General features: G+C 42.4%; 50 protein-coding genes (2 of these 50 cut by a window edge). 21 read left to right on the top strand and 29 right to left on the bottom strand.

What is annotated here, in order from left to right:
- From AC6CH7_RS01660 to AC6CH7_RS01635, 6 genes are all read right to left on the bottom strand, one after another.
- On the bottom strand, positions 1 to 460 hold the 5' portion of the coding sequence (locus AC6CH7_RS01660) for a DUF4142 domain-containing protein (RefSeq protein WP_498261021.1). Its footprint begins 128 nt before the window's first position; the window shows 460 of its 588 coding nt (coding positions 1-460); its start codon is at positions 458 to 460; the stop codon falls past the left edge of the window.
- Positions 461 to 476: 16 nt separating this feature from the next.
- A complete protein-coding gene (tal, locus tag AC6CH7_RS01655; RefSeq protein ID WP_498261020.1) occupies positions 477 to 1,571 on the bottom strand; it encodes a transaldolase in 1,095 nt (364 codons plus the stop codon).
- Between the two features lie 24 nt (positions 1,572 to 1,595).
- Positions 1,596 to 1,994, bottom strand: a complete 399-nt coding sequence (locus tag AC6CH7_RS01650) for a DoxX family protein (RefSeq protein WP_498261019.1) — start codon at positions 1,992 to 1,994, stop codon at positions 1,596 to 1,598.
- A 29-nt stretch (positions 1,995 to 2,023) separates the two neighbouring features.
- Complete coding sequence (locus AC6CH7_RS01645) at positions 2,024 to 3,103, bottom strand: universal stress protein (RefSeq protein WP_498261018.1); 1,080 nt, start codon at positions 3,101 to 3,103, stop codon at positions 2,024 to 2,026.
- Between the two features lie 196 nt (positions 3,104 to 3,299).
- Positions 3,300 to 3,749, bottom strand: a complete 450-nt coding sequence (locus tag AC6CH7_RS01640) for a DUF6223 family protein (protein ID WP_498261017.1) — start codon at positions 3,747 to 3,749, stop codon at positions 3,300 to 3,302.
- Positions 3,750 to 3,824: 75 nt separating this feature from the next.
- Entirely contained in the window at positions 3,825 to 4,649 is an 825-nt protein-coding gene (locus AC6CH7_RS01635) for an AraC family transcriptional regulator (protein WP_498261016.1), read from the bottom strand.
- A gap of 106 nt (positions 4,650 to 4,755) precedes the next feature.
- On the opposite strand from AC6CH7_RS01635, the gene AC6CH7_RS01630 reads away from it, so the two are divergent.
- From AC6CH7_RS01630 to AC6CH7_RS01610, 5 genes are all read left to right on the top strand, one after another.
- Positions 4,756 to 5,193, top strand: coding sequence for a DoxX family protein (locus AC6CH7_RS01630; protein WP_498261015.1), 438 nt, complete (start codon positions 4,756 to 4,758; stop codon positions 5,191 to 5,193).
- The gene (gene chrA / locus AC6CH7_RS01625; RefSeq protein WP_498261014.1) at positions 5,169 to 6,296 is read left to right on the top strand and encodes a chromate efflux transporter; all 1,128 of its coding nucleotides are present in this window, start codon (positions 5,169 to 5,171) and stop codon (positions 6,294 to 6,296) included. The genes AC6CH7_RS01630 and chrA overlap by 25 nt, the downstream gene beginning before the upstream one ends.
- Positions 6,297 to 6,452: 156 nt before the next feature.
- Positions 6,453 to 7,853, top strand: coding sequence for an alkaline phosphatase PhoX (locus tag AC6CH7_RS01620; protein ID WP_498261013.1), 1,401 nt, complete (start codon positions 6,453 to 6,455; stop codon positions 7,851 to 7,853).
- Between the two features lie 228 nt (positions 7,854 to 8,081).
- Positions 8,082 to 8,240, top strand: coding sequence for a hypothetical protein (locus AC6CH7_RS01615; protein WP_498261012.1), 159 nt, complete (start codon positions 8,082 to 8,084; stop codon positions 8,238 to 8,240).
- Positions 8,241 to 8,295: 55 nt separating this feature from the next.
- Entirely contained in the window at positions 8,296 to 9,285 is a 990-nt protein-coding gene (locus tag AC6CH7_RS01610; RefSeq protein WP_498261011.1) for an inorganic phosphate transporter, read from the top strand.
- Positions 9,286 to 9,327: 42 nt separating this feature from the next.
- Here the strand turns inward: AC6CH7_RS01610 and AC6CH7_RS01605 are convergent, their stop codons facing one another.
- From AC6CH7_RS01605 to AC6CH7_RS01595, 3 genes are read right to left on the bottom strand one after another with little or no spacing between them, the layout of a single operon-like run.
- Positions 9,328 to 12,558 carry an error-prone DNA polymerase gene (locus AC6CH7_RS01605; RefSeq protein WP_498261010.1) on the bottom strand — a complete coding sequence of 1,077 codons (3,231 nt, stop codon included), beginning with the start codon at positions 12,556 to 12,558 and terminating at the stop codon, positions 9,328 to 9,330.
- A 3-nt stretch (positions 12,559 to 12,561) separates the two neighbouring features.
- Positions 12,562 to 14,070 carry a Y-family DNA polymerase gene (locus AC6CH7_RS01600; RefSeq protein ID WP_498261009.1) on the bottom strand — a complete coding sequence of 503 codons (1,509 nt, stop codon included), beginning with the start codon at positions 14,068 to 14,070 and terminating at the stop codon, positions 12,562 to 12,564.
- Positions 14,071 to 14,081: 11 nt separating this feature from the next.
- Positions 14,082 to 14,819, bottom strand: coding sequence for an ImuA family protein (locus AC6CH7_RS01595; protein ID WP_498261008.1), 738 nt, complete (start codon positions 14,817 to 14,819; stop codon positions 14,082 to 14,084).
- A gap of 382 nt (positions 14,820 to 15,201) precedes the next feature.
- Between AC6CH7_RS01595 and AC6CH7_RS01590 the strand changes: the two genes are divergently transcribed.
- From AC6CH7_RS01590 to AC6CH7_RS01580, 3 genes are read left to right on the top strand one after another with little or no spacing between them, the layout of a single operon-like run.
- Positions 15,202 to 15,975: a hypothetical protein gene (locus AC6CH7_RS01590; protein ID WP_498261007.1), complete on the top strand. Its 774-nt coding sequence runs from the start codon at positions 15,202 to 15,204 to the stop codon at positions 15,973 to 15,975.
- Between the two features lie 45 nt (positions 15,976 to 16,020).
- Positions 16,021 to 16,611, top strand: a complete 591-nt coding sequence (gene pncA, locus AC6CH7_RS01585) for a bifunctional nicotinamidase/pyrazinamidase (protein ID WP_498261006.1) — start codon at positions 16,021 to 16,023, stop codon at positions 16,609 to 16,611.
- A gap of 58 nt (positions 16,612 to 16,669) precedes the next feature.
- Complete coding sequence (locus AC6CH7_RS01580; protein WP_498261005.1) at positions 16,670 to 17,101, top strand: DoxX family protein; 432 nt, start codon at positions 16,670 to 16,672, stop codon at positions 17,099 to 17,101.
- Between the two features lie 218 nt (positions 17,102 to 17,319).
- Here AC6CH7_RS01580 and AC6CH7_RS01575 read toward each other — a convergent pair whose 3' ends face one another.
- Positions 17,320 to 18,003: a DUF6624 domain-containing protein gene (locus AC6CH7_RS01575; RefSeq protein WP_498261004.1), complete on the bottom strand. Its 684-nt coding sequence runs from the start codon at positions 18,001 to 18,003 to the stop codon at positions 17,320 to 17,322.
- 185 nt (positions 18,004 to 18,188) lie between these two features.
- Positions 18,189 to 18,401: a DUF6965 family protein gene (locus AC6CH7_RS01570; protein ID WP_498261003.1), complete on the bottom strand. Its 213-nt coding sequence runs from the start codon at positions 18,399 to 18,401 to the stop codon at positions 18,189 to 18,191.
- 204 nt (positions 18,402 to 18,605) lie between these two features.
- On the opposite strand from AC6CH7_RS01570, the gene AC6CH7_RS01565 reads away from it, so the two are divergent.
- Together AC6CH7_RS01565 and AC6CH7_RS01560 are read left to right on the top strand one after the other, a co-directional pair.
- The gene (locus tag AC6CH7_RS01565) at positions 18,606 to 18,788 is read left to right on the top strand and encodes a hypothetical protein (protein WP_498261002.1); all 183 of its coding nucleotides are present in this window, start codon (positions 18,606 to 18,608) and stop codon (positions 18,786 to 18,788) included.
- 162 nt (positions 18,789 to 18,950) lie between these two features.
- Positions 18,951 to 19,379, top strand: a complete 429-nt coding sequence (locus tag AC6CH7_RS01560) for a DUF1810 domain-containing protein (protein ID WP_498261001.1) — start codon at positions 18,951 to 18,953, stop codon at positions 19,377 to 19,379.
- A gap of 579 nt (positions 19,380 to 19,958) precedes the next feature.
- On the opposite strand, the gene AC6CH7_RS01555 is transcribed toward AC6CH7_RS01560, so the two are convergent.
- From AC6CH7_RS01555 to AC6CH7_RS01530, 6 genes are all read right to left on the bottom strand, one after another.
- A complete protein-coding gene (locus AC6CH7_RS01555; protein WP_498261000.1) occupies positions 19,959 to 21,023 on the bottom strand; it encodes an AI-2E family transporter in 1,065 nt (354 codons plus the stop codon).
- A 50-nt stretch (positions 21,024 to 21,073) separates the two neighbouring features.
- Positions 21,074 to 22,249 (bottom strand): ABC transporter permease, encoded by a 1,176-nt coding sequence (locus AC6CH7_RS01550; RefSeq protein WP_498260999.1) that lies wholly within the window; start codon positions 22,247 to 22,249, stop codon positions 21,074 to 21,076.
- Positions 22,218 to 23,402, bottom strand: coding sequence for an ABC transporter permease (locus tag AC6CH7_RS01545; RefSeq protein WP_498260998.1), 1,185 nt, complete (start codon positions 23,400 to 23,402; stop codon positions 22,218 to 22,220). Before AC6CH7_RS01545 ends, AC6CH7_RS01550 begins: the two co-directional genes overlap by 32 nt.
- Entirely contained in the window at positions 23,402 to 24,391 is a 990-nt protein-coding gene (locus AC6CH7_RS01540) for an HlyD family secretion protein (RefSeq protein WP_498260997.1), read from the bottom strand. The genes AC6CH7_RS01545 and AC6CH7_RS01540 overlap by 1 nt, the downstream gene beginning before the upstream one ends.
- An 88-nt stretch (positions 24,392 to 24,479) precedes the next feature.
- Positions 24,480 to 25,913 carry a TolC family protein gene (locus tag AC6CH7_RS01535; protein WP_498260996.1) on the bottom strand — a complete coding sequence of 478 codons (1,434 nt, stop codon included), beginning with the start codon at positions 25,911 to 25,913 and terminating at the stop codon, positions 24,480 to 24,482.
- A 38-nt stretch (positions 25,914 to 25,951) separates the two neighbouring features.
- Positions 25,952 to 26,638, bottom strand: coding sequence for a porin (locus AC6CH7_RS01530; protein WP_498260995.1), 687 nt, complete (start codon positions 26,636 to 26,638; stop codon positions 25,952 to 25,954).
- A 447-nt stretch (positions 26,639 to 27,085) separates the two neighbouring features.
- Here AC6CH7_RS01530 and AC6CH7_RS01525 point away from each other — a divergent pair, with 447 nt between their 5' ends.
- Positions 27,086 to 27,652 (top strand): hypothetical protein, encoded by a 567-nt coding sequence (locus AC6CH7_RS01525; protein WP_498260994.1) that lies wholly within the window; start codon positions 27,086 to 27,088, stop codon positions 27,650 to 27,652.
- A gap of 246 nt (positions 27,653 to 27,898) precedes the next feature.
- Here the strand turns inward: AC6CH7_RS01525 and AC6CH7_RS01520 are convergent, their stop codons facing one another.
- On the bottom strand, positions 27,899 to 28,198 hold the full coding sequence (locus AC6CH7_RS01520) for a hypothetical protein (protein ID WP_498260993.1): 300 nt from the start codon (positions 28,196 to 28,198) through the stop codon (positions 27,899 to 27,901).
- A 44-nt stretch (positions 28,199 to 28,242) separates the two neighbouring features.
- Positions 28,243 to 28,887: a PIG-L family deacetylase gene (locus AC6CH7_RS01515; protein ID WP_498260992.1), complete on the bottom strand. Its 645-nt coding sequence runs from the start codon at positions 28,885 to 28,887 to the stop codon at positions 28,243 to 28,245.
- A 231-nt stretch (positions 28,888 to 29,118) separates the two neighbouring features.
- On the opposite strand from AC6CH7_RS01515, the gene AC6CH7_RS01510 reads away from it, so the two are divergent.
- The 6 genes from AC6CH7_RS01510 to AC6CH7_RS01485 all read left to right on the top strand — a co-directional run bounded on the left by AC6CH7_RS01510 (position 29,119) and on the right by AC6CH7_RS01485 (position 31,952).
- Positions 29,119 to 29,310, top strand: coding sequence for a hypothetical protein (locus tag AC6CH7_RS01510; RefSeq protein WP_498260991.1), 192 nt, complete (start codon positions 29,119 to 29,121; stop codon positions 29,308 to 29,310).
- A gap of 29 nt (positions 29,311 to 29,339) precedes the next feature.
- Positions 29,340 to 29,669, top strand: a complete 330-nt coding sequence (locus tag AC6CH7_RS01505) for a four-helix bundle copper-binding protein (protein WP_498260990.1) — start codon at positions 29,340 to 29,342, stop codon at positions 29,667 to 29,669.
- A 25-nt stretch (positions 29,670 to 29,694) separates the two neighbouring features.
- Entirely contained in the window at positions 29,695 to 30,894 is a 1,200-nt protein-coding gene (locus tag AC6CH7_RS01500) for a YncE family protein (protein WP_498260989.1), read from the top strand.
- A 186-nt stretch (positions 30,895 to 31,080) separates the two neighbouring features.
- On the top strand, positions 31,081 to 31,257 hold the full coding sequence (locus AC6CH7_RS01495) for a DUF6496 domain-containing protein (protein ID WP_498260988.1): 177 nt from the start codon (positions 31,081 to 31,083) through the stop codon (positions 31,255 to 31,257).
- A 195-nt stretch (positions 31,258 to 31,452) separates the two neighbouring features.
- Positions 31,453 to 31,629 carry a hypothetical protein gene (locus tag AC6CH7_RS01490; RefSeq protein WP_498260987.1) on the top strand — a complete coding sequence of 59 codons (177 nt, stop codon included), beginning with the start codon at positions 31,453 to 31,455 and terminating at the stop codon, positions 31,627 to 31,629.
- 71 nt (positions 31,630 to 31,700) lie between these two features.
- Positions 31,701 to 31,952: a hypothetical protein gene (locus AC6CH7_RS01485; RefSeq protein ID WP_498260986.1), complete on the top strand. Its 252-nt coding sequence runs from the start codon at positions 31,701 to 31,703 to the stop codon at positions 31,950 to 31,952.
- Between the two features lie 176 nt (positions 31,953 to 32,128).
- Here AC6CH7_RS01485 and AC6CH7_RS01480 read toward each other — a convergent pair whose 3' ends face one another.
- Positions 32,129 to 32,722 carry a DUF4142 domain-containing protein gene (locus tag AC6CH7_RS01480; protein WP_498260985.1) on the bottom strand — a complete coding sequence of 198 codons (594 nt, stop codon included), beginning with the start codon at positions 32,720 to 32,722 and terminating at the stop codon, positions 32,129 to 32,131.
- Positions 32,723 to 33,091: 369 nt separating this feature from the next.
- Between AC6CH7_RS01480 and AC6CH7_RS01475 the strand changes: the two genes are divergently transcribed.
- Positions 33,092 to 34,954 carry a transketolase gene (locus AC6CH7_RS01475; protein ID WP_498260984.1) on the top strand — a complete coding sequence of 621 codons (1,863 nt, stop codon included), beginning with the start codon at positions 33,092 to 33,094 and terminating at the stop codon, positions 34,952 to 34,954.
- A 313-nt stretch (positions 34,955 to 35,267) separates the two neighbouring features.
- Positions 35,268 to 35,645 carry a hypothetical protein gene (locus tag AC6CH7_RS01470; RefSeq protein WP_498260983.1) on the top strand — a complete coding sequence of 126 codons (378 nt, stop codon included), beginning with the start codon at positions 35,268 to 35,270 and terminating at the stop codon, positions 35,643 to 35,645.
- A 719-nt stretch (positions 35,646 to 36,364) separates the two neighbouring features.
- Here AC6CH7_RS01470 and AC6CH7_RS01465 read toward each other — a convergent pair.
- Positions 36,365 to 38,605 (bottom strand): S41 family peptidase, encoded by a 2,241-nt coding sequence (locus AC6CH7_RS01465; RefSeq protein ID WP_498260982.1) that lies wholly within the window; start codon positions 38,603 to 38,605, stop codon positions 36,365 to 36,367.
- A gap of 653 nt (positions 38,606 to 39,258) precedes the next feature.
- Between AC6CH7_RS01465 and AC6CH7_RS01460 the strand changes: the two genes are divergently transcribed.
- The gene (locus AC6CH7_RS01460) at positions 39,259 to 39,744 is read left to right on the top strand and encodes a hypothetical protein (protein ID WP_498260981.1); all 486 of its coding nucleotides are present in this window, start codon (positions 39,259 to 39,261) and stop codon (positions 39,742 to 39,744) included.
- A gap of 72 nt (positions 39,745 to 39,816) precedes the next feature.
- Here the strand turns inward: AC6CH7_RS01460 and AC6CH7_RS01455 are convergent, their stop codons facing one another.
- From AC6CH7_RS01455 to AC6CH7_RS01440, 4 genes are read right to left on the bottom strand one after another with little or no spacing between them, the layout of a single operon-like run.
- Positions 39,817 to 41,496, bottom strand: coding sequence for a sodium:solute symporter family protein (locus AC6CH7_RS01455; protein WP_498260980.1), 1,680 nt, complete (start codon positions 41,494 to 41,496; stop codon positions 39,817 to 39,819).
- Between the two features lie 14 nt (positions 41,497 to 41,510).
- Positions 41,511 to 43,796 (bottom strand): FAD-dependent oxidoreductase, encoded by a 2,286-nt coding sequence (locus AC6CH7_RS01450; protein WP_498260979.1) that lies wholly within the window; start codon positions 43,794 to 43,796, stop codon positions 41,511 to 41,513.
- Positions 43,786 to 45,795 (bottom strand): glycoside hydrolase family 2 protein, encoded by a 2,010-nt coding sequence (locus tag AC6CH7_RS01445; RefSeq protein ID WP_498260978.1) that lies wholly within the window; start codon positions 45,793 to 45,795, stop codon positions 43,786 to 43,788. The genes AC6CH7_RS01450 and AC6CH7_RS01445 overlap by 11 nt, the downstream gene beginning before the upstream one ends.
- A gap of 13 nt (positions 45,796 to 45,808) precedes the next feature.
- Positions 45,809 to 47,683, bottom strand: coding sequence for a glycoside hydrolase family 97 protein (locus AC6CH7_RS01440; RefSeq protein WP_498260977.1), 1,875 nt, complete (start codon positions 47,681 to 47,683; stop codon positions 45,809 to 45,811).
- Between the two features lie 169 nt (positions 47,684 to 47,852).
- Here AC6CH7_RS01440 and AC6CH7_RS01435 point away from each other — a divergent pair, with 169 nt between their 5' ends.
- A complete protein-coding gene (locus tag AC6CH7_RS01435) occupies positions 47,853 to 48,866 on the top strand; it encodes a LacI family DNA-binding transcriptional regulator (RefSeq protein ID WP_498260976.1) in 1,014 nt (337 codons plus the stop codon).
- Between the two features lie 52 nt (positions 48,867 to 48,918).
- Here AC6CH7_RS01435 and AC6CH7_RS01430 read toward each other — a convergent pair whose 3' ends face one another.
- From AC6CH7_RS01430 to AC6CH7_RS01415, 4 genes are all read right to left on the bottom strand, one after another.
- Positions 48,919 to 50,541, bottom strand: a complete 1,623-nt coding sequence (locus AC6CH7_RS01430; protein WP_498260975.1) for a RagB/SusD family nutrient uptake outer membrane protein — start codon at positions 50,539 to 50,541, stop codon at positions 48,919 to 48,921.
- Between the two features lie 19 nt (positions 50,542 to 50,560).
- The gene (locus AC6CH7_RS01425) at positions 50,561 to 53,638 is read right to left on the bottom strand and encodes a SusC/RagA family TonB-linked outer membrane protein (protein ID WP_498260974.1); all 3,078 of its coding nucleotides are present in this window, start codon (positions 53,636 to 53,638) and stop codon (positions 50,561 to 50,563) included.
- 115 nt (positions 53,639 to 53,753) lie between these two features.
- Positions 53,754 to 56,369, bottom strand: coding sequence for a glycoside hydrolase family 16 protein (locus AC6CH7_RS01420; RefSeq protein WP_498260973.1), 2,616 nt, complete (start codon positions 56,367 to 56,369; stop codon positions 53,754 to 53,756).
- Between the two features lie 579 nt (positions 56,370 to 56,948).
- Positions 56,949 to 57,671, bottom strand: the 3' portion of a protein-coding gene (locus tag AC6CH7_RS01415) for a glycoside hydrolase family 2 TIM barrel-domain containing protein (RefSeq protein WP_498260972.1). The gene runs 642 nt beyond the window's last position; only the last 723 of its 1,365 coding nucleotides appear in the window; its start codon lies off the right edge, out of view; its stop codon occupies positions 56,949 to 56,951.

Raw genomic sequence — 57,671 nt, 5'->3', positions numbered from 1 at the left:
CCTTATTGTGGTCCTCGATCATCATTTTTAGATATAACTTTTCAAAATAATCCGTTTCCATTTTTTCCATCTGCCAGACCTGCTCCATTTTTTTTGGCGGGAGGGAAACAGGGAGCTTTAGTCCTTTAGCAGAAGACAAAACTGTTAATACATCATGGATTCGTTTATGGTCTTGTTCCATGAGTTTACCATATGCCCGAACACCCTGGTTATTTGCCTTTTCAAAAGCCAGTTTCCCCAGGGTAACTTCCAGCAGATTATCCACTGCTGCTGTTTCAATAAACATGGCGGCCTGAATCCCATTCTCCAGCTTCTCCCTACCTGATATTTTCGTAGTATCCACGACAGTATGATCAACTATTATACTGTCACCAATCTCACCGTTTCTGTCGTCAGACTGGCAACTGTAAAAAACAACGATGCCAGCCAATAGGAATAATGACAAAATCCATTTCTTCATAACCTCTACTCCTATTTTAGGTAAAGCAATGTTTCTTTTTCCCTTCAATAGCCGCTAACAACTGATCATAAGGACGATTGAATTTCTCTATGCCTTCATTTTCCAGCTGGGCACTAACCGCATTCAGGTCAATTCCCATCCCAGGCAGCTGCTCCATGATCAGGATAGTCCTGTCCATATCCTGTTCCAGCCGGCTAGCGGGCTGACCATGATCACGGTAGGCTTCCAGGGTATCCATTGGAAGGGTATTGATCGTCTCCGGACCGATCAATGCCTCTACATATTTGATATCGGAAAAAGACGGATCCTTGGTTCCTGTACTGGCCCATAAAACACGCTGTGGCCTGCCCCCAACTGCCTGAAGCTTTAAAAACCGGTCACTGCTAAAAATACGCTTGTAGATCTGGTAGGCCTGTTTGGCACAGGCAATGGCTACCTCTCCCTTCATTTCAGCATGTCCTTTGGCTTCCAGTTGCGGGTCCAGCAGCACATCAATCCGGCTCAGGAAAAAACTGGCCACAGAAGCAATTTTATCAATGGGCTGGCCTGCCGCTACCCGGTCTTCCAATCCCGATAAATAAGCATCAACCACCTGTTCATATCTTTCCAAGCCAAATAGCAGCGTAATATTAATATTTAACCCCTCGCTAATCGCCTTTCGGATAGCAGGTATTCCTTCAGCGGTTGCAGGAATCTTGATCATCACATTTTCCCGGTCCAGCTTCCTCCAAAGCGCCACAGCCTGTTTGACCGTACCGCTGGTATCATGTGCCAGGTACGGAGAAACTTCCAGGCTGACATATCCGTCTGGTTCCCGGGCAAAAACAGTTTGAAACTGATCGGCCGCATTTTGGATATCGGTAATGGCCAGTTCATAAAAAATGGCCTCATTATTTCCCTGGGTAGCCGCCAGATCCATGATCTGCTCATCATAAGTCATACTGCTGCTGATCGCCTTTTCAAAAATGGCAGGATTTGAAGTCATTCCGCGCAAGCCGTCCTGTTCAATAAGTTCTTTTAACTGACCGGAATTAATCAGTCTGCGGTCCAAAAAATCCAGCCAGATGCTCTGGCCGAATTCATGTAATTGTTTTACTTTATTAGTTTCCATAGTTCAATCTCCATCCTATTAATTTTACACATTAGTTGTATACTTTTGATCTATGCTCAACGGTCCCGAACCAAAATAACTGATCAGCAAGGCAGCCCCAAGCATAGAAATGTTTTTCATGAACATCGCCAGCTGCATTTGCTGCATGGCAGGATCGCCTGCCGCCCAGAACTGGTGCATGATCAAGGTAACAGGCAGCAGAAAAATAATGATCAGACAGGCACCTACCTGTGCTTTATAGCCTAAAACAATACTCAGCGCCCCAATAGCAGCTACGATACCCGAAACAGGAACCAGCATGTTTGCTAGTGGCAAACCCTGTGCTGCTGCATATTGTATGGTTTGCGCTGAAAAATGACCTACAGAAGAAACTAAGAAAATCAGGGAGAATAAAATTCGCCCCAGTAATACAATTGCTTTCATAACGATTTCTTTTTTGAGCTGGTAAAATTTTACAGGTCTTCTTTAAAAAGCAGTAAAGGCAGATGGGTATGGTAGGCCAGCTTTTTGGTCACGCTGCGATGAAAAATACTTTCAAAAAATCCATATTGTTTAGGAACCGTAATCACTAACTCGGCGCCCTGCTGACCGGCAAATTCCATAATCCCTTTGGCCATATCTTCATGATCCGTGTAGTGATATTCCGGCTGCTGGTCATCCCAAAGCTGGTGAAGGTGTTTCATTTCCTTAATGGCATCAGGGTCAAAACGGGCACCATTACGGTCCACATTTAAAATGACTAACCGGGCACCTAAAGTTTTTATAAACTGCTTAATGGCCAGCACCGGTGTGGTTTCCGATACACGCTTCAGGTCGCAGGCAAAAACAACCGTTTTTATAGGCTGAAAGGAAGCAACGGGCGGTACAATGAGTAAAGGCGTCGGACTATCCTTTGCCACACTGATCGTATTGCTGCCAATTAGTACCCTTTCAAGGCCACTCTTGCCAGAAATACCCATCACCACAAGACCAATATGTTCCTGTCCGGACAGGGTGATTACTGCACTGACCAAATTCCTTTCCTCACTGCGGACATCCATTTCGGTATTTTCGGGGAGCCATTCCTGCAGCTCATCCTTAAGTGCAGTGATTTTTTGCAAGCTCAGTTCGGGAGATTCCGTAAAACCTCCTGTATAGGGTGCAAAAGCAGTAGCCGGCACAGCAACAGATTCATAAGAATGATAAAGAGTTATTTTTTCAACCTCCAGCTGATGGGCTAAAGCAGTAGCATAACTGGCGGCATTCGCCGCCTCATCGGAAAAATCAGTGAGCACCAATATTCTTTTTACCGAATACATTTCATTCAGCTGGGCTTCTATGGCCCGCTCCAGCGCCTGAAATTCCTGCTCAGAAAAATTACGCTGGCCAGGTTGAGTCACCGTCCATTCCCCTTCTGCTGACCGGTTTAACAGCACCGGATCAGGCTCTTTGGTGACCATTTCAACTTTGAATTTCTGGTGATGTTCATATTCGGTCACCATCGCACTCAGATCCAGGTTTCCGGCCCGGAATTTTACAGAAAATGTTTCCATGATTTTCTCCTTTCTTTACAGAACAAGTTTCAGGAGGTTAACCAGATACCTTAAAAACAATCCGGAATAGGATTGGTTCAAAAAAAGTAAACAAAAATCGAAACCTAATTATTTTATGATCTCTGTAGAGAAGCATGCGCTCCTGATTAATAATTATTCATAGAAAACTGTACGAATAATAGTAGTGTTGGTTTTTCTAAAGATTAGTGTTGCGTGAGCGAAGTGTCAGGCCACCAAGAATGATACCGACTAAACCTAGTAACAAGGCCAAAATTGACCCGGCTTTTCCACTGCCCGACCCGAAAACAGCGCCAGCGGTAGTGGCCAGATGCACGATGCTAAGAATAGCTGCAAGCAGACCAAGTACCAAAGCCGTTCTTGCACCATTTTTTGCCAAACGGGCTTTAGCACGCCAACCGATAACTATGCTCATTAAACCCAGCAGTCCTTCTACCAGTGATATGGCTCGAGCGGTAGTGATGCCTTTTACATAACCTGTATCTTTATTAAGTGTTGTGGTTGTGTTGTCTTTGACCTCCACTTTGTTTTCTGATTGGGTTGCTTGCGAAAAACTATTCTCTGTCGCCAAAAGAAAAAATCCAATGATTAAGCAAACGTACCAAATGCATTGACTGTATTTGTTCATATTCATTTTGTTTAGACGTTATAAAAATGATAAAAAAAATAAGCAGACTGCGGTACGTTTGAAAATACTATGGTATCATTCCTGTTCTATCCTGAAAGTTCCCGGAGTATAACTGGTAAAACGTTTAAAATATTTAACGAAGTGTGAAGAGTCATTGAAATTCAGCTGGAAAGCGATCTCTGAAATGGTATTGTCAGTATAGATCAATAAGCGTTTTGCTTCACTGATAATGAATTCAGATAAAACATCAGTGGCGGATAGATTTGCTGCACGTCTGCATATTGTGTTTAGGTTTTGTGGGGAGGTGTTTAGTTTTGCGGCATAATGCGCAACGTTATTCTTTAGATTATCTTCCTGATTTAGCAGTTCACGAAACGAATTGTAAAGGTCTGCTTCGGGAACACTATTGCCTAAAAACGGAGTACCTTCCTCCAAAAGTTTTGCCAGCAATGCCTTCAAAAGCCCTTCGACAACTGGATTTGAAAAAGTATTTTCCGGTAAACTTTCCTTTGCCAATAACTCAAATAAACATGTGATGGTTTCCGTATCTTCCAGATTCATCATTTCCGTCTTACTGAGTTTGTATAAAAGTGTTTTTATCTCTTTATCTAAACTAGTTTCAACAAACTTCCTTTTAATGATCACCACATAACCTTCAGGTTCGGCATCTAATTCCCAATAGTGAATTTGCCCCATCCTTACAAAAAAGATAATCGGCGGAACAATTTTATACCGCTGTGAATCAATGGAATGAAGGCCCGCCCCTTTGGACAGGTATATAATTTCAAAATAATTATTGTGTTTGTGTGGTTTGGTGACCCGTACTTCCTTTTTAAACGGTGCTATTTTGATGATCCGGCTAGAACTTATCTTGTCTTTAACGTTTATGGCGTGATTCATTTAAGTATATGGAATAACAATCGTAATACCACTATATATTCAAATATACCAGAATAATTAAATATTACGGCCTTACATTTGCATCATTTAAACACACCCGATAACCATGCTTTATAAGATTATAAAAACTGACAACGCAGGCACTACCATTATTATTCGTTTAATGGTAGGCGCTGTTTTTCTGTCTGAAGGCATTCAGAAATTTTTATTTGCTGACCAGCTTGGAGCTGGCCGATTTGCGAAAATAGGCCTACCCAATCCCGAATTGTTAGGTCCCTTTGTTGGCAGCTTTGAAACCCTCTGCGGTCTATTGGTTCTAGTTGGTTTTCTTACCAGACTTTCAGCCATTCCGTTACTTATGATTATGCTGGTTGCCATGGCGACAACTAAAGTGCAGTTGTACGAGGATAACGGGTTCTGGTCAATGCTACATGACAGTCGAACGGATTGGGCCATGTTTTTAGGCAATATCTTTTTAATTGTAAAAGGTGGAGGAAGGTGGTCATTGGATGAAACACTATGGAAGCAAAACAACAGCCATTAAAAGAACTGGCAAGACTTTTTTTAAAATTAGGTTTTCTTGGCTTTGGAGGTCCAGCGGTGCACATTGCCATGATGGAAGAAGAAGTTGTAAGAAAACGCAAATGGTTCCGTCCGGAGTACTTTCTTGATCTGATAAGCGCAACCAATTTGATCCCCGGTCCCAATTCAACGGAAATGACCATGCACATCGGTCATGAAAAAGCTGGTTGGAAAGGTCTGTTAGTTGCCGGCATATGTTTTATTCTTCCGGCCGTTATCATTACAGCCGGATTTGCATGGGCTTATCAGGAATATGGCAAACTGCCTCAGGTAACGCCGTTTATCTATGGTATTAAACCAGCTATTATAGCAGTAATCGTTTCCACCATGATTTCGCTAGGAAAAAAAGCGCTAAAAAGTATCGAACTGGGAATTATTGGGGTTATTGCAGCAGGATTAGCAATCTACGGACTAAATGAAATCTATATCCTATTTGCCGGAGGGCTGACCGGTATTTTGATATATCTTGCAAAATCTTCCAGGCAATCATTCAACAGCATTGCCCCTGTGGCCTTATTACAGTTAGGTCTTCTACCATCTGATAAATTTGACTGGAAACTTTTTTGGATTTTCTTTAAAATTGGTGCGATCCTTTATGGAAGCGGGTATGTATTGTTTGCTTTTTTGGATGCAGAGTTGGTTAAGACGGGATTATTAAGTAAACAAGCACTGATCGATGCCATTGCAGTAGGCCAGATTACCCCCGGGCCTGTTTTTTCTTCAGCAACTTTCATTGGCTGGCAGATTGCGGGTTTACCCGGAGCAATTGCAGCAACAATAGGCATATTCCTTTCCTCATTTTTATTTGTATTTTTTCTTAACCCATTGATCCCAAAATTAAGGAATTCAAATATCATGTCCGCCTTTTTAGATACGGTAAACGTGGTTTCCATTGCGATCATTTTAGCCATTTGTATAGAAATGACTCAAACATCGGTAACAGACTGGAAAACAATTTTAATTGCACTTGCAGGATTTGCAGTTACTTTAAAGTTCAAAAGGTTAAACAGTGCTTTTGTCATATTAGGAGGAGCATCGTTTGGTTATTTGCTATGGTTTATATAATCATGAGAAACAAAAAATATATGCTAAATACAATGGCCTAATCCGTCTCGTTATAACGTGATACTTTTGAAAAAATCATGATATTTACGCTGAGAAATTACATAAGGTTCAGGAATTAACATTAACTTAATCATATAAGAGTAGATTTACCGCCGCATGAACAATTCAAGAAGAAATTTTATCCGGAATACAAGTCTGGTTAGTTTAGGTTTTATTGGCCTGAACAATTTCGCTGCAAATGCAGCGATGGATTTATTGACATCGACCACTGAGGGAACTGGATTTGGTCCGCTCAGTTATCAGACAGGTGACACACTTAGTCTGCCAAAAGGTTTCAGTTCCAGGATCATCTCCCGTAAAGGCGATCTGATGAAAGACGGACTGCTGGTACCTGGAATGTATGATGGAATGGGCTCATTTTCAACTGCAAGTGGTAAAACAATATTAATCAGAAATCACGAAAATTTGCCAGGTGCAGATCAGCTGGGCCCTTTTGGAAAAAACAATGAACTCATTCATAAGATCGATAAAAATAAGATCTACGATTTTGCCAACGGTGAAGACACCTGTGTAGGGGGTACCACTACCCTGGTCTACAATGAAAAAACACAAAAAGTAGAATCTCAGTACCTTAGTTTAATTGGAACTGTAAGAAACTGTGCGGGCGGTATAACCCCATGGAAGTCCTGGATCACCTGTGAAGAAAGCAGTTTGAAAGCGACGGATGGTTTGGAAAAAGATCATGGCTTTAACTTTGAAGTACCGGCGACAGAGAAAATTGGGATCGCTAACCCCAATCCTATTAAAGCAATGGGACGTTTCACACATGAAGCAGTTGCCGTTCAGCCCAAAACAGGAATCGTTTACCAGACAGAGGATGAGGGGGACAGTCTTTTCTATAGGTACCTTCCAAATGCCTATGGCAAATTACACAATGGTGGAAAACTCCAATGTCTTGTCATTAAGGAATGGAAAAGTGCTGATACCCGTAACTATCCAAATTTAACAACGAACAAATTTCCTGAAAAAAAGTCATTTGAGGTAGAATGGATGGATCTCGCTGATGTTGAAGCACCTGACAGTGACTTGAGGTTAAGAGGATTTAAGCTGGGTGCTGCCCGGTTTTCAAGAGGGGAAGGTATATGGTATGGAAAAGATGAATTGTTTTTTGCCTGTACAGACGGTGGAAATAACAGAACGGGTCAAATTTTCAAGTATACACCAAGCAAGTTTGAAGGACAAACAGGAGAAAAAGAAGCGCCCGGCAAGCTGGAACTCTTTATTGAGCCGAACAATATTGAAACCTTTCAAAACTGTGACAACCTGACAATCGCTCCCTGGGGAGACGTGATCATCTGTGAAGACAAGAAAGATGCAAGAATAATCGGCATTACGCCACAAGGAAAAACATATGTCATTGCAAAAAACATCGGCTATCGGAATTCAGAATTTGCCGGCCCGGTATTTTCACCGTCAGGAAATACATTATTCATCAATATTCAAACACCAGGCTTAACACTTGCCATCTCCGGGCCCTGGAAAAACATCAACATTTAACAGGATTTCATCCCCCAGCGGGGCATTATTAATTACGGTTTGCAAATCAGCAAAAGAGCACGTTTTAATTGTTCATCGGATGAGTAAACAATTCTCATCCGATGAACATAATCATTTAACTATGCTTTCATTATCAATACATTTTATTTCATAACTTTAAGTTAACATAATCCTATTATCTTTATGTAGCTATTAAAATTATTTAATGCTACTTATCAGTCATTTGTTATGGAAATTAACTACACCATTGCAGTTCCTGTATTAATTGCTTTTGTCGTGTTGATCATTTACCTGATCCGAAGGAATAATAAGGATAAGAAAAAAATGGAAAAGGAAATTATTGATTCGGAGATTAAGCCAGGAAAGCACGACTCAGGACACGTATAAAGCCATTATTAGGCAGTACAGTATCAGGAAGTGTATACCAGAAAGGGGGCACGGTATGACCATACTTATAATAGTTATTGGATTAGCTTTATTATTCGATATCATCAATGGTTTTCATGACGCAGCCAATTCTATTGCTACAATTGTCGGAACAAAGGTCCTATCTCCGAGATTAGCGGTATTATGGGCAGCTTTTTTCAATTTCATTTCTTATTTGATTTTCAAACTTAATGTCGCAAATACAATTGCTAAGGGTATCGTTCATCCCGAAATTGTAACGATGCAGGTACTGATAGCGGGATTGCTGGCTGCTATTTTATGGAATCTGGCCACCTGGTTTTTCGGACTCCCTTCAAGCTCTTCGCATACTTTAATTGGCGGTTTTGTTGGTGCGGCCATTGCAAGCGCTGGTTTCGATGCGGTAATTTATGGTGCAGTTTTAAAAATTATCCTGTTTATTTTTTTAGCTCCTCTGATTGGCATGATGGTTTCTATGTTGATATCTATTACGGTGACCTGGATTTGTAAAAATTCTGACCGGGGAACAGTAAGCAGGCACTTTAAAAAGCTCCAGCTACTTTCTGCAGCCGCTTTCAGTATAGGACATGGTGCAAATGATGCACAAAAAATAATGGGTATCATTGCCGTTGCGTTAATTGCCTCTGGAGAATTGGATAAAAGTGCCGCGATACCATTTTGGGTAGTGATATCCTGCCATAGTGCAATGGCAATCGGCACATTATTCGGCGGCTGGCGCATCGTTAAAACAATGGGATCAAAAATAACACATTTGAAGCCATTTGAGGGCTTCAGCGCTGAAACTGCGGGAGCAATCACACTTTTTTCTACAAGCATATTGGGTATTCCGGTAAGTACAACGCACACGATTACCGGAGCCATTATTGGAGTTGGGGCGATCAGGAGGGTCTCAGCTGTACGCTGGGGCGTGACCATCCCTATCGTTTATGCCTGGATACTTACGATTCCCGCAACGGGGTTGTTAGCCCTGCTGATACATTATCTATTGAGCTGGGCAACTTTTTAAGGTACTTTTCGAAGACCTATAATGAGCGGATACGTTCCCGATTTATTTAAAATTCCTTCCCCCATGAAAAGTATCCTTTGGAACTTCCCCTGGGACCGTTATCCGTTTATTTTGTGAAGGATAGGGGGCACTTTTCTCATCTGCCCGTGATAAGGTAAGTACCGGCAATTCATCCTGCTCTGGTTGCACCAGTTTACCCATCAGTTTAGTCAGGTCTACACACTTGCTCACGATCACATGTACCACCTCTCCTTCCCGCTGCAAGCGACCTTCCACCATCAGCAGTCTGGAATGCAGGATTTCCTTCCGGTAGGTATCAAAAAACTTTTCAAATACCACCAGATTGCTAAAGCCGGTCTCATCCTCAATAGTAATGAAACATACCCCACCGGCCGTTCCCGGTCGTTGTCGAACCAGCACAAGTCCAGCAACCTTTACCAATTGTCCGTTCTGCGCATCCTTATTGATCTGATGGCAGGACAAGATGCGCAGCATTTCCAGTTGCGGCCGAACAAAGCTGACCGGATGCGCCTTTAATGACAAGCCTACAGTCGCATAATCCTGAACCACATGTTCCCCCTGGCTCATCAGCGGCAATTCCACCTGCGCCTCCAACACACTTTCAGAAGGTTGCCCTTTAAAAATCTCCACTGGCATATCCTGTAAGGCAGACACCTCCCACAATGCTTTCCTGCGATCCAACCCAATAGAGCGGAAAGCATCAGCATCTGCCAGTCTTTCCAACGTATTAATCGCTATCCCCGCATCACGTAAGGCCGTAACTGTCCTGTACCCCTTTCCTCTGCAATTGACCAAAACATCCATCTCCTGTTGCCCTAGCCCCTTGATCTGCCGGAACCCCAAACGGATCGCACAATACTTGCCGCATTTTTCTTCCAGTAAATTGTCCCATGTAGAATGATTAATGTCAACCGGCCGCACCTCCACACCATGTTTCTGTGCATCAATTACAATCTGTGCAGGCTGATAAAAGCCCATGGGCATGCTGTTGAGCAAAGCCGTAGCAAAGGCATCCGGATAATAATGCTTCAGCCAGCAAGACACATAAACCAGCAAAGCAAAACTTGCCGCATGACTTTCCGGGAAACCATAACTCCCGAAACCCTCCAGCTGCCTGAAGATCCGTTTGGCAAATTCCTCGGTATAGCCCTTTTTCATCATCCCTTCAATCAGCTTCTGTTCATAGCGATTGACCGTTCCCGTAAATTTGAAAGTGGCCATACTCCGACGCAAGCCATCTGCCTCGGCAGGTGTAAATCCAGCTGCTACAATGGCGATCTTCATTGCCTGCTCCTGGAAAAGCGGCACACCAAGTGTCCTGCCCAATATTTCTTCCAGTTCTGCAGAAGGATAAACAACAGGTTCTTCGCCATTTCGGCGGCGCAGGTAAGGATGCACCATATCCCCCTGAATCGGTCCAGGTCGAACAATGGCTACCTCAATCACCAGATCATAAAAACATTTGGGTCTTAATCTGGGCAGCATGGACATCTGTGCCCTGCTTTCAATCTGGAACACTCCCAGCGTATCCGCAGCACTGATCATATCATACACCTCCGGGTCATCCTGAGGGATATTGGCCAACGTAAGGTCTAAACCATAATGCGCTTTACACAAATCAAAAGCTTTGCGGATACAAGTCAGCATTCCCAAAGCCAATACATCCACTTTCAGAAAACCCAAAGCATCAATATCATCTTTGTTCCATTCAATGTTCGTCCGGTCTTCCATACGTGCATTCAGGATTGGGCAGAGGTCAGTCAGTTTCCCATTGGTCACCACAAAACCACCGGTATGCTGTCCCAATTGTCTCGGGAAACCCATCATCTGCGCCGTCAGTTGCAAAGTTTTCATCAAATGCGGATCCTGAGGATTCAATCCCTGTTCTGTCACACGCTTACCCTCGAACCACTCATCGGTAAACTCCCAGACTGAACTGGATAACCTGTTAATGGTATCTACAGATAAACCCATCGCCTTACCCACATCACGCAAAGCGCCTTTCTGATGCAACTGTGTTACCGTCGCCACAATCGCTGCACGGTCACGACCATACTTGGTATAGATGTACTGCATGATTTCCTCCCGCCGTTCATGCTCAAAGTCCACATCAATGTCGGGCGGTTCATTCCTGTCCGAAGAAATAAAACGCTCAAACAGCAAGTCAAACTTCATGGGATTTACCGAGGTCACCCCCAGGCAGAAACAAATGGCTGAATTGGCCGCAGATCCCCTTCCCTGGCATAAAATGCCCCGGCTTCTCGCTTCGCGGACAATGTCTTCCACAAACAGGAAGTAATTGGCATAATCCATCTTCCGGACGAAGTCCATTTCATGGGCAATCATGTTCAGCACTTTCTCCGGGATGACCTCCCCGTAAAAGCCATGCGCACCTTTAAAGCACAGGTATTCCAGCTCTTCCAATGGTGAACGTCCGCTTTTGTTGATCTCTTCTGGATACACATATTTCAGTTCATCAAGCGCAAAAGTACAGGCCTCAGCGATAACCATTGTATTGCGGATCGCCTCAGGATAATTACGGAACAAACGGTGCATTTCTTCAATCGGTTTCATATAACGCTCTGCATTCTGATGCAAGCGGAAACCAGCCTCCTTGATGGTACACTTTTCCCTCACACAGGTCAGCACATCCTGCAATTCCCTTCGTGAGTGATCATGGTAATGCACATCTCCTGTAGCCACAACAGGTATTCCAAGCCTACCGGACAACTGCTGGATGCGAAAGATCAGCTTGTCATCATTACCCAAGTACGTACGTGTTGCAGAAAGGTACAGCTGCTTACCCAAAGCATCCCTGTACTCCTGCAGATCCTTCACAAAGGATTCCTCAAAATTGAAGTGACGGTTCAGCACACCAGGCATTGCTACGGTAAACAACATCCCCGCAGCGTGTTCATACACATCGGCCTTATTCAAATGACAAGATCCTTTTTCCGCGCGCAGATTCCCTACCGTCAGTAAAGCCGACAACCGACAATACGCCTCCTTGTTGGTGGGGTAAGCCAGTAAGCTAGGCCCATCCAGTAAATCCAGGCGACAGGCTGGAATGAGCTGAATGTTCTTTTCCTTAGCTGCAGCATGTGCACGGACAATGCCTGCCAATGTATTGCGGTCCGTAACAGCAATTTTTTTATACCCAAAAGCCGCTGCCTGATCCACCAGTTCATGGGGATGGGACGCTCCCCGAAGGAAGCTAAAGTTAGAAGTCACCTGTAATTCACTGTATTCCATATCTCATGCAAAAAAACCATGTATAAACCATTGATACCGCTGCTCGCCCCCATAGTGACCCGAACGGAACAGCCAGTAACGCTGTCCCAGTTCATCTTCCACCTGGTAGTAATCCCTGTGCTCCCCCATATCCAGCCACCACTCCCGTTCTATGCGCTCAGGGCCATCGGCCTTCACCACAACATGCCTGACGCCCATATAAATGAAAAACTTTGGCGGATGATCAGGTATCAGGGCCATAACCTCGATCGGGACAGGCTTATTGAGCAATTCAGTGGGGCGTGGTCTATCAATATGCCATTGGGCAACGGGTTTTTCAGTGATCGAAACTGCCCGATTCGCTGATCGCTCTGGCCAGTAACGGGCTGCCGGGACATAACGATGTATCACATCAGCGCCCATTTTACCAGTTACCCTGTCCAGCAGTTGGATTACACTTTGATCATCCAGTCCGGGTTTACCCGCCCAAAGTGCCTCTTGTCCGGGTAAAATGTCATCGACTTTAGGTGCTTCCAATACAAATAGTTCAATTCCCAGCGCCGGTCGGATCTGATCGATCTTCAACTCGAAAAGTTTAAACAAATGGCTTACACTACAGGTTGCGCCACTCGTACCTATCGAAACTTGTATCACCTTGCCATCAATGCGATAACAAGTCAGTACCCCTGTTCTCAAACCCTTCCCTTCATTTTGCAGCCGCAGGCATAAATGCTCCAGGAGCCGACTGATCGCCACTTCAATGCCAATTCGGGTCCTAATCGGTTCCAGACAAGGCAAGCGTTCCTGAAAAAGAGCAGGCAGCTGCAAAGGAGTAATCAGTTCACTGGCCGTACCTAAAGCCTGACCCAAACGGACCAAAAAATCCTCCCCGAATCGCCTGCGCAATACCGAGCGAGGCATCCCTATAAAACTCCTGATCTTATAAAAGCCAAGCTTGCGCAGCTTAGCCAGGGTAATTTCCGGTAAGCGCAAGGCTTCTGGCGGCAAAGCAAGCAGGACTTCAGTATGCGTCCCGGGTGCTATCAAAGGAGTTACTTTTCCAAAACGAGCGATCGCCCATGCGGCACCAGCAGTATCCGCCATCGCCACGCGAACCGTATACCCCTTGCCTTTTAACCTGGATACGATTTCTTTCAGGTATTCCCGTTCCCCGCCCCAAAGGTGCGTACAACCACTTACATCCAGAAACAACCCATCCACCGAAAAATCATCAACCATCACCACCGGAGAATAGCGCACGCACCACTCTCCCAGTCCTTTCAGCAATTTGGCAGCACGGCCGGCCTTATCATCCAATACTTCCAATCCCGGGCAAAGCGCCTTGGCATCAGCCGCACGCATTCCCATTTCAATTCCCTGCGAAGCGGCTAAAGGGCTTACTGCAGTAATCATATTGCGCCCGTGATCGGGCGCTGCGAAAACAAAAGGAATATCACAAAGTTCCGGCCTGCGGATCAACTGCCAGTCCGCCAACAAATGGCGAAACCATATCGAAACATAACGCTTTTGCATTTTTTAACCGTTTAACCAATTTGCCGTTCCCTTTGATCGTACCATCCGGCTGTTTTCAAAGCTGGTAATACTTCCACAAAACGATCACCACCCCATTCCAGGATCCAGCTTCCCGGATTCCCATTACGGACTTTGGTCAGTTCCACCTTCCAGCGAGGGAAACCCACACCAGGCATTTCATCCTCGGTTACACTCGGCACCGGGCTGATCTTCCAGCGTGCCGTAGCCACCGTACTTAAGGCCTTACGGGCATCTTTACGTAAAATAAAGCCCGTCGCACCAGAACCTTCCACCGCAAGCTGCAATCTGCGCGATTCAATCAAACTCAGTTCATTCAGTTCCGCCACCACAGCAGCAAGACCTTCACATTTTAACGCTTCCTCCATGATCCAGAGCACATCTTTTTCTCGGGTTACATCCATAAAAATGATCCGCTCGGGTTCCACATTGAACAGACAAAGGGAAACCGGGAATAGCTTTCTGGCTGTACTGATCCATACGCAGGCCGCCCCCTCCTTCATCAGCACTGACAGCAGTCCGCCGATAAAGCCATCACTCGCTGCCGCATGTTCGGGTAGCACCGTGATGAATTCATGAATCGCCTTCTTTGGAAAAACCCCGTTTGGAAATGCGTTTTCCAGCTCACCAAGACCAATCGCCTCAGCAGCTACAGCTCCCTGTGTTTTAAAGCCCTGCCACAGCAGGATATCCTGCTGTAATTTACTGACCAATTCCTGTTTTGCGTTCATGATGTCATCCCCCTGATTAAATCATTGCATTAGCAATGCAAATGAACAAACAAATATAATACTAAAAATATTAGCATAACAAATAAAAGGAGAAAGAATTTTTACATGCAATCTTTTTTCATTTAATAGATCGTGATGACCAGGAGTTCGAAACAGACCCGGAACCTCTTCCTGATTTTATTAAACACAAATGAACAAGATGAATATGTAGGGCTTCCAAATGTGTAAGAATAGTTTATTTCAGCGTATATGCTAAGTTAAGCCGCTTTTTTTTGATGGCTAACAATTTATAAGAGGCATAGGGGTAAAATCCCCCTTTATACAATAAATCTATTTTACATTATCTTCAAACTTTTATTTTTTAAACACAATTAAAATTATTATGCAAAAAAAACCAAATATTTGCTCTCCGTTATTGTTATTTGCTTTACTTATGCTTGCTATGTTCGTTGGGTGTAAAAAAGATAATGACATTCCATCAAAGCCAGAACCTCCTGTACTATCTATGAACGCATTATACAAAGGCGCCATACTAGATGCAATGGTAGCTGACAGCGCAGAAATCATTGATACATTATGGGCATTAACTCCTGAAAATACTGCTTTGCAATGGAAAACAATTAATGGTAAGCCACATGTTTTGATGGCTAGCTTTATGCGTTTTCCATCCAGCTATCCGGTTGGTGATTCCATTACCAATTCATGGGGAGAATCGTGGCTATTCATCCCACAACAAATGAAAACACGCATAGGTTCTTCTTTCTCTGCAACAAGTGATACCACCATGCGTATCTGCCAGTTGTTGGGTCTACCCCCTGCTAATGAGCGGAGCAATACCCATATCGCTGAGATTTGGGTAAACCCGGAAAGCTTATATAGGCCGGCAGGCAGCCGGGTGATCACCACTAAAACAGCTGGTGCCACATTAGGCACTAATAATCCAGAAAATTTCAACTCATGGTTTAATAATTATATTGTTTTTGCCTATTACCGAACATTATCAACTACAGCAGACTATCATTACCCCTGGACGCGTTTAGGTTATACCTATGATTGGGCTCCCGAAACAAGTGAAGTAGGGCTGAGCGAATACGTTTTACAGCCCAACTCAAGTGCTTGGGTGAAAAGTGTCTCAAAAGTGAGCGACTACTTTTAAATAATACGCGATACACATTAAATTAATCACAATTAAACCTTTTTTATGAATGCACTAATTATTATCGACGTACAGTATGACTTTTTACCAGGGGGTGCTTTAGCCGTTAACCATGGTGATGAAATCGTCCAAACCATTAACGACTTACAATCAGCATATGACCTGGTAGTCGCCACGCAAGATTGGCATCCGAGGGGTCATAAAAGTTTCTTTACTTCCCACCCAAATAAAACACCATTTGAAGAAATATCGTTAAACGGATTAAACCAGGTGTTATGGCCTGAGCATTGCATACAGGGAACAAAGGGAGCAGAATTGGTTCCAGAACTTTTAACGAATGCTGTTGAGGCTATTTTTAGAAAAGGGATGGATAAAGAGATTGACAGTTACAGCGGCTTTTTTGACAATGGCAGAAAAAAATCTACAGGCATGGCCGATTACCTTAAAGGAAGAGGCGTTACAGAAGTAGCCGTTTGTGGAGTAGCGGCCGATTTCTGTGTCTATTATACTGCCAATGATGCGTTAGATTTAGGTTTTAAATCAAGCATTATATCGCGCGCATCTAAGCCGATAGATTTGGAAAGATATGAACGTGTGAAGAAAGACTTTCAGCTAAAGGGAGGAACTGTTATCTAATCGCCCGAACAATCACACCTGCCGATTGTTAACACAACAGTAGATCCTTCTCGCGACAATGACAAACGAAAATCAGCCTGCCTTCAATCTAAAAAACCCTGCACGCATAATCCTGGGTTTATTTATGATATTGGCAGGCTTCGGACACCTAAGCTTTCAGCGGGAAGAATTTCAGGCCCAGGTACCCAACTGGATCCCAATGAACGAAGACCTGGTCGTCCTGCTTTTAGGAATTGTGGAGATTTTACTCGGAGCCGCAATGATCTTTTGGCGCAGACAAAGAATTAAAGTCGGCATAGCACTTGCCATCTTTTATCTACTGATTTTTCCTGGCAACATTGCCCAGTACACCGAACATCGGAATGCATTCGGGCTGGATACCAACACCAAACGTCTGGCAAGACTTTTCTTCCAGCCTGTGCTCATCATTTGGGCACTATGGTCCAGCGGTGCACTAAAACGACACGTTGAGCCCGAGCAGGGCAGCTAAAGGTTACGGTAAGCTAAAACCAGACAGCGCACTCAGCTATTCCACTAACTTTTTCGCCTTTAGGATTTTCAGCAATAAGTGTGCTGATCCACGCTTAGCGAAATATGCAAACGCGCTCCTGCTATCAATTGCTATTTTGACAAACAGCCGAAAGGACAGGGGGAATTGATAAAGCTTATACGGTTTAAATGGAAAGAGATGATATCAGTTGAACTGCGCTATTGTTTAGTAATTTCTTTTATTTGCGCTTGTGTGTATTCTTTATAAACGACACCCAACCTAAGTGCATTCTCTTCAACTGTACTGTCGAAGCCTGCATCTTTCCTTCTTTTATTCACATTTTTAGCATCTTTAATAGGTACTACATACGCAAAAGATTCTTTCTTGCCCGTTTTAGGATTATCAATCCTTACCATAAATACCTGTGTGCCATAAACTTGCTCTTTCCCTTCACCAGCAAGCTTCCTGTCCAGCATCATGGCCGTGTACTTAAAAGGCAATTCCCCGGCTTTGCCGGCCTTTTCTATGAGCGGATAATATTTAGGAATTTTATTGGAATGCTGTATAACAAAAAATACAGCCGTGTTTTCAGGTTCTCCTACAAGTGTTTTTCCCGGATAGCCATACTTTGCAATGATACGCGCTACCTTTTCAATATTTATCGAATCAATTTTTCGCATAATTTCCCAGACACTTTTATCCAGTAACGCTCTTGGGTAGTTTAGCAGCTGAGCAATGGCATTTTTTCTTTCTTCCTTTACTTCTGAATCTACGAATTCCCTTATACCCTGATCGGTCTGTAAAATGGTATCCAATTGCTTCCTTAACTCAATATTAATTGGTTTTTGAGCAAAGCAACTCATACTAAGAACTGCCAGTACCAAGAAGAATATTGTCTTCATAATTTTTTACTTTAACGCTTACCTTCAAATATACATTTTTGCAGGTATACAGAGGCCTAAATCCAATCATCTTTACGCAGATAAACCTCCCAAAACCCTCATCAATTGGCCGTTCCCAATTAAATGAACAATTAAATTTATCAATTCCACCAAAACAAATGAGCGGACCCTAAATCCAACCCCAGCTATTGGTGACTATTATTGATCAGCTCTATCAGCTTATTTAACCTCCATCTCACAGGCTCTTTCACCCGCTCGTTATTACCGAATTTTAATATCGCCAATTCCTTCTCAATAAACAAAGGAACATCCTTAACAATCGCCCCCTGACCTATTTCAATTGGCCCTTCCGGAAGCGCTATCCCGTAAAACGCCGCTTCGTAATCTTCTGCTGTCATGGCGCGAAGATATCATATTGGCAGGAAAAAGTGCGAGGCTTATTTTAAGTTTACAGGGGATTACCTAGCAGTCAGCCTTATAGCCGGGAAGTAACTGTTCAGTTCTCTATAAAGCATTGGCTTAATCCATAAATTAAGATCCCATGACAAACCTTTTTGATAAAGCATATGTTATTTAATTGTGTGTCAATAATTTTTAAAAACATGAAGACTAAAGGAAAAGAACGCAGTACATTTGATGCAGTCAAAAACCCTGCTACAGGCAAACACAGCCATTATTTTCATGCTGATGAAGATTTCAGAGAAGATCGGGACTGGGGAAAAACGGAAACCATCGAAGACTCCAATAAACAGAACACCTTAAAAACCCATAAAAAAGGAGCATAAGTTAAAGCGCTTATTTAGCATCCCAAACCTGAATTCTGATCAGCGTTCCGCTCCATCTGGTAACGTTTCTTAGCCAATGGAAGCCCCTACACCTCCTAAAAGGAATCAAGATAACTATAGCAATTCAGCAAACTTTGTCTAATTTGTAAAGAAAATTAAGCGATGAAACCGCATAATCTGGAAAGATACATCACCGCACAGAAATCAGTATTTCAAACTGCTTTGACTGAAATTCAAAACGGCAGGAAAAGCAGTCATTGGATGTGGTATGTTTTTCCGCAAATCCAGGGACTTGGCTTTACGGAAATTTCCAGATTTTATGCCATTCGTGACATTGACGAGGCAAAAGAATATCTGCAACATCGCGTATTGGGCCCAAGACTGATTTTAATGTGCAATACCTTGCTGGAACTTAAAACCAATGATGCACATCAGCTATTCGGCAGCCCGGATGATCTGAAACTAAAATCGTGCATGACTCTGTTCGCGGCGGTTTCACCTACAGATCCAGTCTTTGAAAAAGTCCTTGATAAATTCTATAATGGCTTAAAAGACCACATCACGCTTAAAATATTAAACCTGCAGCGTTAAGTCAGGAATTTATTATTTTGGTTGCGCTCCATACGGACATCAATAATCCGTTTCCACCCTATCCGCAAATGAGATCCGTTTTCTAGACCCCAGTCTTGCCACAAGCAGGTAAAAAGTGTTCATCACACCATTTGCCTTCTTATCCTGATATAAGAAATCAAGATTGTTTCGAGTTCTATAAAACGTAAAATGGACAATTGGTGTAGATTCCAGCCCAGAAATTCCGAATAAATTTATAAAGCAGGCGAATATAGAAAACATTTGTTGGTCTATTTTAGTTACCGATGTATGAGGAAGAACCACTTTTTCCGAAAAAAAACAATAAACCAGTTGTGATTGTAATTTCTTTATTGATTTATTACTATTGTTTATTCTTCAGCTTATGAAAACACCTTGATATGAAGGCATCAAGATCCTTTTTTTGCTCCTTATGGAGCATTATGGCCTTAATCGAATACCGTCAAAAGGCTTTACGACCTTTAGGTAAGTGACAACCTTATTCTATATTAGGTCACTTTAAAAACCAATACATACAAGAAAGCTATAGCCGATTGTGGTCGGGTTCTGTTGAATCAGTGGCTAATCTTTAGTGTATCTTTGTTTCTTTTCCAGCCAGGAATTGAAAATTGTATACGATAAAGCCATAATAATTGCTCCTTTAAACATCCCTATAACCCCCCAGGCAGCTAAACCACCCATAACGCCGATGAACAGCACCAGAAAAGGAAGTTTCCCGCCGCTTTTAGCAATTAAAATGGGTCTTAACAGCGCCTCGGAAATTAGTAGACACAAGCCATACACCGTTAAAAAAACTGTTGTTTCTGTATGACCTTGTGTACTTACCCAAATCACCAGGGGCAGCCAAACCAGCAAGGGGCCCATTTGCAACAGTACGAAAAAAAAGACCAATGCGGTAAGGATCAACTTAAAATGAATACCCGCTATCACAAAACCAATCCACGAAAAAACAGCTGCAAAAAAAGCAGTGCCCATTACCCCAATCGACACACCTTTAATCGACTGGCCAATAGCTTCAAGCAAAAGCAGTCCATCCCGTTTACCCAACAGGTGCTGTACAGTTAGTCTAACAGGCATTAATTTCTCTTTTCCTCCTGCTAAAAAGAAGGCAGAAACAACAATTCCAAAAATAAGCTGTAAACCAGTACCCAACAGCCCTGCTCCCCCAGCAATCAAATGATGCAACACATCTTTGATCTGATGTTCATGGCCAATCAAAGTCTCCTGTGGGTTTTCCCGCAAATGACGCCAGAATTCAGCAATGCTTTCACCTGCATAAGGCAACCTGGTTATTTTTTCGGATAATGGCGGAATCCCATTTGTTTTGATTTCCACTATCCAGTGGACCATATCCCCAATGTGTTTACCCAGTGCCGTAATCATAAAAATAAAAGGCAGGGCAATTATTGCAACCAGAATCAGCGCATATATAATCCCCGCAAGTTTTCGTTTATTAGCCATCAGCCGAACAAGACGTTCAAAGGGGCCTGCAAAAGAGGCATAAAAGATCATTGTAAAGGTGAGTACTCCAAAAAATATTTTAAGCACATCATACAATGCAAACAACAAGGCCAACAGTGCCAGGATCAATAAACTTGTTTCTATAATATTCCGGGAGGTTGACATAGTGGGTTAGGGTTTGATGTTCATATAATCACAATGATTTATTCTAGAGCCTATATTGTCGTTATCGTCAATACTTTGCCCCTAACACCCAGGAGCCGATAATACGCTAAACCACTATAAAGTAGCCATAACATCACTAAATGCAGCAAACTTCCCGGCTGGCTGAATAAACCAGCACCCGACTGCACAATAGCCGTATACATTTTAATAAATGGTGTAGTCGGCAAGAACATTGAAATCCACTGTACCGCCCGTGGTAGCGATTCGAATGGCCAGGAGTATCCTGTGATCAGAAAAATCGGATAGGTAGAAAAAGCCATCATTTGCAGGCAGAGCAATTGCGATTTAAACAGCGACCCTATAAATTGGGCCATAGGAATAAGCGTAAGAATAAACAGTATTAATAAAAGGCTCAATTCGAAACCATTGCCCCGCATCGGCAAATTGAGCAGGCTGTAGTTTACATTCAGAAAGAAAAAGGCATAAGCAGCAAATAGAAACAGGTAAAACAATCCTTTTCCCCAAATACCGGTAGATATCCCTCCCTTTAGCCATTCGCCAATACGTGAATGTTGCCGTTCCCCAGCGACACTTTCAGATAAACCTATCAGTAAGGTTTGTTGTAAAATTAATGCCAATAATCCAGGAAGCAGGAAGGCGCCATAGCTTGATCTTTCGTTAAACATTGGTCTGTAATCTAAATTTACGGGCATTACGTTTTGCATGGCTATTGCGGAGCTCATGCCTTCGCTCTTTTGGAAATACTGTAACCGTACGCCTGCTCCAATGGTAAGGCATATTTGCTGCACGTTCATTAAGATGTCGCTTGAGGGCAGGAACCTGGCAGCATTTACGGCAAGCGCCACATTGCTCTGCTTGAGGGTTAGTAAATTTGATTCTGTGCCTTTTGGAATATAAAAATACCCTTGGCAATTTCCGCGGTACATCTGCTCTTTGGCTTCTTCCAGATTAGGGAAATGAATTAATTCAATAATAGGCGAGTTATCGATGTTTTGTTGCAGCAACCTTGACAATCTTGAATGATCATCATCAACAACTGCAAGCTTTACATTTTGTTCTTCTTTATTGATGTAGATGCTTCCATAAAAAAAAGCATACAGCAATGGTGCAATCAAAAGGGTCAGGAGCAAACTATGGTCCTTTGCCACAAGGGTCGTCTCTCTTAAAAAGAGCTTAATTATGGACTGCTCCGATTGTTTTTTCATCTGTACTGGTATTAAACTGACGTTGGAATAAAAGAATTGCAGTTGGGAACATCACCGCGCAAAACAATAACAGCTTATTTAAATCTGCCTGTGCATAATGCAATGGTAAATTCATGTAATAAACTTTAAAAAAGGCATCCAGAAATGATGTGTACGGCATAATGGTAGCATAATACTGATCGTACCATGGCATGGCCCATCTTGGAAAGGTAAATCCACTAAAAACGAAAGCCGGAGAAGTATAGAATAGAGCGGTATCACCAGATAACATTATATCTTTAAACAAAGCCGAAATAAACATTCCTATCCCAATACATGCAACTGAGAGTAATGTATAAATAACAAAGAATTTGCCTGTAGCAGCCGCAACTCCGATATCAAAAAAGGGAAATACTACAAAAGCAATAAGTATAAAATTAACCCAACTTACCACAAGATGCGCAATGGTTTTGGCTGCAATTACCGTAAAGGCAGAGCCATTTGACAACTCATATAGTTCCTGCATTGTTTCTGTTTTCCATTCATAATTCAAGGCCAGCATACTGCTTATGATCAGTATCATTTGCATGCCAACGGTTATTAATCCGGGTACCAAATACTCCTGATAATTATAACTTGCATTATAAAGCTGGTAAGAATTTAGTTTAATTGGATTGGCAAGTGCCATTGCCTGATCGGCTTTCATCCCTGTTTTTATCAGCTTCTTTAAAATCACTCCAGAACTTCCTGTAATTACAACTTCGGCGACTGCCTTATATACCATTTTTGCGGGCACCAGAGACGCTGCATTGGTATACAGCGTTACATTAACCGGGTGCCTGCTGTAAATGTCTTTCTGCATGTTTACGGGGAAATGTATGGCTCCCAGTATTTTGCCCTGCTGTATTAGTTTTTCAACTTCGGCCTCACTGCTTACTCTTCTGGTAATGTTTAATGCTTCCCGTTGTTCAAGTAAAAAAGTAAGCTGTCGGCTAACCGAACTTTGGTCATCATCCCATATGGCAAATGATAAATGTTTAGCTTCTTCTTTTTGGTAAATCACGGCATAGAATGAAAACAAAAGCACCGGAACAACCAGCATAACCAGGTAAAATACCTTTAAGCTGAGGATGCGCTTCCATTCCCTAATGATAATATAGCCAAAACGATTCATCAAGGCAGAATTAATGATGCAGTCATCCCAGAACGTAACCCTTTTACCTGCGATTGGTTTTCCGGCTTAAGTTCTATGGTAAAGGTTCTAAGTTCAAACTGTCCCTTATCCTTTGATGGCACCCAATTGGCAAATTCAAGTGTTGGCGATATTGAGGTTACTTTTACAGAGAAGGCTTCAGGTTCGCATCCGGGTACTTTTACAGATGCTACCGCTCCTAATTTCAGTAAATTGGCTTTGTCCTGCCTAATATTGAACCGCAAAAGTGTGGAATTCTTTTTTTCAATGGTCATCATAGGATAGCCTATTGATACGATCTCACCCTGATGGGTAACCAAACTCGAAATAACTCCATCTGCAGGTGCATAAACTTTGGTGTTATCACCAAGAGCCTTTGTAAGCTCGTATGCCTGCTCTGCCTGTTTTACAATAGCATTAGCAGTTTTAAGCAGCTCGGGCCTTGTTCCTTCTTTCAGCATTTTTAAGTTCAGCGCTGCAGTTTCCATTTCTTTCTTAGCCGCCTGATATTTGAAATAGAAAACATCTTTCTCTTGCCCTGATATCACATCAGCATTATACAAACGTTGCATGCGCTGATAGGTGGTATTAAAAAGATTATATTGTTCCTGACTGATCTGATAAAGTTTCGAGGTTGCTTCAATTAGCTCTGGTCTTGCACCATGGGTTAACAACTCCTGCTGACCTTTAGCTGCATCTATAGCTGAAAGCGCTTGAGCTTTAATCGCATCTATTTCGTTTGAGCGTAATATGGCAACTAATTGTCCTGATTTTACGGTGTCACCCTGCTCAACAAGCAGCGAATCCAATCTGCCCGGAAATTCTGCTGCTACGTCAACGCTCGATGCGTCAACCATCCCAACAAAGTTGTTCTCATCTTCCTTGTTTCCGGATAAGAAGAAAAATAAAGCAATAATTACAACTAATATAGGGATGAGCAGTGCCCAATAGTTTTTTAGAATGTTTTTCATTGGAATATATTTGTCTTTTAGTGGTTATGAAGCTATCATGATCTTATATTCGTTCTGTTATGTGATCTGTAAGATCACGATGGTTTCATCACTTAATGTATTGAGTTATTTGCTGTGGTTTACCTAGACTGTTGAAGTATTCTGCTGCAGCTAAATAATATCCAAACACTGCGGTATGGTAGCCTTTTTCAATTTCTGTTTCTATTAATAAAGCATCATTTACATCTTTAGGAGAGGATAGCTGATTTTTCATCCGCTCTGTAATAAGACGGCTTGTGGTATGGGCATCCTTTCTGGCATTATCTAGCGATGTCACCTCATTTTGAAGAGATTTCATCTTGTTTCTGGCAACCGCAGATAAGACTTGTATTCCAAGACTTGCATTTTGCTCTGCAAGTTTTGCCTCTTCTATCAGTTGTCTGGCTGCAAGGGTTCTTTTTCTTGTTTGCCCGTTAAAAAGCGTCCACTGTAGTTCTACACCAACAAACCAGTCGGGCATAAGAAGAGGCAGGTCACGTTGATATAAGTTATAATTTCCAATGGCAAAAATGTTGGGTAAAGAAAACGACTTACTGATCTTTTCTGCTGTTTTAGCATAAGAGATTTTACTGCCAGCCATTTTATATACAGGATTTGATTCCCAAAAATCGTCTTCAGGTTCAAACGGCTCAATAGCTGCATAACTCAATGTGTCTGTAATTATCATTGTAGAGTCGAGCGGAACGCCAAGCAGCTTGTTAAGCTCTATATAGGCATTTTGCTGCTCCAGCTTGATGTTGTTGAAATGGCTTTCGGCTTGCGATAATACTACATTAGTCCAGCTTTTCTGATAAGGTGCAAGTATTTGGTTTTTTACCAGCTCCTGAGCATAATGGTTATTTTTGGTTAGGGCATCTATCATTACCCGCTGCTTATTGAAGAGGGTGTTTAAATACAAAATGCGCAGATATTGGGCTGCAATTAAAAAATCGACTTCTTTATTTACAAGATCAACGTTTATGTCTGCAGAATTTACAAGAGATTGAGCCAGGTTTCCGGCAGCGTCTAGTTTGTTTCCCAGAAAAATGGGTTGCCTTACACCTAAGCCGGCAACAAAATAAGATTGCTTACTTAAACTCGGATTATAGTCGGGATAAACGCCCCCAATAATGTTTTTGGAGGCATTGTATATTCGATCCTGTGCAGCTTGTGACAAATCGCTACCGGTAACCTCTTTAAATACTTCATTTGCCGCGTTAACGCTTTGCTTTGAGGATCCCTCTACAATACCATCTTTTACCGTTTGTAAATTTACCGTTAATGGGCTGCTCAGGTATGTGTAACTAGACAGCAGATCTACTTTGGGTAAGTAGCTCTTCTTCTCCGCCTGCAAATTATATTGCCCGGATAACAGTGCAGACTTTGCTTGTTTAACCGATAAATTGTTTTCACTTGCAATGGTCAGACATTTTTGTAAAGTTGTATTTTGTCCAAAACTTATAACAGGTAGAACCAGCAATAAAACTATAATTGATTTAAACATTCTATTTATTTTTGTCATAAGCTGCTAATAAAATTATATTACAAAATCAGCAAGGGTGAAGTAATGCCCGGCATGCCATTTAGCTGATTGAGACTGGTTTTTGACCTGAACTGATTACCCAAAGCAGTGTAATACATATTTACGGGATCACCGTTTTTACTGGTTTCCTGAAAAATGCTGAAACTACAGATCGTCTGGAATTTCCCTCCGGCAAAACTGCCGTTCCAGTTGCCAACATAAGCAGCTGGGAACTTAGCCTCTTTAAGATCTGGAACATTCTTGTACAATTCTGCAAAAGTTTTGGTCCTGGAATTCAATACCTGCGCAGAAAGGGTGTGATTAGCTGAGGCTTTCCAATTGAACTGCACACCTGTTAAAAAATTATCTGCCTGATCTACAATATCATTGTATTGGTAAATATCAATGGGGTTCATATCAAATTCATAACCGCCCCAGGCAGCACACATCTTTCCTATGGAAATACTTGTCCGGTCTGATATCTTGTAACCAATAAAGGCCGGATCTGTTGATCTGGTGATGTTATCAACGGATTGCACTTCCGGATCCTTGGCGTAGCGGTCGCGGAACCTGAAAAAAACTTTGTCTTGAAATACATTTCCTTTAATTTCAAGCCTGAACTGTTTTACTGCGAACGTGCTGCTGATGTAACTGCCAAAAACCGCCAGTTCAGGGTATTGCCGAAACGTTTGAATAAACCATTCCATAATTTGATATTTAGATAAAAAAGAGAGAATAGACCAGATTAAGATATCCTGCAGGCGGCTGGATTCTTCTTAAAGTTGATGGCGCATTTTTTTTTAAAAAAAAGTCATATTGCTACAGGCAAATTAAAAGACTGCTGGGCTACCCTTACGAAGGTGACTGTTTATAGAAAGAAAAGTAAACAGGGTTGAGACAGTTGGGATGATTGCATTCATAGGATGAGTATTTAGACAGTGGATGATAAAAGTTTATACTGTATTATAAATTTGAAGCGCTTAGTATCAAACTATTTTCAACAATTAAACACACCATCATGCATAACATGCATTAAATCTTTTGTTGAACAATTCTCAATTAAATATAAAGGTTTTTTTTAAAAAACAAAAGTTAGGCAATCTCTTCTGCCATATTGAATGATTTATTGCAAGTATGCTTATCTTAGGGTTAAAATGGAAACATTCACCCACATCAAAACAGTCATTAGTATAATACTGGGTTTAAGTATTACACATTCCTTAAAAGGTGCGAGTAAACTTATGGTGCATCCTGGACGTGTTAAGCCTTATTGGATCCATCTGCTCTGGGGATTTTATCTCTTTTTAATGACCATTTATTTTTGGTGGTTTGAAATCCATTTATCAGAAATTCAGCATTGGAATTTTTTCAAATACTCTTTTGTAACCTGTTATGCTATCATCTACTTTATTTTATCTGCACTTCTGTTTCCAGAAGATTTAAGGGACTATAAAGATTATGAAGATTATTTCTATTCCCGAAGAAAATGGTTTTTCTCTATTCTGGCAATACTTTTTGCATTTGATATGATGGATACTTATATCAAGGGAACCACATATTTTACGAAAATGCAATGGCCAGACCTCTTCAGAACGATAATTCATATAGCTGTTTGCGTATTGGCCATTAAATCATCAAACAAGTCTGTTCATGCCGGAATCGTGATTTCATTTATTCTTTACTTGATTTGGTGGATTCTGCGATTCTATATTGACGGATAATACTTAAGAAGTAGAAATTTTTAAGGGTAATGATCAATTAAGGACACCTATCGTATGGCTAATGAAAATAACCATCGGCAACCACCATTCTTTTCGTATTGTCGCTCTGATTTACCAGTACGCCTTAAAACGCACCTTTTATTCCCTTTTATTTATTCATCGCTATAATTTTCATTGTAAAATCGTTGCCTTGAACAGTGATGTATAGGTCAGTTCCATTCGCAGTCCGAAGGGAATAGCGAGAAATTATGTTGTCCGTTTTCCGGACCCCAGTCTTGCCACGAGCTGGTAATAAGTACTCATCGCACCATTTGCCTTCTTATCCTGGAATAAGAAATCAAGATTGTCTTTTTCATAATCACTGAAGAAATCCTCCCAGCTGATCTCCTCGAGGTCATCACTTTCACGGAATCTGGGGAAGTGAATGGCTAACGCACCTTCATCCCCAACCAATCCGGTCCCCGTTGTTCTGGCCGGAATACCATTTCGCTGTTCAACCCATTGCCGAATGACCTGGTGGTTATGTGTTTGATTAAATGTACTCATACGATCCATGTTTAATTTGTACATCAAAGACCATGCAGGGGCCCTTATTTCCCCCTAATTCTCAGCGTATCAAGCTTCATCAGTGCCTCCTGAGGATGAACAAAGTGCCGGAATGCTTCCTCCCTGGGTGTAGTCTTTGCCTCCCAGCTATCGGCGTCACAACCATACACTTCTGTAATTACACTGTATTTTTTTCTCCAGGTACCCAAACGGAGTTCATAATTAACCGCATCGTCAGTGATCGCCTTTGGAAAATACATCCGGTTACCATCCTCATAGGCAAAAGTCCAGAGTTCCTTAGCCCTTATTTTTCCGGAAGACCAAAGTTTGATCACCGCTCTACCAACCTCTTCATGCCTGCGGTGCCGTGTGTATTCTCCGTCGGGACTATGTGTAATGATCAGGTCAAACCATTTATGGGGCAGCACCTGCAAAGTGGTTTGCTGAACCACTTTTGCCGGCAAAGGGCGTTGTTCCGGCCCATCGTCCATATCCGCAATCTTTCCACTCGCCCCAAGAAAATCTATGGCCTTACTGAATTTTTCTGATTGTTCCTGATCCCCTTTCCGGCATAAGCAGGCAACGAAAACATCCCATGAGGGGTGGTCGATCAATAAGCCGCCAGCCCATAAGGTCTCATCATCGGGATGGGCCACCACTACGCCAACTACTTTCTTATCGGTATCCATCTAGCTAAAATTTTAAATAATTGTTACCGACTCCATTGATAACGATTAAAATTATTACCCATGAATCCCGTGAACATTTATAAAACAACCCAGCAAAGGATGGGTTTTATTTTTTTACACCGGATATTCTGAGGTCCTTTTAAAAATCGACATTATGACAAACTATTTAAATCCCTGACTGTTAACATTTAAATAGCAAACTCATTTCTTACTTTCCCTCATACCTAAACCATGGAAAATAAAAGAAAAAGAATAACAAACCATGATACCGATAAGGTCATTGCAAAGCTCGGTAGTTCACATCCCAGGAAATCTAAGGCTGAGGAGCAGTTTTTCAAGAAGGAACAAGTAAATGCCGACCTAAAAGATCAGGCGGAACAAACATCCCCGTATGTTAACAAACCGCACATGCTTTTTAGGTAACGATATGATTTGAATTTAAACTGAAACCAATGGGATACCATGAATGGAAATCATGCATTGAGGCCTGTTTGGAATGTGCCTCAACTTGCAATTACTGCGCCAGCTCCTGCACCAGGGAACCGGATGTGGAAATGATGGCGGAATGCATCAGGCTGGATATGGAATGTGCAGCGGTATGCTACGCTGCTGCACAGCTGATGAGCCTGGGTATGGACAGCGCAAAACAACTCTGCAAACTTTGCGCTGAAATTTGTAATGCCTGCGGAACAGAATGCGGCAAACACCATACCGAACATTGCCAAAAATGTGCTGAAGCCTGTTTGCATTGTGCTCAGGAATGCCTTAAAATGGCCATATAGTCCGCTTCACCTAACATCAGTCATTGTGAAAGACCACAGGAGTTTAACCGGAATGCTATGCCTGATCGGAATCGGGCTGAGCAGTATTACCGGACAAAACATCCCCCTCAAATCTCCAAGTCTGGGGCCCTCAACTGACACACCTGGAAACAAATCCTATTCTGGGTTAACCTTTGAGCAAACACACCTCATTCCTTCCTCCTGGGGAATTAAATCCGTCTTATTCAATTCTACAGGAACAAAATTGTATGCGCTTAACCTGGAGAACATGTACATCAGTGAATTCAGCCAGAAAAGCAAAAAGCTAATCAGGGTGTTCAGCTTTAAACCCACAAAATCCCGGGGTCTGGATTATCGTTCCCACCAGGACATCGCTTCGTTTGCCGAAAAACCTGTAGAGGCCTGCTTTAGTCATCAGGATAAAATCTTGTGGGTATCCCTGCACAACAGCGAGGGGATTATACCCTTGCTCCTTGATTCGGTCTTGCTAAACAAACCGCTCGCCAGCCTGGTCAAAAACAAAGTTGTTTACCGCTCAAATCAGGAAACCCATACCAAGGACACGATACTATTCCCCCTGATTCAAACCGAAAAAACACCGAAAGTAATTGCAAAAACAGCAGACAACAAGTATTTACTAGTCAGTAACTGGACCTCCAAAACTGTCAGCATCTTAAAGATAAACGATACCCTCGCCCCTTATGGAAAAAGAATAGCCACCATATCCACCTCAGCCATCCCCAGGGGAATTGCCGTAGATGATAAAAACAGCAGGACTTACGTGGGGATAATGGGTGGGAATTCGATCATCAGGATCAACCATAAAAACTGGAAAGTTGAAAAACGCTTTACAGTTCCCCAAAATCCGAGACACCTGGTCACAGATACCTTAGGGCATTTGTTTGTTTCTTTTAATTCGGTTTCGGAAATTGCCTGCATGGCAACCGCTACAGGCAGGATCTTATTTACCGCCAAGACACATGCGCAGCCCAGAACGATTGCTTTATCCGGAAATCAGAAATTCCTTTTTGTGACCTGTTACCTGGGAAATAAAATCGACGTTTTTAAGATCAACCCAGGAAGCTTCAGTAGAATTTTTTCCATCCACTGTCCCGGAAAGCCTGTTGGGATCGCTCTGTATGAAAATCAGGATACCATCGAAGCATGGGTTGGTAATTATTTAGCCGGCCATTTGAATGTATTTACATTTAAAAAGATCAATTGAAGAACTAGTAAGGCTCACTACGAAAACTTTGTCATGATCTCAGATTTGTCATTAAACACCTTATGACAAACCATTTAGCAAACAGAGTGTTACTTCTACACGATAAGGTCAGAAATATTAAACAAATCCCAGGGATTTATGATTGCTGGCCTATAGACAAAATGGAGAAATTTAAATACTCAGATTATGGCAAAGTATTCGGAAAAAGCCTCAGAGAAAGTAGAAGAAACCATGCATGAAATGAAGGAAGGGAAGCTCAAGTCCGGTAGCGGGAAAAAGGTCACCTCAAAAAAACAGGCCATTGCGATTGGCCTTTCAGAAGCCCGTAAAGCAGGCGCAAAAGTTCCCAAGAAAAAATCCTGAGCCAGTTTCATCCTTCTTTTTTTAACTGGAACAGGACTCCAGAATTAAAACAGTGCTCATAAACCTATTGCCTTATGGAAACCATTATATATATCGCAATTGCCCTGATCGTCGCGCTGCTGGTTATTGTCCTGCTGGGTTACCTCCGGTCAAAAAGAGATTAAGCAAAATCGTTCAATTTAAAGCAACAGCATCATGAAAAAAAGAGATAAGATCCTACCTGAGAGTGATACCGACAAAGCGCTGGCAAAAGCAGCTAGTGCTCCTCCGAAAAAACTCAAAACCGATGAGCCGCTTTCAGAAAAGGACGAAGTCAAACAGGCTGAAGAAGAACTGCGCCAAAGGTTAAACAAAAATAAAAAAGAAAGTTAAGCACCCCCTGTCTCCCACACGATAGGAATCTTAACCCGCTATTGTTCTTACACCCTAAAAATTAAGATATTATGAAAAATCGAAATACCCCGCAACCGGGTTCAGCAACATATGATGCTGAAAAGCCACAATACTTAAATGTCCCCGAATACCACAGCAGCAGCGACAGAAGGGCGAGTTATGAATTGCCTTCAACGGAAAACCTGAATGATCAGGTAGACACCAATGAACCCTGGATTTCAAAACCAACCCTACCAAAACCCAACCTGGGCAATCCCCGGCACAAAGATGAAAACGACCGTGAAAAACTCATCAGCCCATAAGGAACCGGAATAACCAATCTCCCATTAAGCCTATGGGGCCTATACAACATAAAATTGCCGGGCAAGGCAACCCCATTGTCAGGCATAAGTTTACACCCGACCCCGCTGTCCTGGTCCATAAGGATACCCTTTACCTGTACACAAGTTCGGACACCTCCAGATGGAGTAAAACCAGATCATTCTTCTTTCGGTAAGCCATCGGCAACCATCTTACCATCCTTGATGCTTTTGGAAAGGAACTTTGCTCCTTCGATATTTCTCCTCCACACCAGTAAAAACTTAGTAGCCAGAGAGGACACCGTAGTATCAGGAGACACGACCCCTTTCTCCAGCATGACAATCATCTGGTCATGATGCGCTATTGTGGCAGCAAGATATTTCTTATCAAAATCTGTCCCTTTTGACTTTTTCAGTTTAGCATAAATGGGATCAGGCTCAACCGTCGTTGAATCCGCTAAAATCATTTTCCTGGTTTCAGCAAGCGGTTTAAGGTCCGAATTTGCCAGGATACAAGCATCCATTACTTTTATGGCATAGTCCCTTACCCTAGAGTTTTTGGTTTTTTCTTTCGCCAGTTTCGACAGGTTGATTTCCTTACCGCTACCGACCGACATTTCCTGGATAAACTGTTCGGTCGCGAGTGTATCTGGCTGCTGACTCCAGACACGATAAGTATACTTTTGCTCCACCAGGGTGCTTTTTGCAGCACCGCACATGGCAATGGCACAAATCACAATGGAAGCCACCGCATAGTCTTTGAAATTTTCCATAACATACAGATTAAAACATATAAATAATCAATGCAAACAAGCGTTACACATTAGATATGGAATGGCGCTACTTCAATAACAATTGTCAAAAAATGTAGTTTTAAAGAATTTCATCAAACACAAATCTTTTTTATTTGTTTTCCTTACAGCTGACATGAACCGTTCCAGGAACGACCACCGGGCCAGCTAAATCTAAAGCCTCAACAGGTGTCGATTTTCGCTTATTTTAACGGTTCAGGGACGCTCAAGTGCTTAATGCTATCACTTCAACGTTCTCCCAAGGTTCTCTCAACGTTCTCCCGACGTTCTCTCAACGTTCTCAACGCTTTCCACACATTCCTTTAGTTGATTTGAAAAAAACAAAACCCTATGGAAAACAACGAGAAATTACAAGAAAAAGCCAACCTAGTTCGTAAATGGTGCCTACGCACCACCACAGCAGCGGGATCCGGGCACCCGACCTCCTGTCTGTCGGCAGCCGATCTCACAGCGGTGCTCTTTGATAAATATTTCAGCTATGACCTCCAGAATCCGCTGAATTTATATAATGACCGATTTGTCCTTTCCAAGGGACACGCCGCTCCCCTGCTATACACCTTATTCGGCATGGCCGGCGCTTATCCCTTGGCAGAAACACTCAGGTTACGAAAATTCGACAGCCGGTTTGAAGGACACCCCACTCCAAAATTTGTGTATTCAGAAGCAGCCACGGGCTCATTAGGTCAAGGTCTTTCGGTTGCAGCAGGACTTGCATTACTGGCAAAAAGAGAGCAACTTGATTACAAAACCTATGTCCTTCTAGGTGACGGAGAACTCGCAGAAGGACAAGTCTGGGAGGCTGCAAACTTTGCCTCCTATCATCAGCTGGACAACCTGATCGCCATAGCAGATATCAACCGACTGGCCCAAAGCGGAGAAACCATGTTTGGCTGGGATGTTGAGAAATATGCCGAACGGTTCCGGGCTTTCGGATTTGAAGTCATTCAGATCGACGGTCACAACCTGGATGACGTGGATCAGGCCTTCCGGCAAGGCATTGACCATCAGAACGGGAAACCCCTGGCCATCATTGCCCAGACCATTAAAGGCAAAGGCGTCTCCTTTGTGGAAGACAGAGAAGGCTGGCATGGGAAAGCCCTGGATAAAGAACAGTTACAAAAAGCACTGGAAGAATTAGGAGATACCGATGAGCAGCTTCACTTTAACCTGAGGAAACCCGACACCACCTGGTTGCCGGGACAGGCTACCTTTCCAATCGCCATAGGCCCCTCCTTCAACAAAGACCAGGAGCATGCCACCAGGGAAGTATTTGGTGAAGTGATCGCTGAGCTGGGAAAAGAAAATAAAGACATCTATGTACTGGATGCGGATGTGAAGAACTCCACTTTTACCGCAGATTTTTTAGCCTTATTTCCATCGCGTTTTATCGAATGCTATATTGCGGAACAAAATATGGTATCCGTAGCCGCAGGCCTATCCAGATTAGGTAAAATACCTGTGGTAGCGACATTTGGTGCATTCCTCACCAGGGCGGCCGACCAGATCCGTATGGCGAGGGTATCTGAGGCAAATATCAAATTTGTGGGCTCACATGTCGGTGTTTCCATTGGTGAAGATGGACCTTCTCAAATGGGACTGGAAGACATTGCCTTATTTGGAACCCTACCCCATACCGTGATCTTCCAGCCGGCAGATGCAGTGGCAACCTCGAAATTAACCGACCTGATGATCAAACATCAAGGCATGGTTTACCTAAGAACACTGCGTCCTAAAACACCCCTGATCTATGAAAATCAGGACGAGTTTAAGATTGGGGGATCAAAACTATTGCGACAGTCAGATGAAGACCAGCTGACCATTGCCGCTACCGGCATTACGGTATTTGAAGCACTCAAAGCAGCAGACCAACTGAAAGAAGAAGGAATATCTGTCCGGGTATTGGATTGCTACAGCATCAACCCTATAGATCAGGAGACACTGATCAACTGCCTTAACGCAACCAGGCATCCTATCCTAATCACTGTGGAAGATCATTTTGCACATGGAGGAATGGGTGATTTTGCCATGACTGCAGTGACTGCATCGGAAAGAACCGTACAGGTAAAAAAAATGGCGGTAACTCAGGTTTCGCATTCGGGAAAAATGGATGAATTAATGGAAGAAGCAGGCATTAGTGCATCGGCCATCATCAGTCAGGTACGGGCGCTGGTCCCAGCAAGCGTACTTCATTGAAAACAATAGATGGCTAAAACACCTTCACTAAAAAATAGATATTCAATTATGGAGATAAATAAAGTAAAACCATTACAGGAATTCGGCCAGCGCATCTGGCTGGATTTTGCTGACCGCAACCTCATTCGTTCCGGTCAGCAAAAAAACTGATAGCGGAAGATCGCCCGAATAGCATGGCCATTGTCAATTGGTTCCAGATAATTAATGCTTTTCCATGCAGGTTATTTTTTTACAAACCACCGGGGATCCGAGTTGTTATTTCAAAAACGGCTCACCATTTTATAAACCATTGTCAATTCAATCATACTGACTTATGAGATTTAGCATTAAAGACCCTACAGATTATAAGCCCCTACTGTTGAATGCGATACCCACAACATATGAAGGCGCAAAAGCACTTAAAGTGATCTTTCCGGAAAGGGATTCGATTACCATGGTAAAAAGAAATAATGTGTGGATCAACGCGACTGAAACTGACCTTCGCGTTGAACTGCTAAAAGCGATTTCTCAGGGTATCCAGTCACATATTGAACCATATAAAGTCCCACAGAAACAAACGAAGTTTAAAATCACGACCATAAAAAATATGTTCCCCTTGCTGCTGATAATGGCCGGAATAGCCCTGGCAGGGTGTGGCGCCAGCGACAAAAACAAAGATGTGGATTCCCTGCCGACCTGCACATCGGGGTAACAGGACTTACTGCTCTGGATGGCAGCGAGGCGGCTGAAAAAGCAGTGGGGACAATGTTCATGCATTGCAGGCTATTCGGCAAAGCACTGTTTTCTGAAAAGGCACAATTTGAAGGGGGGTCCGAGAGAAATCGTAAGACAAACTACCGAGTATATGGCTTCGTTTCTATTTCCCTTGTACTGACTGGAGCAAGTGGACTTCCAAACGTCAGCAAAACCTGGTTTACGCTAGACAGGTTCAACGTTTACTTTCCCTGTTCAATTTTAGGAATCACAGTAAGCGTAACGCCGGCACGCTCAGCAAATTCTTCTTGGATTAATCCCCAGCTTTCTTTTTTCTTTTACAAATGAGGCTAAACCTTTCATTATATGCATTTGCATCTATTCACGTACATACAGCAAAATTATACGTAAAGACATATAAAAAATAAAGTTTAACAATGTTATATGCATATCAATATAACATCACCCAGTTACCATTAAATAATATGCATATAGATATAATATTTTTTAATCATGCCATTTCCGCAGAACATGCGTTTATATATGGCAAATCTTCAGGATTAAGCCGACGACATCCGTTTTGCTGCTACCTCTGGATATCCATTATGGTTCTCCAGTTGCTTCATCAAAGTAATTTGACTTAAAGCCATTTCCTTGAAAATTTAAAAACAGCTTGCCATCATATGAATAGACATTCTGGTCATAATTTGGTATTTGTTATAATATCATTTGTATGGCTCTTTGAAGGAGCTCATCTTTTTCTTCAATTATGCCTTTGATCGTAGGTCTAACTTCCTCATCAATTTTAACACCCACTCTTTGAGTTTTAGTATTGTCAGGATAGAAAATGCCTAATCCAGAAATCATTGAACTGATTCCACCCGGCAAGACCAAACTGGAGACATTGCCGTCAGCGCCGGCGGTCATGCTGCCAATAACCTTAACATTTGGCGAACTTTGAAAAGCCATTGTTGTGTATTCTGCTTGGCTTTGACTGGTTGAGTTTACAATAATAATTACTTTTCCTTTATAGTTATCGGAACTTAATGCTCCGTTTACAATTGGAGTGGTATAAACGAACAAGCCAGGTTGTGTTTGTGAAGGCCTGGTAATTTTAGCGAAATCCCCAGGAAAAGATTTTATATAATTTCCAAAAGTAAACGGCATAAACTCAGAAGGGTAACAGCGCATGTCAACAATTATTCCCTTTGTGTCTTTAAACAGCTTTTTGATTTCTGGTAATTCAGCATTTTTATACGTTCCCGGAAAAACATAACCAATGTCTTTATTGATCAGGTTGTAAGATGATTTTCCCTTATTGGAATATTTCGCCTTGTAAAAGGTTGCCAGATCAATTGTATGTATGTTTTCATGAATGGTTTTACCCTCTCTTAAAACCCCGATATTAAAGGAGCTTAGGTTACTTCTAAGCAAATAGTTAAACGGGAGGTCCCTCAACTTAGTATCATAATTGGAGGCGGGGGTTAAGGGAAGGAATTCTTCAACTAATTGATCTGTAGCTTTGCCGTTTATGGAAACAATTATATCACCGAGTTTAAGCTTATTCTTTACGGCCATTGTATCTGCATAATATTCTGTAACCACGAGTTTCCCCTGTACAAAAGTAGCTCCAAAAGGTACCGTATTTTTTCCTTTGATGTCGTCCAGCGTACGGTTGCTCCCCCAAATGTTCGCATGTGTATCATTTATACTGCCTATTAATTTTAACGCAGCAATGGTATAACCTTTCTTATCCTTTGCATTTACAAAAGTCGGGATAAATGTAGTTAAGGTCTTATTCCAATCCGTTCCGATTACATCTCTGTAAGGGAAAAAGTAATTGATCATGGCCCAATATCTGTAAAGGCAAAGCAGTCTATATCCTGCATCAGGATAGGTCATTTGGGCATATGGCTTTTCATGTTCAAACTTTACATTGCCGGTTCCAGGGTAATAACCTGCATAATAATTCTTTAAAATATTTCTATTATTCTTTATGTAAATCAACTTTTCAGTTAGAGATTTGGATAATACTGTACTATTTAATAATAATCCGTAATCAGGTTTCAAAACTGCTTGCTTATCCAGTACATCCTCACATGAAGGACAGCGGGCGGGTGTTGGAAGTTGATTCAGGTAAGTTTCAAGTGTTTTGCTTAATTCCTGATCACTTGTAGCCTGAATACTTCCCGGTAATATTCTGAAAAGTTCCCCATCCCAGTTGTATTCACCTTTAGCAATTGCAGGATGGTGGTATTTCAAAAAGCCCCAAAACTGACCTGTTACTTCAAGATTTTTAATTATTCGGGGGGTCAATTTTAAATCGTTGATACCGGATGTTTTATTAAATGCTGTATCTGTGTCCGCCTTTGTCAAAACAGTTTTCTTTTCTTGAGCCTGGTCGATAGCCTTTCCATCCAGAAAAAGCTCAAAATTATCGAACCAGACATGGCCATCACCCGATAGTAACCCACCTAAATGTATCGTTCTAGCCTCTTCACTATCATATGGAAGTATAATAGAATATTGCTTCCAATCGTTTGTTCCCTTTAGGTTTTTGGATTGCATATTGTCAAAGGCAATAGAGCCCGAAACGCCGTCAATTCGCAACCACATACCGGCAAACCCCGAATTCACATCTTCAGTTTTTATATATCCCTTTAATTCGATAGAATTACCCTGAAAAGTTTTGGGAATGATATAATCCAAGGCAGCAAAATCCGATTGATTATTTATTTTTTTGATTGAAAACGAATACTTTCCATCTTTCTTAACACTACTGTCGAGTTTAATTTCATAGGCTTTCTCCTGGTCTTTGTTAAAAGAATAGGACCAGCCTACTGGTCTTTTTGAGATTGGGTCAATCTCTTCTCCATTGATGTTAAAATTGGTTTTAATTTGACCGCATGCTGCCAATATATTAAGTGATAATATCACTGCAAAAAACGAAGAGCGCATAAACATTAAATTTGGTTAGCATAAATATAGCAATTATAACAACGATATTAGTGTACCGTGTCTTTTGATTCAGGTACGGAAAAAATTCAGTAAGAGGATGTGTCTTGTGATTTTGCTGCCGCCAATACAGTCTATAGCAGTTTCAATTGCAAGTACTAAATTAATGCGGTTCAGTTTCTTCCATTTTTCTTGATAAATTTCAATGGCTGAGTTTTGGAGCCACATTTTTCATTAAAACATTCTATTTATTAGCCGGAATATGCAGTTATAGCAGGACATAACATGATTCCTACTGTTCAGTCACCTTCTATACGATGAGATTCTCAAGCATTCAAATACTTAATCTATAACTTTCGACTTAAACGGCATCAAACTCTATATTTCGGGAAAAGTGAGTAAGAACTACGTTCGGCGAAAGAGGTGGCTACCTATTACGACCAAGTTTTATCTTTCATTGTTTCCAGGCTCTTGCCATAATCCATTTAGGTCAATAACTCTTAGGATTCTTTAATGAAACTCAAAATAAATACTAAGTGGATATTCAACATAATCCATTTAGTATTAAGACTATGATTATATTAATAAATGATACAATTTAACAAGGAATATTTATTTTTAATTAAATTTCATTAATTATTTAACCTCTTATCCCCATGAAAAAATCTTTTATCCTCCATGTTCTTTCAGGGCTTGGTATAGCAATGCTAAGCTTTTCATGTACCAAAAGATCAAATGATCCGATTGTTATAGATACTACTGTCGATTTAAAATATGTAAATTCAGAAGCAGTTAATATTCTAAATGAGACATATATTAAAGACCTTAAGGTCTTTCATTTGGTAGAAGGGAAGCTACTATCACCTGATTTAAGCAAAGGTCACGAGATTGGATTTTTATTGTACAAAGACCTCAAAGGCCAAAATATTTTAAGAATATTTCCCTTTCAACCACCTGGAAAGGACACAACTATTACTATTTTAAAGTTTAATAATACCGTACAGGACACGCTTACAAGTTATCTCTCTCATGAAAAAAATACCGTGATCTGCACGAAGGCATTTTATAACGGTACTCTTGAGTGGTATAGCGGTGATCCTGTAAAGCCAGAACGAATATTAACCATTACAAATAAACCATAAAAAAACGTTCTAACTTTAGCATGTATCGATTTGCGGTAAAAAATTGATACCCAAGCAGCTTCTTTCTCAAAGTTAATCAACTAATTTTTTATTGGCCAGTTTCCATAATAACACTGCCGATACCAGAATCAATCCGCCTACTGTCATCACGGTTATCGAGAAGTCTTTTGCAATATATCCAAGTATACCTATTCCGGCACCTACAACACACATGGAAAGTGCAATGACCCTTATGCCGAATTTGTTTTGTTTTGCTGCATCAAGATGAACGGCCGGATCTAGCAGCTTGATTGCTGTGATCAGTTTTTCCTGTTCCATCTCCGCAACCTTCACAGATACTTTCTTCGTTGAGAGATAGTATAATTCAAAAAATAGTAAAATAGCCATAGGAATACCCATACCCAAACAGGTTTCCATTGTGCGGTCCAATTTTAAATTCCAGATCACCGGAGCAATTACTTTAAAGAACATGTTAATCAAAAGCGACGATACCGTTGCTGTGACTACCGACAGTCCGGTTTGACGTCTGGAAAAAAGTGTCCAGATGATCGGAGCAAATAATGCTCCCCCAGCAATTGATGCTGTACTTAAAACCACTTCAACTATTCCACCTGCGCTGGGTATCCAAATGGCGACAACAATGGTCAATGCACCAAAAAGAAGTGTAAAAAAACGGGCCATCCAGATCACCTCGGCTTCAGAAGCTGCAGGTCTGAGCAGATTTTTATAAATGTCCTGTGCAAAAACGGTAGCCGCCATGTTAATGGTCGTATTTGCCTTGCTGGAAGTAGCAGAGACCATGCCTGCCAGTACCAGCCCAATCAGGCCGGCAGGCATTACCTTCTGGATCAGCATCATATAGGCATCCTCGGTTTCCAATCCCTGAAGATTTGGATTGATCACGCGATAGATCATTGGTGGTATCATCCAGATAAAGGGACTGATGAAATATAGTATCGTAAATATACCCGCCACTTTTTTGGAATTCTTTTGATTTGACACACTCGTATAACGCTGAACATATGACCAGTTCCCACCAATATAAAACGTTTGGTAAACGATAAAGGCTAGCATAAAACCAAAGGTATAATCCTGGTTAAAGGGTTCAAAGAAATGAGGTGGCGCCTTGGTCACCAGGTTTGCCGGTCCGCCGATTTGGGAAAATGCAATTGGGATAACAATCAATACTGCAGCAGTCAGAATAACAAACTGGACGACATCCGTAACCAGAACCGCCCATAATCCCCCAGCTGCCGTGTAAACGACAATGATTAAACCAATGACAATGATACAGGTTTCCAGGGAATAGGGTGTCGCCACGTGCACCATTTTACCAACGGGATATAAGACAGCCGCAGTAGTAAAAAGACTGAGTAACAGCGTCATGTAAGTATAGAATTGTTTCTCTCTGGCGCCAAAACGTTTACCAATGTATTCTGCAGCCGTGGCCACCCCTGTTTTTTTCCATCGGGCAGCAATAAAAAGCGTTACAATCAGGCCACTTATTGCCATCGTCAATTGTATCGCATTGGCAACTAAACCATGCTTATAGGCTATAGAACCCCAAACGACAAAAGTTCCGGCAGAAAAATAGCTGATGAACAGGGATAGTCCATTGATCCACCAGGGCGTTTCTCCTCCGGCTTCAAAGAATGCCTGTCCACTTTTACTGCCCACGCGAGTGAACGTAAGCCCTATACCAAATATAAGTAAGGCAAAAACGGCCATTACCACGAAATCTAATTGTCCCATTTATTTATTTACGATTAACTATTTTGATAACAACGCACTGAGAATAAAGCTGCAGGTACCTCTCCGGAGGGGTGTTCTAAATGTATGGTAAGGCTTTTAGTGTGTAAAGGTTCGGCCAGTTCAATCACATTTCTGGTTTGATAATTTCCTGTTTGAGTAAAAACAACAATTCCTTTATCATCCCTGATCACATAATTTCTGACACAAAATGGCATTACGTTTTCCGGATGCCCCATCAGTACGGATTCCATGGGATGATCATAGTCGGTGTCAAACAGCAGCTCAATCCTGCCGATGGTTTTAGCTTCGGGCCATGTAATGTTTAGGAAGGGATTTTTATCTGCCCAATCTGCCACCCAGGCATTTGGTGCCGATACTGGCCTGTCTATGCCATTTGTAACATTCTCAGCTTTAAAAGCATCAATGCCGGATTCATATTTAAATGCGATGTTATGTCCTTGGGGTCTGCGTTTGGGGCACCAGAACTCAAACTCATCTACTCCAATATCTTCCGGGGGAGTCTGTTTGCCATAATTAGATACCGCTTCATTAATCGAGTTAAAGACAGACAATAAACCGGTAATTCTTTGTGCCGAATAGACTAAACTAACTGCTGGATTTTTGATAAAAGTGAGAAAGGCATAGGTGTCTTCTTTTAGCTCCGCATTGAATTTAACCTGCAGACAATTCCTTCCTTTTTTGATTGGAAGCGAAATTTTGTCAAGGGTTAGCTCAGGAGTGTGATTCCCATTCTTGCCACTGATCCTGAGGGCTACTTCCAATTCAGTATCCGAGCTTCCTTCCGCATGAAAAACAAATGCCTCAATCTTTCCTGCGTGCATAGGGATCATTTGTGCAACAGAAAACTCAAGCGGATTAATCAGCTTACTTTCAGGAAGTTCGGTAAGCAGTAACTCACTGGATGCGGAAATGACCGCATCGCGAACCAGGTCGAGCTTATCATGTAGTACCAGCCCCGGGATATGATGTCCGGTACGCAGCAATTCAGTCTGCAATTCCGGTATAAAACCTTTAGGATAAATGTCTGCGGGTAACAATTTGTTGTCCTTACAGATCTTTGCTGCTATGGCAACGGCTTGTGCGGCATGCGATGCAGTGGCCATCACTCTGGTAGAACCAAACGCAACATGTGTTGCGCTAATGATCCTTCCAGCTAAAAACAGGTTTTTAACGTTCCTGCTATATAGAGAGCGGTAAGGGATTTGATAAATGCCCTTACTATGCCATTGATTACAACCCGGTTTTTCACTAAACACGCCGTCGGCGGGATGCAGGTCTATACTCCAGCCACCAAAGGCAACTGCATCCTCATGTAACTGCTGGTTCACAATGTCCTGTTGTTTTATGAGGTATTCCCCTTCAAAACGGCGGCTCTCTCTTTTACCCGGTATGGTGCCAACCCATTCCAGTGTCAGGTTTTCGGCTTCCGGAAAATTACCGGAATTTTTAATATAATTCCATGCACCATAAGCCACCTTCCAAAGTTCCCATTTTATTTTTTCTGTATCATGGACAGTATCCAGCCTGCCCCCATACTCCAGCCACCAGAGTTTGCAACCATATTCTTTGGAATTAAAGTTCCTAAACCTCGGCACTTTTGAGATGTCATCAAGCGCATAAGATGGCGCAACAAATTTCACAGGCTTACCGGTATCCTTACTATAGAAATAAAGACTATGGCCCAGCAATTCTCCATATTCTTTTGTAGGGGCAAACAGTTCACCAAATTCCTCCTTGGCTTCGGCGCCCATTCTAAACGCAGCGCCTGCTAAGAAAGCCACAATACCATCACCGGAAGCATCACAAAACAGCGGTGATTTTATGAAATATTCGGTAGAATTCTGACTGCAAAATGCCTTTACCGCTGCGATCTCATCGGAGGTTGATTTCTCTATATCATAAACTGCAGTGTTCAGCAACAAGGTAATATTGGGTTCTGAAACAACCTTATCGAGTAAAACTGTATCAAATATCAAAGGATTTCCTTCCGGGTTTCTGTACATATTCTCAACCATAAGTTCATCTACAACGCCCCCTTCCCTTGCCCAACGGTTATTATTTCCCATATGTGATGTTGCGCCTAACATCCACAATCTGACTTCACTGCTTGCATTTCCGCCAAGAACGGGTCTGTCTTGCACCAGCACAACTTTAAGACCTTGCCTTGCAGCCGTTATTGCGGCACACGTTCCCGATACTCCTCCGCCAATAACCGCCAGATCTGCCTGCAAATCATTGGATTGCAGGGCCCTCTTTTCGCCCCCTTGATTAATGATCATAAACTATATTTTGTTTCATAATTGTAAAGCCTCCTGGTTTTATTAGTTCCAGATAGGCAGGTTTGTCTGTAGCCGATAGGGCTATATTTAATTCCTGGGATTCGCCAGGCTGTAATGTTCCAATTGGGATACGCTTGTTGCCAATCTTTATTTGATATCCCTGCAAGGTATAAGAAGGAAAATCTGCTCTTGATTTTATGGTCAGTGACAATTTCCCATCCCTGAAGCTCCTGATAGCGATCGAAGCCGGTGCAAATTCCTCTTGTAAAAATTGATATGCAGCTCTTAATTCCCGGGCAGGTGTGACCACACCCCAGGAGCGGTACCCATCTGAATTTGACAAGGGGAAGCGGCTCAGATAATCATTGAATGACCAAATAGAGGCACCAATTACATAATCGGTGTTTCTAAAGGCATCAATAGCGGACTTCAAATAAGCGATCCTGTCTTTTTCTGTTTTATTTGGGGTTAGCATGATGCCAAACTCACTGATGTAAACAGGTTTTGATGGGTACAATTCGTGGATATGTGCAATCCATTTTGCATGATTGGCATAGACATTTGCACTTACAAAATCAACATACTGAGAGGCTTCATCCTCCGGCTTTCTAATGTAATCCCTGAAGACGATGTTACTGGCGAAGGTAATCAACCTGGTACTGTCCAGGTGCTTTGTAAACGCACTCATATCTCTGACCCATGCCTGTCCTTCTGCTTTGTGGGAATAAAACTCGTTACCCAGAGAATACGCAACTACCGATGGGTGATTCCAGTCTCTTTCGACCATTTCCTGCATTTGTGACTGAAATTTACCCCGCATCAGCGGGTCGGCCATTTGAGAAGAAGCCAGTTGCCAGTTACCAGCTTCTGTGATGATGAGCATGCCGTTTTTGTCTGCCCAGTCCAGCAAATCTGTTGACACCGCATGATGGGCTATTCTGGACAGCTCCATGCCTGCGGATTTCATTAAAATCAGATCCCTGGTCAATATGCTGTCGGGATCCAAGGCGCCAAAACCAGGATAATCTGCAGGTCTGTTACCACCACCCATTCTTATGGGCTTTCCATTGAGCAGTAACCTTGCGTCTTTAACCTCAATTTTCCTGATTCCAAAATTGCGCTTCAAAGTATCGGTACCGATCTGGGCTGTCATTGTGTATAAAAACGGCCTGTCGTGACTCCATAGTTTTGCACTTTTTGCGGGCATATTGGTTTCCAGGTCTAGCGTTTTTGTTGAGTTACCGGCAACGCTTACTTTCACCGGATTAAACAGTTTTCTGAAGTGTTCTGGACCACTAAAAACATTCAAATTCAATGTTACAGTGGTATCTGAAGCCGATTTATTTTCAATAAATGCTTTAATTTTAATTACAGCATTTCCTTTTTTTAAATCAGGATCTGTCTGAATTTTAATGTTTTTTAAATAGACTGCAGGTCTTATCTTTAGTGTTACAGGCTTGGTAAGGCCACCGTAGTTCATCCATGGATAAACTTGAGCAGCTGCAGCGTTATAATTAGAATCTACTGCCCGTGCCCCCGGGATGGTTGTTCTGTCCCAGGAATTATCGACCATCACCGATAAGGTGTTTTTTGCTTTAAGACTGGAAGTTACGTCCAATTCAAAGGGCGTATAGCCTCCCTCATGAGCCCCTATTTTCTTACCGTTGAGCCATATCCTGCACTTATAGAAAACAGCGTCAAATTTGATAAATGCCCTGGAATTCTGAGGAAGGGGACCGACCTCGAATTTTTTAAAATACCAGGCCGTTCCGGTATAAAAAAAATATCGCTTGTCAACAGAAAAGGAATGTGGAACGGTTACCTTATCCAATTTACTGTCGGGGAAATTCGGGTCTGTCCAGCCTTCATTTGTGCCTATTTTTAACGGGTCCAGCGCAAAGGACCAGCTTCCGGAAAGCGTTTGTGTATTTAGCTGGGCATAAGCACCTGAAGAAAACAGGAGGAGTAAGAAAAAGCAAACGTATTTTTTGATCATCATATATCGGAATTAGCTATCTGGAACTTTTAATTTCCATTACCACACCACCATTAGGTCCAAGTACTATTTTTTTAATACTATTGCTGCTAATGGCTGATGTTGTTTTCAGAAAACCGCCATCAACAGCATCTGTTATGGTAATCGCACTATATTTTTTGAATTTTTTCAGGAAATAAGGCTCCAAAGAAATGCTCCTGTTTTCGGCTGTCCCGTTAATTGCGGCCAGGTACCAGGTGTCCCCCTTCCTTTTGGCAAAGGCAGCGATTTCACCGATGGAGCTGCTTTTCAACACAATCGTTTCATCCCAGGTCACCGGCAGGGTTTTTAGCAGTGGAATGATTTGTTTAAACTGATCGTCGGCCAGTAGTTTTACCGGATTTTCAGCCAGACACTGGAAAGATGAATTGAACAGATAGAACAATGCGAGTTGGTGTGTATTGGTGGTATTGGCTTTGTTGTAAAAAAGACCAGGAGTATAATCACCGTGGCCAAGTACCAGCCTGGTAAAAGGCAGGGCGGCATTGTGCCATGCCGGGATAGGTTCTTTCATGATATTCAGTTCCATGCCTCTGATGCCTTCCCTGGTCATTTCATTGGGATAAGTTTTACTTTCTCCGGTTGGCGGGTGACAACCATGAAAATTAACCATTAATCGTCTTTTTGCACAGGCCTTTAAAAATTCTATTTCAAAAACAATCAGCGCTTTGGCTTCACTATCCATGAAATCTGTTTTTATCCCAACCACGCCGGCAGCGTGCACACTATCGAGAAATGCATCTCTTTTTAAAGGATCCCTCAACGCTTTAGAGTTTTTCCATACCCATACCCCAACTTTCTTATCCGCTGCAAAGCTGCAGATTTGACGTAATTGCTTCCACTTGTCGGGCCATTCTGTTTCCCAGCCTTCATCCAGCATGGTATATTCAAAATTCAGCTGGGCAGCCGCATTGATAAATTTAATTTCCTCCTCTGGATTCATGTAATTTTCATCCCTGGTGATCCAGCTCCAGACTGCTCTCCCTGGCTTTATATAGCTTTTATCAGCATATAACTGGGGATCAGGTTCGGGGTTTAAGTCATTGATCATGGTGTTGTACACCAGACTGTTCAGGTTATCTGCATACAACAAAACCCGCCAGGGGGTCGTTAATTTCCCCTCCACGGTAAATCCATCCTGCTCTGTATAATTTACCTCAAGTACCCGATTGGCCCTGGCTTTGAAGCGCATGCCACTATAATTATACAGTGCCGCCTCAGTAAGCATTACATATCTTTTTCCCGGCAGCTCAAATAACAGCGGCTTTCCCTGCAAGGGGCCCTGGCTGGATATGGTGTTCAGGCTATCCGTTGAGGTTGCCTGCCATAGGCCGGCATAGCTTTTAAGTTTCCAATCACTGTTTCGCTCAAAATACCATACGCGTGATTTGGGAAGTACGAAAGTAGTCAGCTCCCTGGTCACCTGCTGACCTGTATCTGCCTCAAAAACATACCTGAATGCAAGGCCTTGATTTGACAGCCGGAACTCCACCTTATAGGTCCTGTCCGCCTCTTTTATTAAAAAAATATAAGCGTTGTATGCATCCTTACCTTTCCCCGACATGCTCTTCCTAGCCATAGAAATACCGGTGATACCTGTTCCGTAAGACTTGCCGTTAATCACCATGCCCATAGCAGCGGTGTCGATAACGGATTGCTGATCTGCATCTATAGTGTAAGACAGTCTGCCCTTGGTATGAAATATACGGGCAGTAAGGTGCCCCGAAGGACTGTGCATCGAAATTTCAGTATTGGGAATTGCCGCTTTTGCTGCAGAAAAAAGAAACAGCAGGCAGATAATTGCTATCGGGTTTTTCAAAATTGATGTTCTAATCTCCGTTTTCAGGGACATAATTTACAAATGGTTAGTTCAAATATAGCATTCAACAGGTGGACACTACACCTTTCAAAAAGGTTATTATTTTGGGAACGGTCCCAATATTAGGGAACATTCCCAAACCATTTTCCCTTTTGAAATATTAAGTATTATATTTAGCAATACTGAAATTCGCAAGGACCCAATGAAAAAACACCAGGTAACCATTATTGACATTGCCAAGGCGCTGAATCTTTCGAAATCGACCGTTTCAAGGGTCTTAACCGGCCATGCTAATGTAAGCGCCAAGTCAAGGGAAGCGGTACTGGAGCTGGCAGAAAAACTTGATTATCAAAAAAATATGCTTGCCATCAGTCTGATCAGCAAGAAAAGCAATACCATTGGCATCATTGTTCCTGAATTTTCGAGCTCTTATTTCCCGCACATCATTATTGCGGCCCAGGAGGTGGCTACTAAGGCAGGTTACAATACCGTCTTTAGTCAGTCAAATGAAACCTATGAAACTGAGGTTGCAAACACAAAAGTGATGCTCGCCAATCAGGTGGATGGTATTCTTATTTCCATCACAAGGGAAACCAAGAACTACGATCATTTAAAGATATTTGAAAGAAAAGGCATTCCGATCGTATTTTTTAACCGTGTCTGCGATGAGATGAAGGTACCCAAGGTAATTGTAGATGATTTTGAGGGGGCATTTCATGCCGTAGACTACCTGATAAAAAGCGGGAGAAAAAGGATTGCACATCTTGCCGGGCCACCTTCTTTACGGATAAGCGGGCGCAGATTGGAAGGATATAAATCCGCCTTGAAGAAAAACAATATCGCTATAGATGAGGAACTCATTATCGCTTATGATCTGGAGATTTCAAAGGTAAAGATCTATGTTAACCACCTGTTAAATCTGGAGGATCCGCCAGATGCGATTTTTGCCGTGAATGATCCTACAGCGATAGAGGCCATTCAAGTTATAAAAAAGAGAGGGCTGAAGATCCCGGAAGAAATAGCCATCATTGGGTTCAGCAACGATTATGCCTCGGCCCTGATCGCACCTTCTCTTTCGACTGTAGCACAGCCCATTTCAGAAATTGGGATGACTGCAGCCCAGTTGTTAATCGAACAAATAAACAGGGATGTAAGCGAATGGAAAGCGGTGACCAAAGTATTGAAAACCGAGTTGATCCTGAGAGAATCAACCTAAAAATCTGTTGACATCCAACCTATTAAATTGGAATGTCAACAGACAGCCTGTACTATTTTATAAGTTTGTTGGCATCGGTTTCTGTTTTCGGAATTGGCCACAAGTATCCTTTGGAGGCATCAAAAGCGGTACGCTGTAAGGCTGTACTCACTTCGTAAACGATACCAGTGGATGCAAATTTGGTGAGCTTTGCCGGATTAAAACCCTTAAGGTCCTTATAGCTTTCTGCACCCGTCTCCCACCGCATGATGTCATTAAGTCGTAGTCCCTCAAATGCAAACTCCACTCTTCTTTCATGCCTGATGATATCTCTCAGGGTCTGCGCGGAGAGGCCTGATCCCTCTACTGTCTCCACTTTGGGCATCATCACACTGGCACGCTGTCTGACCTGATTGATCAAAGAAAAAACATAGGCTTCGTCATACCCGCCTTTTTCAACCAATGCTTCGGCCTCCATAAGTAAGATATCCGCATACCTGATTATAACTGGATTTACGCCCGAAATACCGGGCACATTATAATTCGTATACTCTACATATTTCCTGACCCTGAAGCTGGTGAGATTGGCTGCTTTCTTATCGGTTGGATAAAACACACCCGGAGCCTTGGTCGTTTTGTCATAAGAGTCAATGGTGTAAGGTGTAACTATGGAGAAATGCATCCTGGGATCGCGGTTTTGAAAACGATTGTCATACCCCCCATTTTTAACATAATTAGATGGGGATACCAGATCCGAAACCCTCACCGAGGGGTCATATAACTTATTGGCAGTATTGTTTATAGATAAGCCGTTTGTAGAATAGAACTGTTCATATAAATCATGGGAAACCTGGTAACCTGAGAAGAGGTAAAATCTATCGTACCAGGAATTGGAAAGCCCTTGTGGCAATGCATTGGTTTGAAACTGCATGTCAAAAATCGTTTCGAGATTATCTGCTTCGCCTTCAGGCAGGAACATCGTTTTATACTCCGGCATGATCTTGTAATAACTCAAAGCTTTTACTTTAGCACAATACGCTGCTGCCTCCTCGTATCTTTTATTGTAAAGGAGTACCCTGGCCTTAATCGCTAACGCTGCGCCTTTGGTTGCCCTTCCTTTTTCAGTAGCAGCATAGGATTTGGGGAGCATTTCGGATGCCTCTTCCAGATCTTTAAGCACCAGCTCTACTATTTCCGCTTTTGGCGTTATGGCTTTATTGGCTTCTTCAAGACCTTCCGGCTTCAGGCGCATTGGCACACCACCAAAAAAGAAAGACAGATCAAAATAGGCAAGTGCACGTAAAAAAGTGGCTTCTCCTTTATACTGTTTATAGGCAGTTTCCGATAGTTTTACATTATCAATATAAGCAAGAACGGTATTGGCTCTGAGGATCATTTTATAATCCCTGGTCCATTTGTTTACGATGTAACTTGTTTCATTGTTGTATGTCCTGTTCCACATATCTCTGTAATCCGGGAAGTAGCCATTGTCGACGATGAAATCTGTGTAAATTGGTTCATTCTTGTCGGAGATGTAGGCTCGGTAAATTCCATTTACAGCTTCTTTGATGTCATTCTCTGTTTTAAAATTATCAGGGGCAAGAAAATCTATTGGCTTCCGGTCGAGAAAGTCCTTTGTGCAGCCGAAAATCAGGCAGGCCATGAAGCTTAAAAGTATATATTTTATGGTTTTCATATCATTCACAATTAATATTTTAAAAATTAAGGTTTAGGCCCAGTGAGTAAGTAGCTACCTGCGGGTGGAAACCTGTGGTAACATTTGTCGAACTTCTTTCCGGATCAAATCCGTCAGGGAAATCCGAGATCAGGAACAGGTTCTCGGCATTGAAAAATATCCTGCATCTGCTTACTTCAAACTTTTTCGTAAATGCGCTATTTAAGGTATAAGACAATTGCACACTTTTGAGCCTGAAATAAGAAGCATTGTAAATGTTATAGCTGGTGATCAGCGCATCGCGGCCTTTGTCTACATATATCCGTTGGTATTGAGCTGAAGGATTGTCATAAGTCCAGCGATTGGCAACCGTACTGGTCAACAAAGGTCCTGTGGTGTTATAAAAAGGTGCGATCAGATTACCGTTCATATAGGCATCTGCACGGCCCGTACCCTGTCCGATAACATTGAGACCGAAGTTCTTATAGGAAACATTTGCAGAAAACGAATACTGGAACTTAGGAATCGGATTGCCTATAATGGCCTTATCGTCAGGGTTGATCACGCCATCGGGTTTAACATCACTGATTTTGATGTCCCCAGGTGCCGGATTACTCATTACCGCTGAAACATTAGGCATGCCTTCCTTTAACACATAGGCTCGACTTCCATGTGGTACAGAAGGATCACTGTTATTTTGCCAGTTGAAGTCAGACACCTGGTAAATACCATCTACCTTGTACCCGTAGAACGAGGAGAAGGCCTCTCCAACAATGCTCCGGTTAGTGACACTATGATCTACATAGGGCAAACCACCTAATGAAGTCAGTTTATTGGTAATATAACTGGCGTTTAGGGTAAAGCCATAATTTATTTTCTTTGCGCTTACTCCGGAATTATAACCTACACTCATCTCAATGCCCTTGTTGGCCATGTCACCAATATTCTGATAAGGAAGTACCGAGACCCCCAGAGATGGCGGAATGGTTACACGGGCAAGAATATCGTAGGTTTTTTTATTAAAATAATCAAATGTGACATTCCATTTATTCCATAAAATCATGTCAAATCCAGCATCAAACTGTTCGGTGGTTTCCCACCTGGTATTCTTATTGGCCAGGATTATGGTACCTCTTCCCGGTACAATTGCATTTCCAAAAGCATAATATTCTGAACCACTCATCTGATCGGCAAATGCGTACTGGGTGAATATGTTCTGGTTGCCGAGTTTACCCCATGAGCCCCGTAATTTCAGGTATACATTCTTTTTTAAACCCTTGAAAAATTGCTCTTCACTGATCCTCCATCCTGCGGAGACGGAAGGAAAGTTGCCCCATTTTTTTCCATCTGCAAAGCGTGAGGAACCATCACGTCTCATATTCAATTCCAAGAGGTATTTGCCGGCAAAGGAATAGTTAATCCTTCCAAATAAAGAGGCCGTAGCCGTTTCATTTGCGGCGCTGCTTAAGAACGGCGAAGTTGGATCTCCATAATTGAATATCGGTTGATTGGAGGAAAGGTTTTTAACACTTCCTGCATCATAATTATAGATCATTTCCAGCCGCTCATGTGCCGCGAGAAACTTAAAGTCATGTTTATTTTTTTTCAGGGAATATTCCAACGTCGCCAAAAAGGTGTTCAGGTCACTTTGTGAATTCCTTTTTTCGAGGCTTGACTCCCTGATGTTTATGGCTGTTTCCTCATAGGTGCCAGAAGTATAGAATTGAGGGCTGAAATTTACGTAATCTGTTTTCAGCTTGTTATTGCTTAACAATATCTTTCCGATCAGATTTTTAATGGGTTCTATTTCAACACTTGCCCTGGAATTCAGGTTATTTAATTTGTTATCTGTTCCCCCTCCAAGGTTCCTTGCCCCTAAAAACCTTCCCGGATAACTGTACAGATTGGGGTTGCCTGTAAGGGTATCTATGGATTGAATAAATGCGGTAGGAAGAGAGCCTGAAATTTCCGACAATACGGTATTTGTTGGAGAGATCAGTTCTTTACCCTTTTCTGAATAACCTACCAATCCCAGATTAATTCTCAGTTTATCCTTAAGAAAGCTTCCGTTCAGGTTACTGTTGAACGAAAGTCTTTTAGAAGAGGTACCTGTCAATATTCCATCCTGATCCTTATATCCCACCGAATTAGAGAATTTATAATTCTTTTCCCCTCCCCTGAGACTTACATAATGGTTTTGCATGTAGGCCTTTTTATAATATACATCATACCAATTGGTATTGGGAAAATTAGGGTCGGTCTGACTTTTAAACAGATCGAGCTGCGCCTGCGTATATATAGGTGTTAAGGCTACATTTGCTCTTGCTTCATTTAGTAAAGAGGCATAGGTGTATGCATCTACAGTTTCGGGTAGTCTTGTTGCATTTACCATCGACCCGGTTACGTTGTATTCGACCTGGAGCCCTTTTCCGGTACTCCCTTTTTTTGTTTCGATGATAATTACCCCTGCAGATGCCCTGGAGCCATAAATTGCAGCCGATGCAGCATCTTTTAACACAGAGACCGACTCTATATCGTTTGGATTAATGTCGTTGATGTTTCCCTGAACACCGTTAATGATGACCAAAGGATCGTTGTTGTTGTCGATGGAAGAAACACCCCTGATCCTGATTTGCGAGTTGTCATCTCCCGGTCTGCCTGAGTTCTGAACAATGGTTACCCCGGAAAGCTTTCCTTGTAAGATCTGATCGGCGGAGGACAGTGCCCTTCCTTCAACCTCCTTTACCGACACCGTACTTACCGCACCTGTCAGGTTTGCTTTGGTCTGCGTTCCATAGCCAACAGCTACAACTTCTTCCAGTGCTGTAATATTTTCCTTAAGAATTACATTTATAACAGTTTTTCCACTGATGTCAATTGTCTGAGGCATGAAGGACAAGAAAGAGAAAGTGAGCGTCCTGGCACTATCGGGAACTTTCAATGTATAATTACCCTCCATATTGGTGATTGCGCCTACATTACCGGTATTGGCTCTAACGGTAACCCCGGGCAGCGGTTTATTTTGCTCATCAAGCACCTTTCCTGAAACGGTTTTCAGTTGCGCGTAGGCATTGATGGTTACAAAAGAAATAAAAATAATGGCTAATAGTTTTCTCATGTTTGTTGTATTTATATCCGGCCCCTGGTCTGTTGATTAAGCATTGCAGTGTCCCCGGGCTTATAATTGGTTTAGATTGGTTTGCTTTGATATGGCTTTGTGCGGAATATACTCATCATTGACTAAAAAACTTATAATGCAGGGTTCCCTGACTTGTTAAAAAAGAGGCTGCATAATAGCCTGGAGTCAAATTCCTTACGCCGATTATCCTGGAGGTTTTTTCCGGTTCGGTCCTTAATTCATTATTATAGATGATTTGCATTGTTCTTAGGTTAACGATTTTGAGTGGTCCCTGGAGCCTAAGTTTTGCGGTCACTACAACCTCAAGCGCATCACTGCCCCCGGAATGGAACACCCGCAAACTTGCGTTTTTTTCTTCAGGCTTACTGGTATCGATTTTAGTTGTCTGGGTTACGCCAGCGGTGCTTGTATCGGGCGCTAAAGCCAGCCCTCTGAAAATCATATTGGCTGGTGCTATTGCCAGCAGCACAACAGGAGAAGCGGCAAAACTCGTATTGTACCCGGTAGTATCAGTTATGGAAACGAGCTCCCCTCCGGTTGTTAATCCGCTGTTCTTCCTGGTGGCATATAAAACGACCTTGTTGCCGTTATATTTACCCGTCAGCCCCCTATACAGATCTGAAGCGGCACCGATCTTTCCGTTTAACATCCACGTTTCTCCAACAAGTGAATATTTAGACAATGCGCTGGCGCCCTCATCTGCCACATACATCACATCCAGCCCGGGCACCGAGCTATTCAGGTCTGCCAGAAAAATACCATAAGGGCTTCCTGCTGCCGGGGGTATGCCGGGCAAATTGCTTACCGTCTGACCTGCACTTATGGGTAATCCTACCCCGATCTGCACGATGCGTAAGTTGGTTGCAGTAGTAGAGCCATATAACTGGCCATCAAAAATGTTGAGGCACCGGGCAGTTGTAGTGGTAATCGCTGTAGAAGCAGTTGAGCCTACGGTAGTATACCGGATTCCATTGTTGCCACCGGTTGTCCAGATGTCTGTACCGTTACTGGTAACCGCTGACCGAATCGTTACCCCACTAAATGTATTGAGACTGGTTGATGTATTTACCATGCCATCTGCGCTGACCAGACCGACAATTCTTTTTACGGCTGAGCTTGCCGATGTACTTACCCCGGCCAGACCTGGCGCCGCATCATATCCTGCCAAAGCCAGAAACCTCCCGTCAGGAGAACGTGATAAATAGCCCTCGGTTTTATCGCTTGATGAAACAGGTAATGTCAGGCGTTTATTCGTACCTGTTACCACTACGGGCATGGCAACGCTTCTGACTAAAATACCCGCATCGGTATACTCGTCCAGAAAAACACTTGTTGCATTTCCGGAAGTCAATTGGCTTACACCATCCCCTATTCTTAAGACTGCAATATTACCCGCTGTAAAGGGTTGTCCGCTACCGGCGGGGGCAACATGTGCTACATTGCTAATGGCCCCAATTCCAATGGGAACAAAAGACGTATCTGAAGTTAACAGGAATTTATCGCATCGTGCAAAATTCTGGGAACTGTCAAACAACTCAAATGTGGCAGTATCCTGAGGCAAATCATAAGTACCTGCACTTTGCCAGGCATAGCCATTCACACCATGGTTGCCAAATTCCCCGGGAACCGGCTGGCCATTTAACAGCACCTTAAATTTTCTCGTACCTGGGGCAGTGCTGAAATCCCTTGACCTTACCCAAAGCTTGTAAGTACCAGCACTGTCCACCTTGATTCCGGTGACGGCTGTAAGTTCGCTGCTGTCCCGTCCTGCAACACGTTGCGTATATCCTTTAAGAACCACCATATTCTCATCCAGTTCCTTGGTCCAGTTCATCTTATTCTTAAAATCTTCCGCTTCAATCCACAGGTCTTTTCCGCTGGATTGAACGGGTAATCTGAGGGAATCAAGATGTGCAAGGAATGCGCCTTTACGTAAATTATAATTCGCCGGCGATATTTCATAGCACCTCAGATAATCAAAAAAAACTGCTCCCGAATCTGTCGGGGCTGCTTTTTTAGCGATGCAGGTGAGCCATAAATAAAGATCATGTTTGGGCAAATTCCGGGTATCAATCGTTTTAACGAGATTTCCGTTATAGAAATAATTAAGATAATCCTCGGTGTATTCAAACCCGAAAATGTTATACGAACTGGCTAAATTTTCCGGTGTAGTGCGGTAATCTCTATTGGCATTCCCCGTAAATGGAGCCCATTGAATAGCCCCGAAGGTGTAGTAATTATTGTCATAATCTGCATAATGCTCAAAACAGTCGATCTCCAGTTTATCCATATTTTCATATGCAGGATTCAGGTCATCAAAACCACTCTTCCAGGAAGACCAAAAGGCTTCATGCCATCCTTCTCCACCATCAATTTTTACGCTAACTTCATAGTAGCCATACCTTCTGGGGGTTTTGGTAATTATGCCTCCGGCGGTATATTCTTTCCCTCCATAGGATTGTTTTAGCAGGTTGATGCGGGCTTTTCCGCTATCCAAAACAACATTTTCCGGAGTTAAGTAACTGAATTCGGCGATACCTGTGCGGTATTTCCACATCGTAGTATCCAGCTCAGGGGAATTAAATTCATCAGACCAGACAAGCGTATAACCGGCAGGTGCCTGAGCTTTAAGCTGAAAATGAAAAAAAATGAGGATAAATAATAAAAAGGGCCATGTCCCCCCTAAAGGCAATAGTAAAGGTCTTTTCATTAAAGTTTATAATTTGGTCGCTTAAATTTGTCCAAATAATTCATCAACGCAGTACAGATTAGCATTAATTTAACGATGGGAATGTTCCCAATTGATGGGAACATTCCCATAAAAAAGACCGCTGATGTGAAATACCCGTTAATCTTAGGCGTCTCCTGTTCAAAACTGAACAACAAATGACTGCTATCGAACAAAGATCTATAGGAAAACCCTACCTGCTCCATTTAAAAGCCTGTTTAACCTTATGGTATAAAAATGGAAACCACGTTCCCGAAATCAAACCATGCCACCATGTTTCAACTCAACCTCAAACTGGCCCTGCGCAACCTCTGGAAAAACAAGTCTTCCTGTCCTGCATTTACTTGTCGTTTTGTATAATCCTATTTCTGCTTTACATCCATTTTGGTGATCAAATGAATTTCCCAGTCTCTCCCTCCTCCCAGAAATATAATTACCTCCCTGCCATTGATGGGAGTAGATTGCAAAGAATTTGTTCCAGCAGCAATTTTCACCCGCTTATAAAAATATCGGTAATAGTGTTTGGGCAGGCTAGTGTTAAGTAGCTAGCAAAAGCATGGCTTAATGTACCATAAAAGGAATATTTGCAGTAGCTACATGATTATGACCGTCACTCACATAGACAAACAAACGGTAAGCACCAAGCTTTATAGGTACGCTGAGCAGTGCATTTGTCAGGGAATTTGCCGTTACCATATTGGGGATCGGCGCAGGTCTGCGTTCCCTGTCACCACCCTGCCCAAGATCCGTTGCCTCAGGCAACAGTTCCCACCTGATCGATAGTTTGTCTTTATCCGGATCTGAAACGGAGATCACCACTAAATATTTCTCCTCGGGGTTGAGATGAATAGAACCGCGTGCACCTTTGCCATCTATGGTGAATGAACCGATATTGGGAGCCCGATTTTGAGGCCATCTGCCACTCCATTCATATTGCATGACGTCAAATACTGCTGACGTTTCTCCCGCTTCTGTAAACAGACCATACCATGTAGGAGTACGCTCCTGTTTCTGCCCCCAGAGAAATACATAGGAACCCAGACAATTCTTATCTTTCAGGATGGATGCTTCGTATCGTGTTTTGTAGACTTCAGCTTTTTCCGTACTAGTCTCTTCAACCGGGGCTCCCCATGATGTTTTCGAACATTCCCAATGCCCTGTGGGTCCCCACTCAGTGACCAGGTAGGGACCATCCCAGCCTGTGGTCCGTAGCTGATCAGGGACTTTGGCCAATCCGCCGTATACCTGCACAGAAAGGAAATCTAGGTCTGGGCATTTAACTTT

This window comes from Pedobacter sp. GQ55 (assembly GCF_059758925.1).
Note: the sequence above shows the minus strand (reverse complement) of the source record. Positions and strands in the feature narration are given on the sequence as shown.

Bases quoted from the DNA above. Each gene is read 5' to 3' on its own strand.
- AC6CH7_RS01595 (WP_498261008.1), bottom strand. From the start codon at position 14,819: ATGAACGCAAAACAGGAATTGGTCAGTAAATTACAGCAGGATATCCTG.
- AC6CH7_RS01535 (WP_498260996.1), bottom strand. From the start codon at position 25,913: ATGTTTAAATCAATTATAGTTTTATTGCTGGTTCTACCTGTTATAAGT.
- AC6CH7_RS01570 (WP_498261003.1), bottom strand. From the start codon at position 18,401: ATGACAGCAGAAGATTACGAAGCGGCGTTTTACGGGATAGCGCTTCCG.
- AC6CH7_RS01560 (WP_498261001.1), top strand. From the start codon at position 18,951: ATGAAACCGCATAATCTGGAAAGATACATCACCGCACAGAAATCAGTA.
- AC6CH7_RS01450 (WP_498260979.1), bottom strand. From the start codon at position 43,796: ATGATCATTAATCAAGGGGGCGAAAAGAGGGCCCTGCAATCCAATGAT.
- AC6CH7_RS01620 (WP_498261013.1), top strand. From the start codon at position 6,453: ATGAACAATTCAAGAAGAAATTTTATCCGGAATACAAGTCTGGTTAGT.
- AC6CH7_RS01505 (WP_498260990.1), top strand. From the start codon at position 29,340: ATGGGATACCATGAATGGAAATCATGCATTGAGGCCTGTTTGGAATGT.
- AC6CH7_RS01610 (WP_498261011.1), top strand. From the start codon at position 8,296: ATGACCATACTTATAATAGTTATTGGATTAGCTTTATTATTCGATATC.
- AC6CH7_RS01605 (WP_498261010.1), bottom strand. From the start codon at position 12,558: ATGGAATACAGTGAATTACAGGTGACTTCTAACTTTAGCTTCCTTCGG.
- AC6CH7_RS01460 (WP_498260981.1), top strand. From the start codon at position 39,259: ATGAAAAAATCTTTTATCCTCCATGTTCTTTCAGGGCTTGGTATAGCA.
- AC6CH7_RS01590 (WP_498261007.1), top strand. From the start codon at position 15,202: ATGCAAAAAAAACCAAATATTTGCTCTCCGTTATTGTTATTTGCTTTA.
- AC6CH7_RS01435 (WP_498260976.1), top strand. From the start codon at position 47,853: ATGAAAAAACACCAGGTAACCATTATTGACATTGCCAAGGCGCTGAAT.
- AC6CH7_RS01635 (WP_498261016.1), bottom strand. From the start codon at position 4,649: ATGAATCACGCCATAAACGTTAAAGACAAGATAAGTTCTAGCCGGATC.
- AC6CH7_RS01525 (WP_498260994.1), top strand. From the start codon at position 27,086: ATGGAAACATTCACCCACATCAAAACAGTCATTAGTATAATACTGGGT.
- AC6CH7_RS01485 (WP_498260986.1), top strand. From the start codon at position 31,701: ATGAAAAATCGAAATACCCCGCAACCGGGTTCAGCAACATATGATGCT.
- AC6CH7_RS01645 (WP_498261018.1), bottom strand. From the start codon at position 3,103: ATGGAAACATTTTCTGTAAAATTCCGGGCCGGAAACCTGGATCTGAGT.
- AC6CH7_RS01495 (WP_498260988.1), top strand. From the start codon at position 31,081: ATGGCAAAGTATTCGGAAAAAGCCTCAGAGAAAGTAGAAGAAACCATG.
- AC6CH7_RS01540 (WP_498260997.1), bottom strand. From the start codon at position 24,391: ATGAAAAACATTCTAAAAAACTATTGGGCACTGCTCATCCCTATATTA.
- AC6CH7_RS01515 (WP_498260992.1), bottom strand. From the start codon at position 28,887: ATGGATACCGATAAGAAAGTAGTTGGCGTAGTGGTGGCCCATCCCGAT.
- AC6CH7_RS01430 (WP_498260975.1), bottom strand. From the start codon at position 50,541: ATGAAAACCATAAAATATATACTTTTAAGCTTCATGGCCTGCCTGATT.
- AC6CH7_RS01465 (WP_498260982.1), bottom strand. From the start codon at position 38,605: ATGCGCTCTTCGTTTTTTGCAGTGATATTATCACTTAATATATTGGCA.
- chrA (WP_498261014.1), top strand. From the start codon at position 5,169: ATGGAAGCAAAACAACAGCCATTAAAAGAACTGGCAAGACTTTTTTTA.
- AC6CH7_RS01490 (WP_498260987.1), top strand. From the start codon at position 31,453: ATGAAAAAAAGAGATAAGATCCTACCTGAGAGTGATACCGACAAAGCG.
- AC6CH7_RS01615 (WP_498261012.1), top strand. From the start codon at position 8,082: ATGGAAATTAACTACACCATTGCAGTTCCTGTATTAATTGCTTTTGTC.
- AC6CH7_RS01630 (WP_498261015.1), top strand. From the start codon at position 4,756: ATGCTTTATAAGATTATAAAAACTGACAACGCAGGCACTACCATTATT.
- AC6CH7_RS01565 (WP_498261002.1), top strand. From the start codon at position 18,606: ATGAAGACTAAAGGAAAAGAACGCAGTACATTTGATGCAGTCAAAAAC.
- AC6CH7_RS01600 (WP_498261009.1), bottom strand. From the start codon at position 14,070: ATGCAAAAGCGTTATGTTTCGATATGGTTTCGCCATTTGTTGGCGGAC.
- tal (WP_498261020.1), bottom strand. From the start codon at position 1,571: ATGGAAACTAATAAAGTAAAACAATTACATGAATTCGGCCAGAGCATC.
- AC6CH7_RS01640 (WP_498261017.1), bottom strand. From the start codon at position 3,749: ATGAACAAATACAGTCAATGCATTTGGTACGTTTGCTTAATCATTGGA.
- AC6CH7_RS01575 (WP_498261004.1), bottom strand. From the start codon at position 18,003: ATGAAGACAATATTCTTCTTGGTACTGGCAGTTCTTAGTATGAGTTGC.
- AC6CH7_RS01480 (WP_498260985.1), bottom strand. From the start codon at position 32,722: ATGGAAAATTTCAAAGACTATGCGGTGGCTTCCATTGTGATTTGTGCC.
- AC6CH7_RS01440 (WP_498260977.1), bottom strand. From the start codon at position 47,683: ATGTCCCTGAAAACGGAGATTAGAACATCAATTTTGAAAAACCCGATA.
- AC6CH7_RS01545 (WP_498260998.1), bottom strand. From the start codon at position 23,402: ATGAATCGTTTTGGCTATATTATCATTAGGGAATGGAAGCGCATCCTC.
- AC6CH7_RS01650 (WP_498261019.1), bottom strand. From the start codon at position 1,994: ATGAAAGCAATTGTATTACTGGGGCGAATTTTATTCTCCCTGATTTTC.
- AC6CH7_RS01510 (WP_498260991.1), top strand. From the start codon at position 29,119: ATGGAAAATAAAAGAAAAAGAATAACAAACCATGATACCGATAAGGTC.
- AC6CH7_RS01550 (WP_498260999.1), bottom strand. From the start codon at position 22,249: ATGAAAAAACAATCGGAGCAGTCCATAATTAAGCTCTTTTTAAGAGAG.
- AC6CH7_RS01475 (WP_498260984.1), top strand. From the start codon at position 33,092: ATGGAAAACAACGAGAAATTACAAGAAAAAGCCAACCTAGTTCGTAAA.
- AC6CH7_RS01425 (WP_498260974.1), bottom strand. From the start codon at position 53,638: ATGAGAAAACTATTAGCCATTATTTTTATTTCTTTTGTAACCATCAAT.
- AC6CH7_RS01530 (WP_498260995.1), bottom strand. From the start codon at position 26,638: ATGGAATGGTTTATTCAAACGTTTCGGCAATACCCTGAACTGGCGGTT.
- AC6CH7_RS01470 (WP_498260983.1), top strand. From the start codon at position 35,268: ATGAGATTTAGCATTAAAGACCCTACAGATTATAAGCCCCTACTGTTG.
- AC6CH7_RS01420 (WP_498260973.1), bottom strand. From the start codon at position 56,369: ATGAAAAGACCTTTACTATTGCCTTTAGGGGGGACATGGCCCTTTTTA.
- AC6CH7_RS01580 (WP_498261005.1), top strand. From the start codon at position 16,670: ATGACAAACGAAAATCAGCCTGCCTTCAATCTAAAAAACCCTGCACGC.
- AC6CH7_RS01455 (WP_498260980.1), bottom strand. From the start codon at position 41,496: ATGGGACAATTAGATTTCGTGGTAATGGCCGTTTTTGCCTTACTTATA.
- pncA (WP_498261006.1), top strand. From the start codon at position 16,021: ATGAATGCACTAATTATTATCGACGTACAGTATGACTTTTTACCAGGG.
- AC6CH7_RS01520 (WP_498260993.1), bottom strand. From the start codon at position 28,198: ATGAGTACATTTAATCAAACACATAACCACCAGGTCATTCGGCAATGG.
- AC6CH7_RS01555 (WP_498261000.1), bottom strand. From the start codon at position 21,023: ATGTCAACCTCCCGGAATATTATAGAAACAAGTTTATTGATCCTGGCA.
- AC6CH7_RS01445 (WP_498260978.1), bottom strand. From the start codon at position 45,795: ATGATGATCAAAAAATACGTTTGCTTTTTCTTACTCCTCCTGTTTTCT.